The 57,443-nt window shown below is 72.0% G+C and carries 51 protein-coding genes (1 of these 51 cut by a window edge); 37 read left to right on the top strand and 14 right to left on the bottom strand.

Annotated elements, in window-relative coordinates; genetic code table 11:
- Both ACLQ25_RS16410 and ACLQ25_RS16405 read left to right on the top strand, forming a co-directional pair.
- On the top strand, positions 1-827 hold the end of the coding sequence (locus tag ACLQ25_RS16410; protein ID WP_425731732.1) for a putative bifunctional diguanylate cyclase/phosphodiesterase. 1,336 nt of this gene lie to the left of the window's left edge; the window shows 827 of its 2,163 coding nt (coding positions 1,337-2,163); its start codon lies off the left edge, out of view; the stop codon is at positions 825-827.
- An 85-nt stretch (positions 828-912) separates the two neighbouring features.
- Entirely contained in the window at positions 913-1,413 is a 501-nt protein-coding gene (locus ACLQ25_RS16405) for a DUF456 domain-containing protein (RefSeq protein WP_425731731.1), read from the top strand.
- A gap of 153 nt (positions 1,414-1,566) precedes the next feature.
- On the opposite strand, the gene ACLQ25_RS16400 is transcribed toward ACLQ25_RS16405, so the two are convergent.
- Positions 1,567-1,977: a hypothetical protein gene (locus tag ACLQ25_RS16400; RefSeq protein ID WP_425731730.1), complete on the bottom strand. Its 411-nt coding sequence runs from the start codon at positions 1,975-1,977 to the stop codon at positions 1,567-1,569.
- A gap of 435 nt (positions 1,978-2,412) precedes the next feature.
- Between ACLQ25_RS16400 and ACLQ25_RS16395 the strand changes: the two genes are divergently transcribed.
- The 7 genes from ACLQ25_RS16395 (at position 2,413) to ACLQ25_RS16365 (ending at position 12,885) form a co-directional block, all read left to right on the top strand.
- Positions 2,413-3,963 carry an amino acid permease gene (locus tag ACLQ25_RS16395; RefSeq protein WP_425731729.1) on the top strand — a complete coding sequence of 517 codons (1,551 nt, stop codon included), beginning with the start codon at positions 2,413-2,415 and terminating at the stop codon, positions 3,961-3,963.
- 115 nt (positions 3,964-4,078) lie between these two features.
- Positions 4,079-5,443 carry a glutamine synthetase family protein gene (locus ACLQ25_RS16390; protein ID WP_425731728.1) on the top strand — a complete coding sequence of 455 codons (1,365 nt, stop codon included), beginning with the start codon at positions 4,079-4,081 and terminating at the stop codon, positions 5,441-5,443.
- 115 nt (positions 5,444-5,558) lie between these two features.
- A complete protein-coding gene (locus ACLQ25_RS16385; RefSeq protein ID WP_425731727.1) occupies positions 5,559-6,914 on the top strand; it encodes an aldehyde dehydrogenase family protein in 1,356 nt (451 codons plus the stop codon).
- Between the two features lie 5 nt (positions 6,915-6,919).
- Positions 6,920-7,687, top strand: a complete 768-nt coding sequence (locus ACLQ25_RS16380) for a 3-oxoacyl-ACP reductase (RefSeq protein ID WP_425731726.1) — start codon at positions 6,920-6,922, stop codon at positions 7,685-7,687.
- Positions 7,684-8,433 (top strand): gamma-glutamyl-gamma-aminobutyrate hydrolase family protein, encoded by a 750-nt coding sequence (locus ACLQ25_RS16375; RefSeq protein WP_425731725.1) that lies wholly within the window; start codon positions 7,684-7,686, stop codon positions 8,431-8,433. The genes ACLQ25_RS16380 and ACLQ25_RS16375 overlap by 4 nt, the downstream gene beginning before the upstream one ends.
- A gap of 47 nt (positions 8,434-8,480) precedes the next feature.
- Positions 8,481-9,032 (top strand): pyridoxamine 5'-phosphate oxidase family protein, encoded by a 552-nt coding sequence (locus ACLQ25_RS16370; RefSeq protein WP_425731724.1) that lies wholly within the window; start codon positions 8,481-8,483, stop codon positions 9,030-9,032.
- A 193-nt stretch (positions 9,033-9,225) separates the two neighbouring features.
- Positions 9,226-12,885, top strand: a complete 3,660-nt coding sequence (locus tag ACLQ25_RS16365) for a SpoIIE family protein phosphatase (RefSeq protein WP_425731723.1) — start codon at positions 9,226-9,228, stop codon at positions 12,883-12,885.
- A 15-nt stretch (positions 12,886-12,900) separates the two neighbouring features.
- On the opposite strand, the gene ACLQ25_RS16360 is transcribed toward ACLQ25_RS16365, so the two are convergent.
- Entirely contained in the window at positions 12,901-13,215 is a 315-nt protein-coding gene (locus ACLQ25_RS16360) for an STAS domain-containing protein (RefSeq protein WP_425731722.1), read from the bottom strand.
- Between the two features lie 94 nt (positions 13,216-13,309).
- On the opposite strand from ACLQ25_RS16360, the gene map reads away from it, so the two are divergent.
- Both map and ACLQ25_RS16350 read left to right on the top strand, forming a co-directional pair.
- A complete protein-coding gene (gene map / locus ACLQ25_RS16355) occupies positions 13,310-14,167 on the top strand; it encodes a type I methionyl aminopeptidase (RefSeq protein WP_425731721.1) in 858 nt (285 codons plus the stop codon).
- A 114-nt stretch (positions 14,168-14,281) separates the two neighbouring features.
- On the top strand, positions 14,282-14,995 hold the full coding sequence (locus ACLQ25_RS16350; RefSeq protein WP_425731720.1) for a VIT1/CCC1 transporter family protein: 714 nt from the start codon (positions 14,282-14,284) through the stop codon (positions 14,993-14,995).
- A gap of 6 nt (positions 14,996-15,001) precedes the next feature.
- On the opposite strand, the gene ACLQ25_RS16345 is transcribed toward ACLQ25_RS16350, so the two are convergent.
- The 7 genes from ACLQ25_RS16345 to ACLQ25_RS16315 all read right to left on the bottom strand — a co-directional run bounded on the left by ACLQ25_RS16345 (position 15,002) and on the right by ACLQ25_RS16315 (position 21,458).
- Entirely contained in the window at positions 15,002-15,712 is a 711-nt protein-coding gene (locus ACLQ25_RS16345) for a nucleotidyltransferase domain-containing protein (RefSeq protein ID WP_425731719.1), read from the bottom strand.
- Between the two features lie 34 nt (positions 15,713-15,746).
- On the bottom strand, positions 15,747-16,247 hold the full coding sequence (locus tag ACLQ25_RS16340) for a nitroreductase/quinone reductase family protein (protein WP_357122395.1): 501 nt from the start codon (positions 16,245-16,247) through the stop codon (positions 15,747-15,749).
- 74 nt (positions 16,248-16,321) lie between these two features.
- Positions 16,322-19,093 carry an FtsX-like permease family protein gene (locus ACLQ25_RS16335; protein WP_425731718.1) on the bottom strand — a complete coding sequence of 924 codons (2,772 nt, stop codon included), beginning with the start codon at positions 19,091-19,093 and terminating at the stop codon, positions 16,322-16,324.
- Between the two features lie 17 nt (positions 19,094-19,110).
- Positions 19,111-19,845, bottom strand: coding sequence for an ABC transporter ATP-binding protein (locus ACLQ25_RS16330; RefSeq protein WP_396803771.1), 735 nt, complete (start codon positions 19,843-19,845; stop codon positions 19,111-19,113).
- Entirely contained in the window at positions 19,842-20,444 is a 603-nt protein-coding gene (locus ACLQ25_RS16325; RefSeq protein WP_357122401.1) for a PadR family transcriptional regulator, read from the bottom strand. Before ACLQ25_RS16325 ends, ACLQ25_RS16330 begins: the two co-directional genes overlap by 4 nt.
- Positions 20,445-20,496: 52 nt before the next feature.
- Positions 20,497-20,934: a ferritin-like domain-containing protein gene (locus ACLQ25_RS16320; protein WP_425731717.1), complete on the bottom strand. Its 438-nt coding sequence runs from the start codon at positions 20,932-20,934 to the stop codon at positions 20,497-20,499.
- Positions 20,931-21,458: a hypothetical protein gene (locus ACLQ25_RS16315; RefSeq protein ID WP_425731760.1), complete on the bottom strand. Its 528-nt coding sequence runs from the start codon at positions 21,456-21,458 to the stop codon at positions 20,931-20,933. The genes ACLQ25_RS16320 and ACLQ25_RS16315 overlap by 4 nt, the downstream gene beginning before the upstream one ends.
- 153 nt (positions 21,459-21,611) lie before the next feature.
- On the opposite strand from ACLQ25_RS16315, the gene rimP reads away from it, so the two are divergent.
- The 10 genes from rimP (at position 21,612) to ACLQ25_RS16265 (ending at position 31,717) form a co-directional block, all read left to right on the top strand.
- Positions 21,612-22,313 (top strand): ribosome maturation factor RimP, encoded by a 702-nt coding sequence (gene rimP, locus ACLQ25_RS16310; protein ID WP_425731716.1) that lies wholly within the window; start codon positions 21,612-21,614, stop codon positions 22,311-22,313.
- On the top strand, positions 22,310-23,353 hold the full coding sequence (gene nusA, locus ACLQ25_RS16305) for a transcription termination factor NusA (RefSeq protein WP_425731715.1): 1,044 nt from the start codon (positions 22,310-22,312) through the stop codon (positions 23,351-23,353). The genes rimP and nusA overlap by 4 nt, the downstream gene beginning before the upstream one ends.
- A 16-nt stretch (positions 23,354-23,369) precedes the next feature.
- Positions 23,370-23,702, top strand: coding sequence for a YlxR family protein (locus tag ACLQ25_RS16300; protein ID WP_425731714.1), 333 nt, complete (start codon positions 23,370-23,372; stop codon positions 23,700-23,702).
- A gap of 93 nt (positions 23,703-23,795) precedes the next feature.
- Entirely contained in the window at positions 23,796-26,813 is a 3,018-nt protein-coding gene (gene infB / locus ACLQ25_RS16295) for a translation initiation factor IF-2 (protein ID WP_425731713.1), read from the top strand.
- A gap of 90 nt (positions 26,814-26,903) precedes the next feature.
- Positions 26,904-27,200 carry a DUF503 domain-containing protein gene (locus tag ACLQ25_RS16290; protein WP_425731712.1) on the top strand — a complete coding sequence of 99 codons (297 nt, stop codon included), beginning with the start codon at positions 26,904-26,906 and terminating at the stop codon, positions 27,198-27,200.
- Positions 27,201-27,328: 128 nt separating this feature from the next.
- Positions 27,329-27,823, top strand: a complete 495-nt coding sequence (rbfA, locus tag ACLQ25_RS16285) for a 30S ribosome-binding factor RbfA (protein ID WP_425731711.1) — start codon at positions 27,329-27,331, stop codon at positions 27,821-27,823.
- On the top strand, positions 27,820-28,878 hold the full coding sequence (locus ACLQ25_RS16280) for a DHH family phosphoesterase (RefSeq protein WP_425731710.1): 1,059 nt from the start codon (positions 27,820-27,822) through the stop codon (positions 28,876-28,878). Before rbfA ends, ACLQ25_RS16280 begins: the two co-directional genes overlap by 4 nt.
- A gap of 115 nt (positions 28,879-28,993) precedes the next feature.
- Positions 28,994-29,401 carry a hypothetical protein gene (locus tag ACLQ25_RS16275; protein WP_355051646.1) on the top strand — a complete coding sequence of 136 codons (408 nt, stop codon included), beginning with the start codon at positions 28,994-28,996 and terminating at the stop codon, positions 29,399-29,401.
- On the top strand, positions 29,401-29,610 hold the full coding sequence (locus ACLQ25_RS16270; RefSeq protein ID WP_425731759.1) for a DUF6186 family protein: 210 nt from the start codon (positions 29,401-29,403) through the stop codon (positions 29,608-29,610). The genes ACLQ25_RS16275 and ACLQ25_RS16270 overlap by 1 nt, the downstream gene beginning before the upstream one ends.
- A gap of 784 nt (positions 29,611-30,394) precedes the next feature.
- Entirely contained in the window at positions 30,395-31,717 is a 1,323-nt protein-coding gene (locus ACLQ25_RS16265) for an MATE family efflux transporter (RefSeq protein ID WP_425731709.1), read from the top strand.
- A 12-nt stretch (positions 31,718-31,729) separates the two neighbouring features.
- Here ACLQ25_RS16265 and ACLQ25_RS16260 read toward each other — a convergent pair whose 3' ends face one another.
- Together ACLQ25_RS16260 and ACLQ25_RS16255 are read right to left on the bottom strand one after the other, a co-directional pair.
- Positions 31,730-32,728, bottom strand: a complete 999-nt coding sequence (locus ACLQ25_RS16260; RefSeq protein ID WP_425731708.1) for a hypothetical protein — start codon at positions 32,726-32,728, stop codon at positions 31,730-31,732.
- Positions 32,729-32,739: 11 nt separating this feature from the next.
- Positions 32,740-33,042: a hypothetical protein gene (locus ACLQ25_RS16255; RefSeq protein ID WP_425731707.1), complete on the bottom strand. Its 303-nt coding sequence runs from the start codon at positions 33,040-33,042 to the stop codon at positions 32,740-32,742.
- A gap of 175 nt (positions 33,043-33,217) precedes the next feature.
- On the opposite strand from ACLQ25_RS16255, the gene truB reads away from it, so the two are divergent.
- The 8 genes from truB to dapB all read left to right on the top strand — a co-directional run bounded on the left by truB (position 33,218) and on the right by dapB (position 45,450).
- Complete coding sequence (truB, locus tag ACLQ25_RS16250) at positions 33,218-34,102, top strand: tRNA pseudouridine(55) synthase TruB (RefSeq protein WP_425731706.1); 885 nt, start codon at positions 33,218-33,220, stop codon at positions 34,100-34,102.
- Positions 34,103-34,179: 77 nt separating this feature from the next.
- The gene (locus ACLQ25_RS16245) at positions 34,180-35,109 is read left to right on the top strand and encodes a bifunctional riboflavin kinase/FAD synthetase (RefSeq protein ID WP_425731705.1); all 930 of its coding nucleotides are present in this window, start codon (positions 34,180-34,182) and stop codon (positions 35,107-35,109) included.
- A 191-nt stretch (positions 35,110-35,300) separates the two neighbouring features.
- Positions 35,301-35,570 carry a 30S ribosomal protein S15 gene (rpsO, locus tag ACLQ25_RS16240; protein ID WP_007456699.1) on the top strand — a complete coding sequence of 90 codons (270 nt, stop codon included), beginning with the start codon at positions 35,301-35,303 and terminating at the stop codon, positions 35,568-35,570.
- A 226-nt stretch (positions 35,571-35,796) separates the two neighbouring features.
- On the top strand, positions 35,797-38,187 hold the full coding sequence (locus ACLQ25_RS16235) for a polyribonucleotide nucleotidyltransferase (RefSeq protein ID WP_425731704.1): 2,391 nt from the start codon (positions 35,797-35,799) through the stop codon (positions 38,185-38,187).
- A gap of 47 nt (positions 38,188-38,234) precedes the next feature.
- Positions 38,235-39,632, top strand: a complete 1,398-nt coding sequence (locus tag ACLQ25_RS16230; protein WP_425731703.1) for a M16 family metallopeptidase — start codon at positions 38,235-38,237, stop codon at positions 39,630-39,632.
- 112 nt (positions 39,633-39,744) lie between these two features.
- A complete protein-coding gene (locus ACLQ25_RS16225) occupies positions 39,745-40,149 on the top strand; it encodes an effector-associated constant component EACC1 (RefSeq protein WP_425731702.1) in 405 nt (134 codons plus the stop codon).
- Positions 40,142-44,659, top strand: coding sequence for a caspase, EACC1-associated type (locus ACLQ25_RS16220; RefSeq protein ID WP_425731701.1), 4,518 nt, complete (start codon positions 40,142-40,144; stop codon positions 44,657-44,659). The genes ACLQ25_RS16225 and ACLQ25_RS16220 overlap by 8 nt, the downstream gene beginning before the upstream one ends.
- A gap of 38 nt (positions 44,660-44,697) precedes the next feature.
- Positions 44,698-45,450: a 4-hydroxy-tetrahydrodipicolinate reductase gene (gene dapB / locus ACLQ25_RS16215; RefSeq protein WP_425731700.1), complete on the top strand. Its 753-nt coding sequence runs from the start codon at positions 44,698-44,700 to the stop codon at positions 45,448-45,450.
- Positions 45,451-45,687: 237 nt separating this feature from the next.
- Here the strand turns inward: dapB and ACLQ25_RS16210 are convergent, their stop codons facing one another.
- A complete protein-coding gene (locus tag ACLQ25_RS16210; RefSeq protein ID WP_425731699.1) occupies positions 45,688-47,793 on the bottom strand; it encodes a glycogen debranching N-terminal domain-containing protein in 2,106 nt (701 codons plus the stop codon).
- Positions 47,794-47,938: 145 nt separating this feature from the next.
- Between ACLQ25_RS16210 and ACLQ25_RS16205 the strand changes: the two genes are divergently transcribed.
- The 4 genes from ACLQ25_RS16205 to ACLQ25_RS16190 all read left to right on the top strand — a co-directional run bounded on the left by ACLQ25_RS16205 (position 47,939) and on the right by ACLQ25_RS16190 (position 52,278).
- Positions 47,939-48,925, top strand: a complete 987-nt coding sequence (locus ACLQ25_RS16205; RefSeq protein ID WP_425731698.1) for a LacI family DNA-binding transcriptional regulator — start codon at positions 47,939-47,941, stop codon at positions 48,923-48,925.
- Between the two features lie 26 nt (positions 48,926-48,951).
- Complete coding sequence (locus tag ACLQ25_RS16200) at positions 48,952-50,199, top strand: sugar ABC transporter substrate-binding protein (protein WP_425731697.1); 1,248 nt, start codon at positions 48,952-48,954, stop codon at positions 50,197-50,199.
- A gap of 71 nt (positions 50,200-50,270) precedes the next feature.
- Complete coding sequence (locus ACLQ25_RS16195; RefSeq protein WP_425731696.1) at positions 50,271-51,392, top strand: carbohydrate ABC transporter permease; 1,122 nt, start codon at positions 50,271-50,273, stop codon at positions 51,390-51,392.
- A gap of 1 nt (position 51,393) precedes the next feature.
- Positions 51,394-52,278, top strand: coding sequence for a carbohydrate ABC transporter permease (locus ACLQ25_RS16190; protein WP_425731695.1), 885 nt, complete (start codon positions 51,394-51,396; stop codon positions 52,276-52,278).
- Positions 52,279-52,315: 37 nt separating this feature from the next.
- On the opposite strand, the gene ACLQ25_RS16185 is transcribed toward ACLQ25_RS16190, so the two are convergent.
- Entirely contained in the window at positions 52,316-52,891 is a 576-nt protein-coding gene (locus ACLQ25_RS16185) for a GNAT family N-acetyltransferase (RefSeq protein WP_425731694.1), read from the bottom strand.
- A 35-nt stretch (positions 52,892-52,926) separates the two neighbouring features.
- Here ACLQ25_RS16185 and ACLQ25_RS16180 point away from each other — a divergent pair, with 35 nt between their 5' ends.
- Positions 52,927-54,201, top strand: coding sequence for a glycosyltransferase 87 family protein (locus ACLQ25_RS16180; protein WP_425731693.1), 1,275 nt, complete (start codon positions 52,927-52,929; stop codon positions 54,199-54,201).
- Here ACLQ25_RS16180 and ACLQ25_RS16175 read toward each other — a convergent pair.
- Positions 54,100-54,651 (bottom strand): GNAT family N-acetyltransferase, encoded by a 552-nt coding sequence (locus ACLQ25_RS16175; RefSeq protein ID WP_425731692.1) that lies wholly within the window; start codon positions 54,649-54,651, stop codon positions 54,100-54,102. The genes ACLQ25_RS16180 and ACLQ25_RS16175 overlap by 102 nt on opposite strands.
- Before the next feature lie 80 nt (positions 54,652-54,731).
- Here ACLQ25_RS16175 and ACLQ25_RS16170 point away from each other — a divergent pair, with 80 nt between their 5' ends.
- The 3 genes from ACLQ25_RS16170 to ACLQ25_RS16160 form a co-directional block, all read left to right on the top strand.
- Positions 54,732-55,961 (top strand): winged helix-turn-helix domain-containing protein, encoded by a 1,230-nt coding sequence (locus ACLQ25_RS16170; protein WP_425731691.1) that lies wholly within the window; start codon positions 54,732-54,734, stop codon positions 55,959-55,961.
- Positions 55,962-55,965: 4 nt separating this feature from the next.
- Complete coding sequence (locus ACLQ25_RS16165; RefSeq protein ID WP_425731690.1) at positions 55,966-56,547, top strand: DUF2752 domain-containing protein; 582 nt, start codon at positions 55,966-55,968, stop codon at positions 56,545-56,547.
- Between the two features lie 392 nt (positions 56,548-56,939).
- Positions 56,940-57,443, top strand: a 504-nt coding sequence (locus ACLQ25_RS16160; protein ID WP_425731689.1) for a hypothetical protein, incomplete at its 3' end; no start/stop codon positions are given.

Here is a 57,443-nt window from a genome sequence, read left to right as displayed (position 1 = left end):
ACGACCCGGAGCGCAGCGCCCGGGACCACGCCCGCTCGGCGCTGGTCGCCGGCCTGCCCGCCGCGCTGGACCGGGGTGAGTTCGTCCTGCACTACCAGCCGATCGTGTCGCTGCTGGAGGGCACGATGCTCGCCGTGGAGGCGCTGGTCCGCTGGGAGCACCCGGAGCTGGGTCTCATCGGTCCGGATCACTTCATCGGCCTCGCCGAGGAGACCGGTCTGATCGTCCGGCTCGGCGAGTGGGTGCTGCGGCAGGCCTGCCGCGACGCCGAACGATGGTGGCGGGAGTTCCCGGCGGCGCGGGTGGTGGTCAGCGTCAACCTGGCCGCCCGGCAGGCCGACGACCCGGCGATCGTCGCGACGGTGGCCGACGCGCTCGCCACCAGCGGTCTGCCGGCGGAGCTGCTGCAACTGGAACTGACCGAGAGTGCCGTCATGGGCAGCGCGGGCGAGCCGCTGCGCAGCCTGCACCGGCTCGCGGCGCTGGGCGTCCGACTCGCGGTCGACGACTTCGGCACCGGCTACTCCAACCTCGCGTACCTGCGGCGGCTGCCGATCCACTGTCTGAAGCTGGCCGGCCCGTTCGTCGAGGGCATCCGCGCCGACGGTACGGACGAGGCGGCGGACCACCGCGACGAGCGGATCGTCGACGCGTTGGTCAGATTGGCCCACGCGTTGGAGCTGTGGGTCACGGCCGAGGCGGTGGAGACCGGCGTGCAGGCGGAGCGGCTACGGGCCCTGCGCTGCGACACCGGGCAGGGGCGGTACTTTGGCGCGCCGGTGCCCGCGCAGGACATCACGGCTCGGCTCCGGCAGGCTACGGCGTGAGGCGCGCGGGCTGGCCGGCGACGGACGGCGACGGCGTGAGCGGCGGGCCGGTCCGGTCCGCGTGGTGCCGACGGAAGGCGACGGCGTGAGCCTGAACGACTCGCAGACGGTGGTGACCGTGGTGGCCGCGCTGGCCATCGTGGCCGGGCTGGCGGGTGTGGTGGTGCCCGGCCTGCCGGCGCTCCCGCTGTGCTGGGGCGGGGTACTGGTGTGGGCGATCTTCGGCGGGGTCGGCCTCGCGGGTTGGGCGGTGTTCGCCGCCGCCACGCTCGTCGCGGTCGGCGGCATGATCGTGAAGTATCTCTGGCCGGGGCGGAACCTCAAGCGGACCGGAGTGCCGACGTCGTCCCTGCTGGCCGGGGGTGCGCTCGGGCTGGTGGGGTTCTTCGTGATCCCCGTGGTCGGCCTGCTGCTGGGTTTCGTCCTGGGGGTGTGGGCGGCCGAGCGGCTGCGGCTGGGCAGCAACCGGCTCGCCTGGCCGTCCACCGTGCAGGCCCTCAAGGCGGTCGGCCTGTCCATGCTGGTGGAGTTCCTGGCCGGCCTGACCATCGGCGCCCTCTGGGTCGGCGGCCTCCTGCTGACCTGATCCACCGGGCTCGACGCGGCAGGCGTACGCGGGACCGGTCGCCGCGGCCCGACCGGGCGTGGTGGTCGATCTACCCGTCTGACGTCCGGGCTCGTCGTGAACCGGCGGGCACGGGGCGCCCGGCCAGTAGCCGGGCACCCCGTGCGGCCGGTCCTAGTAGTAGTCCTGGGAGGCGGTGTACCGGCGGCCGCCTGTCGTGCCGTCCTGCACCCACACCGTCACCCGGACGTGGTCGCTCAGCTTTGGAGTGGGATAGGCGTGGTTGCTCTCGTCGCAGGCATTGAAGGAGCCGTTGGCGTCCTCGGCGGTCGCGATGACCTTGCCCGTGGTGAGGTTCCGCATCTCCGCCCGCGCACGGTAGCCGTCCTTCGCGTCGTCGCAGACCGACAGTTCCCAGGCGTTGTAGACCTCCAGGTACGCCGTCGCGGAGCCGTTCGTGGTCTCGACGACGATGTCGTAGAGGGCGGCGGTCCGCGCGGCAGCGGTGCCCGCCTGGGCCGCCGTCGCGCCGACGGGCAACAGCATGAGCGTGGCCAGAGCGATGGTTGAGATCCTTCGCAGCACTGGGCGTCCTCCCGGTCGTGTGCCGGCCGCAATCAGGTCGGCCGGATCACTCCACGATGGGGGCGCCGGATCAACCGGGGCAACGGTGGACGGCGTTCGGGACGGTTCCGAACAGCCCTGCCAGGGCCGGGCGCGGCGGCGCGGGGCGCCTTTGTCGGATACGGCGGGAGGCCGTACGCGAGAGAGAGGCGGCGCCCCGCGCCACCGTGTGCCGGACGTTGCCGAGCGCCCGGCGGAGCCCGTCGCCATCGGGCCTGGTCACGGGTAACAGCATGCGGTCGTCCAGCGTGCGGTGGCAACGGGATTAGCGGGACGGTACCCGTGATGTATTGACCGCCCCTGATCATCGGGACGACACTTTGCGCACTCGTTGACGGAACCACCTCAGGGAGGTGCGCAGTGGCCACGACGCCCGTTCCGACCGCAGAGCAACCAATGGACGACGACGCCCGGCGACTCGCCGAACTCGGCTACAAGCAGGAACTGCGCCGCAAGTGGAGCGGCTTCTCCAACTTCGCCATCTCGTTCTCGATCATCTCGATCCTGGCCGGCTGCTTCACCACGTTCGGCCAGGCGTGGAACAACGGCGGACCGGTCGCCATCTCCTGGGGCTGGCCGCTGATCTCACTGTTCATCCTGATCATCGGCTTCTGCATGGCCGAGCTGGTGTCGGCGTACCCGACGGCGGGCGGCATCTACTGGTGGGCGGCGACCATGGGTCGCCCGGCGCACGGCTGGTTCACCGGCTGGTTGAACCTGATCGGCCTGGTCGCGGTCACCGCGTCGGTCGACTACGGCTGTGCGACCTTTCTCAACCTCACCCTGTCGGCGCTCTTCGACGGCTGGGCCGGGACGCTGCGGCAGGCGTTCGTCCTGTTCGTGATCATCCTGGCCCTGCACGGCCTCATCAACATCTACGGGCACCGGATCATCGACGTACTCCAGAACGTCTCGGTCTGGTGGCACGTGGCCGGCGCCGCCGTCGTGGTGGCCATCCTGGTGTTCGTCCCGGACAACCACCAGAGCTTCCAGTTCGTGTTCACCGAGCGGTTCAACAACTCGGGCTTCGGTGACGGTGACACCGGCGGCCTGACGTTCTGGTTCTACGTCCTGCCGCTGGGCTTCCTGCTCACCCAGTACACGATCACGGGCTTCGACGCCTGCGCGCACGTGTCCGAGGAGACCCGGGGCGCGTCCCAGGCCGCCGCCAAGGGACTCTGGCAGTCGATCTTCTACTCGGCGGTCGGTGGCTGGATCCTGCTGCTGGCCTTCCTGTTCGCGGCCACCGACGTCGAGGCGGTCAACGCCGCCGGCGGCTTCTCCGGCGCCATCTTCGAGTCCGCGCTGACCCCGGTCTTCTTCAAGATCGTCATCATCATCTCCACCATCGGGCAGTTCTTCTGCGGGATGAGCTGCGTGACGTCGATGAGTCGCATGGCGTACGCGTTCAGCCGCGACCGGGCCGTGCCGGGCTGGCGGCTCTGGTCGAAGGTCGACCGCAACGGCACCCCGGTCAACGCGATCATCGGCGCCACGATCGCCGGCCTGGTGCTCACCCTGCCGGCGCTCTACGAGAGCTCGGCCGGCATCCCGATCGCCTTCTACGCGGTGGTCTCGGTCGCGGTGCTCGGCCTCTACCTGTCCTTCCTCATCCCGATCGCGCTGCGGCTGCGCATGGGCGACCGATTCGTGCCCGGTCCGTGGACGCTGGGACGCAAGTACAAACTGTTCGGCTGGATCGCGGTCATCGAGATCGCGGTCATCGCCGTGTACTTCGTGCTGCCGATCGTGCCCGCCGGGGTGCCCGGCAACGACGAGTTCACCTGGTCGGCGGTGAACTATGCGCCCCTCGCCGTCGGCGGGGTGCTGCTCGTGGTCGCCGTGTGGTGGTACGCCTCGGCCCGGAAGTGGTTCACCGGCCCCGTCCGTACCGTCGAGGAACGTGCCCCGGCAGCCGACCCGACGCCTGTCGACGGCCCGGCCTGACCCGCGACCGGCGGGGTGGCCGTCGCGGCCGCCCCGCCGGGTTTGCCGCCCGCGCCGGTGGGGGCATTGACGGTGATCCGGTTTGCCAGTAGACCTTGGTGATGGAGGCCCGCTCATGAGGAATGCGCCGCTCACGCTGGAACAACTGCGGGTCGCCGTCGACGATGGCGAGATCGACACGGTGGTGCTGGCCCTGGTCGACATGCAGGGCCGGTTGCAGGGCAAGCGGTTCCACGCGCCCTTCTTCCTCGACCAGGTCGTCGAGGGCGGCAGCGAGGGCTGCAACTACCTGTTGGCGGTGGACGTCGACATGAACACCGTCGACGGGTACGCGATGTCGAGCTGGGAGCGCGGCTACGGCGACTTCGCCATGGTGCCGGACTTCGCCACCCTGCGCCGGGTGCCCTGGCAGCCCGGCTCGGCGATGCTGCTGGCCGACCTCGCCTGGCTGGACGGCTCCGGTGACGTGGTCGCCTCACCCCGGCAGATCCTGCGCCGGCAACTGGACCGGCTGGCCGAGCACGGGCTGACCGCGTACGCCGGCACCGAGCTGGAGTTCGTGTTGTTCCGCGACTCGTACGAGGACGCCTGGCGGCGCGGCTACCGCGACCTCACCCCGGCGAACCAGTACAACGTGGACTACTCCCTGCTCGGGACCGCCCGGGTGGAGCCGCTGCTGCGTCGGATCCGTACCGAGATGGCCGGTGCCGGGCTCACCCCGGAGAGCGCCAAGGGCGAGTGCAACCTCGGCCAACACGAGATCGCCTTCCGGTACGACGAGGCGGTGGCCTGCGCCGACCACCACGTCATCTACAAGAACGGCGCGAAGGAGATCGCCGCCCAGGAGGGCATGTCGATCACCTTCATGGCCAAGCCGAACGAGCGGGAGGGCAACTCCTGCCACATCCACTTCTCGCTCCGGGACGCGTCCGGCTCGTCGGCCATGCTCGGTGACGGGCCGGCGCACCTGAGCGAGACCGGGCAGCGGGTGCTCGCCGGGCTGCTCGCCACCATGCGGGAGTTCAGCCTGCTCTTCGCGCCGAACATCAACTCCTACAAGCGCTACCAGCCGGGCTCGTTCGCCCCGACGGCGCTCCGCTGGGGTGTCGACAACCGCACCTGCGCGCTGCGGGTGGTCGGGCACGGGCAGGGCATGCGCGTGGAGAACCGGGTGCCCGGCGCCGACGTCAACCCGTACCTGGCGATCGCCGGGCTGGTCGCGGGCGCGCTGCACGGCATCGAGCAGGGGCTGGAGCTGGGCGCGGAGTGCACCGGCAACGCGTACGACGACCCGGACGCCGAGCGCGTCCCCACCACGTTGCGGGATGCCCTGACCCTGTGGGAGAAGTCCGACGTGGCCCGGAGCGCCTTCGGCGACGAGGTGCTAGCCCACTACGCCAACCAGGCAAGGGTAGAGCTGAGCGCATTTGACGCGGCGGTAACAGACTGGGAGCTAACCCGTGGCTTCGAGCGCCTGTGAGGCCCGGCCCCCCTGTCCCCGTCGATCATGGAGTTGTGGTGGGCGGAATGGGAAGTGACGCGGCTTTCGCGAGGCACCACAACTCCATGATCGACAACGAGGGGTGGGGCGTGCGGTGAGTGTGCTTGTTGATCCGGCTTCCGGGGTGGGGTTTCGGGAGGTTGCCGGGGCTTCGGTGGCAGACGTGGATGCCGCCATCTCGCGGGCCGCGAAGGCCTTTGCGACGTGGCGGGAGGTTGCGCCGGGGGATCGGGGGCGGCTGTTGCGGCGGTTCGCCTCGGTTGTCGACGCGCACCTGGACGAGCTGGCCCTGTTGGAGGTGCGCAACTCCGGGCACACCATCGGCAACGCCCGCTGGGAGGCCGGCAACGTCCGCGACGTGCTGGACTACTACGCCGGTGCGCCGGAGCGGTTGACCGGCCGGCAGATCCCCGTACCCGGCGGCCTCGACGTCACCTTCCACGAACCGCTCGGCGTGGTCGGCGTGATCGTGCCGTGGAACTTCCCGATGCCGATCGCCGCCTGGGGGTTCGCCCCGGCCCTCGCCGCCGGCAACACGGTGGTGCTCAAACCCGCCGAGCTGACCCCGCTCACCGCGCTGCGCCTGGCCGAGCTGGCCCGCGAGGCCGGCCTGCCCGAGGACGTGTTCACCGTGCTGCCGGGCGAGGGCGCGGTGGTGGGGGAGCGGTTCGTCAGCCACCCGGCCGTCCGCAAGATCTGCTTCACCGGCTCCACCGAGGTCGGCACCCGCATCATGGCCGGCTGCGCCACCCAGGTGAAGCGGCTCACCCTGGAGTTGGGCGGCAAGAGCGCCAACATCGTGTTCGCCGACGCCGACCTGGAGACCGCCGCCGCGACCGCGCCCGGCGCGGTCTTCGACAACGCCGGCCAGGACTGCTGCGCACGGTCGCGGATCCTGGTCCAACGACCGGTGTACGACAGGTTCCTGGAACTGCTCGAACCTGCGGTACGCGCCGTCCGGGTCGAGGACCCGTCCCGCGACACCGCCGAGATGGGCCCGTTGATCTCGGCGGCCCAGCGGGACCGGGTCGCCGGTTACGTGACCGGCGCGAAGGTCGCCTTCGTCGGCTCGTGCCCGGACGGTCCCGGCTTCTGGCACGCGCCCACCGTGCTGCTGGCCGACTCACCGGCCGACCGGCACTGGCGGGAGGAGATCTTCGGGCCGGTGGTCTCGGTGCTGCCGTTCGACGACGAGGCCGACGCGGTGCGGCTCGCCAACGACACCGAGTACGGCCTCTCCGGCTCCATCTGGACCCGGGACGTCGGGCGCGCGCTGCGGATGGCGCGGGCCGTCGACTCGGGCAACCTCAGCGTCAACTCGCACTCCTCGGTGCGCTACTGGACCCCGTTCGGCGGGATGAAGCGCTCCGGGCTCGGCCGTGAGCTGGGCCCGGACGCGCTGCACTCCTTCACCGACGTCAAGAACGTGTTCATCGCGACGAAGGAGTGAGGCCAGTGCAGGGTCGGTTGCAGGACCGGGTGGCCGTGGTCACCGGAGCGGGCAGCGGCATCGGGTTGGCCACCGTACGGCGGTTCGCCGCCGAGGGGGCGCGGGTGGTCTGCGTCGACATCGACACGGAGGCCGGCGAGAAGGCCGCCCAGGAGTGCGGCGGCGAGTTCGTCCGCGCCGACGTCGCCGACGAGGCGGCGGTACGTGACCTGTTCGACGGGGTGGCCGAGCGCCACGGCCGGGTGGACATCGCGTTCAACAACGCCGGCATCTCCCCGCCGGACGACGACTCCATCCTGGACACCGGCCTGGACGCCTGGGAGCGGGTGCTGCGGGTCAACACCACGAGCGTCTACCTGTGCTGCAAGTACGCGATCCCGCACATGCGGCGGCAGGGCAAGGGGTCGATCATCAACACGGCCTCCTTCGTGGCGTTGATGGGAGCGGCGACATCGCAGATCGCGTACACCGCGAGCAAGGGCGGGGTGCTGGCGATGACCCGCGAGCTGGGTGTGCAGTTCGCCCGCGAGGGCATCCGGGTCAACGCGCTCTGCCCCGGCCCGGTGGCCACCCCGCTGCTGCTGGAGCTGTTCGCCGCCGATCCGGAGCGGGCCGCCCGCCGGCTGGTGCACGTGCCGATGGGTCGCTTCGGACAACCCGAGGAGATCGCCGCTGCCGTGGCCTTCCTGGCCAGCGACGATGCCTCGTTCATGACCGCCGCGCAGTTCGTGGTCGACGGCGGTATCACCGGCGCGTACGTCACTCCCCTATGAGGCGGCCCCTGATCGGGATCAGCGCGTACGTCGAGCCCGTCGACTGGGCCGTCTGGCGTGGTGTGCGGGCGGTCCTGGTGCCCGAGGCGTACGTGCGGGCGGTGACCGCCGCCGGTGGCCGGGCGGTGGTGCTGCCCCCGGACGACGCCGACGCCGACGTGTTGGCGGTCCTCGACGGGCTGCTGCTGGCCGGGGGCGCCGACGTGGGCCCGGGGCGGTACGGCCAACAGCCGCACCCGCGGACCGAGGACCGGCCGGACCGGGACGCCGGTGAGCTGACGCTGCTGGCGGCAGCCCTCGCCGCCGACCTGCCCGTGCTCGGGGTCTGCCGGGGGATGCAACTGCTCGCCGTCGCCTACGGCGGCACCCTGCACCAGCACCTGCCGGACGTGCTCGGCTCCGAGGCGCACCGGCCGGCGCCGGGCGTCTATGGGGCCCACCCGGTGCGCTTCGCACCGGGCAGCCTCGCGGCGCGGACCCTGGCCGGGGTCCAGCAGGTCAACTCGTACCACCATCAGGCGGTCGCCACCGCGGGCCGGCTCACGGTGACCGGCTGGGCGGCCGACGGCGTGATCGAGGCGGTGGAGGATCCGGACCGTGCGTTCGTGCTGGGCGTGCAGTGGCATCCGGAGAACGAGCCGGACCCACTCCCGGTCACCGCGCTGGTCCGGGCCGCCCGGGGGTCCGGCCCGCCGGTGAGTGATCAGGACGAGGGGGTACGCGTGGCGGAGTCACCGGTGCTGTGACGCAGGTCGCCCCCGTCGCGTGGACTGGGCGGTGGGAGGATCAGCGTATGGGCAAGGTCTATCCGGAGATCGACGATCGTCTGCGGGAGTTCATCGCAACCCAGCAGGTCTTCTTCGTGGCCACCGCGCCGTCCGGTCCCGAGGGGCATGTCAATGTCTCACCGAAGGGCATGACGGGCACCTTCGTGGTCCTCGGCCCGCACCGGGTGGCCTACCTCGACTATCACGGCAGCGGGGCGGAGACCATCGCCCACCTGCGGGACAACGGCCGGATCACGCTGATGTTCTGCGCCTTCGACGGGCCGCCGAAGATCGTGCGCCTGCACGGCAGGGGTCACACCGTGGCGGTGACCGAGGCGGGTTTCGCCGACCGTCTCGCCGAGTTTCCGGCTCCACCGGACGTGCACGCCGTACGGGCCGTCATCACCGTCGACGTGCAGCGGGTCAGCGACTCCTGCGGCTACGCGGTGCCGCTGATGGATTACCGCGCGGAACGCGACCTGTTACTCACCTCACACTCCCGTCGCTCGGCCGATGATCTGGTGACCTATCGCGCCACCAAGAACGCCGCGAGCATCGACGGCCTGCCGGTCTTCTGAGTGCTCAGAGCCCTCTGAGCCCTCGTCGGCGGGCCGTGTCCGTCGCCCGTTCTCAGGTCGCCGACGACCGGACCGCCACTAAACAGCGTCCATGGGTCGTCATGCGTTACGTTGCTGGTCCGCCGGGGTACAAGTCGGAGCACGGCGCTTGAAGATCAACGGCTGCGGGGTACGGCCGAGGCGGGGAGGCTGCATGAGCTCGGCCCAGGGGGGCGCGGACACGGGGAGTCCGTTCGCGAACGGCCACGAGGTCCCCCCGCTGTTGGCCGCCGCCTTCGCGAACGGCGGTGAGCTGGGCGAGCGTCTCCGTGCCTTCGACTGGTCCACGGCACCACTCGGCGGGCCGTCGCACTGGCCGACCGCGTTGGCCGGCGCCGTCGGCATGATGCTCTCCTCCAGCGCGCAGATCGTCATGTTCTGGGGCGACGACCATCTCGCCTTCTACAACGACGCGTACCGGCCGACCATCGGCAGCAAGCACCCGCACGTGCTCGGTCAGCCGGCCCGACACCACTGGGCCGAGACGTGGGACGTCCTCGGTCCGCTGCTCGAAGGCGTCCGCAGCACCGGGCTCTCCTACCGTGGCGCCGACCACCCCTTCCTGCTGGACCGTTCCGGTTTCGTCGAGCAGACCTACTTCGACGTCTCGTACGACCCGATCCGCGGTACCGACGGCTCGGTCAGCGGCGTCTACTGCATCGTCAACGAGACCACCGGTCGGGTGGTCGGTGAGCGCCGACTGCGGGCGTTGTCCGAACTGGGCGCCGAGCTGGCCGACGTGAACAGCGCCGGCGAGCTGGGCCGGACCGCCGCCGACGTGCTCGGCCGACACGCCGCCGACGTGCCCTTCGCGCTCATCTACCTCGCCGACGACACCGGTGAGTTCCGGCTGACCGGGGCCAGCGGCGTCGATCCGGCGGCGGTCGACGCGCCACCGGCGAGGTTCGCCGAACTGGTCGCCGAGGGCGCCTCCGCCACTGTGCAGGTGCGCGACCTGGTCGCGCAGCGACCGGCCGACGCCTCCGACGTGGCGGTCGTGCTGCCCGTGAAGGCGGCCAACGAGACCGTCGGCGCGCTGGTCGTCGGCGTGGCCCGCCTGCTGCCGCTCGGCGACGAGTACCGCGACTTCCTCGACCTGGTGGCCGCGCAGGTCTCCCGGGCGGTCGGCACCCAGCGGGCGTACGAGCAGGAGCGCGCCCGGGCCGCCGAGCTGGCCGCGCTGGACCGGGCGAAGACCAACTTCTTCGCCAACGTCAGTCACGAGTTCCGTACCCCGTTGACGCTGGTGCTCGGCCCGCTGGAGGACATGCTGGCCGACCCGGAACTGCCCGCCGCCTACACCGACCGACTCGTCGTGATGCACCGCAACGCGATGCGGCTGCTCAAGCTGGTCAACGCCGTGCTCGACTTCTCCCGGCTGGAGTCCGGCCGGCTCGCGGCCCGCTACCAACCCACCGACCTCGCCGACTACACCGTCCGACTGGCCAGCACCTTCCGCTCGGCCACCGAACGCGCCGGCCTGCGGCTGGTCGTCGACTGCCCGCCGCTGCCCGCGCCGGTCTTCGTCGACCGGGACATGTGGGAAAAGATCGTCCTCAACCTCGTGTCGAACGCCGTGAAGTTCACTCTCGACGGCGAGATCCGCGTGCGGGTCCGGGCCGACGGCGATCTCGCCCGGCTGGATGTCGTCGACACCGGCGTCGGGATTGTCCCGGACGAACTGCCGCACGTCTTCGAGCGGTTCCACCGGGTGCCCGGGGCGCGCGCCCGTACCCACGAGGGCACCGGTATCGGGCTGGCGCTGGTCCGCGAGCTGGTCGAGATGCACGGCGGTACGGTCGGGGTGACCAGCCAGGTCGACGAGGGCAGCACGTTCACGGTGACCGTCCCGTTCGGGTCCGATCACCTGCCCGCCGACCGGGTGGTCGCGTTCGCCCCCCTGCCGACGGGCGAGCCCGAGCAGGCCCGGCTTTTCGTGGCGGAGACCGCCCTGTGGGCCGCCGAGGACGCCACCGGTCAGACCGGCCAGCAGCCGGCCGAACTCGCCCCGAGCGGCCGGATCCTGGTCGTCGACGACAACGCCGACCTGCGTGAGCACGTCACCCGGTTGCTCTCGCCGACCTGGGAGGTGGTCACCGCCAGTGACGGTCGGGCAGCCCTGACGCTGGCCCGCGAAGGCGGGTTCGACCTGGTGCTCAGTGACGTGATGATGCCGCGGTTGGACGGGTTCGGTCTGGTCAGCGCGCTGCGTGCGGACCCCCGTACCCGTGATGTGCCGATCGTGCTGCTCTCCGCCCGCGCCGGCTCCGCGGAGGCGGTCGCCGGCCTCGCCGTCGGCGCCGACGACTACCTGACCAAGCCGTTCTCCGGGCAGGAGCTGATCGCCCGGGTCCGGGCCAACGTCGAGCTGGGTCAGCTACGCCGCCAGATCATCCGTCGTCTGCGGGCGCTGGCCGACGCGGCGGTGGCGGTCAACACGGCCCGGTCCACCGGCGACGTGCTCCAGGTCGCCGCCCGGCACGCGCTCAGCCTCGCCGAGGCGGCCCGGGTCGTGGTCAGCGCGGCCGGCTCCCGGTTCGAGGCCGACGCTGGCGGTGACACGGCCGCTGATCCGACCTTCGTGGCCCCGCTGACCGGGACCAACCGCGAACAGCTCGGCGAGCTGCGGGTCTGGCGGGCCGCCGACGACGACGCGCAGGCCGACGAGGCCGCGCTCACCCAACTGGCCCGGCTGGTCGGCGTCCGACTGGAGAACGCCCAGCTCTACGAGGCCGAACACCACATCGCCACCACGTTGCAGCACAGTCTGCTGCCGAGATCGCTGCCCCAACTGCCGGGCGCGGTCGTCGCGAGCCGCTACCTGCCGGGCAGCGCCGATGTTGAGGTCGGAGGGGACTGGTACGACGCGCTCGCGCTCGACGGCGACAACCTGGTGCTGGTCATCGGCGACGTGGTCGGCAAGGGCGTCCAGGCCGCCGCGGCCATGGGCCAGCTGCGCAACGCGCTGCGGGCGTACCTGCTGGAGGGCTTCGACCCCGGCGAGTCGCTGACTCGACTCAACCGGCTGGTCGTGTCCACCGAGGAGTCGTCGTTCGCGACGGTGGTCTGCCTGCTGTTCAGCCCCCGCACCGGCCGCCTGCGCTACGCCAGCGCCGGCCACCCGTCCCCCCTGCTGATCCGAGGAGACGACGTGGCGTTCCTGCACGACCGTGCGCTCGGCCCGCCGGTCGGCGCCATCCCCGGCGCCACCTACCGGACGGCCGAGGGTGAGCTGCCCGCAGGCAGCCGACTGCTGCTCTACACCGACGGGCTGATCGAGGACCGTCACCTCGGCATCGACGCCGCGCTGGCACAGCTGCGGGTTGACGCCGCCGCGCCGGGCCACCACGTGGCGGATCTGGTCGACACGGTCGTCGAGCGGGTGACCGGGCGACCGCGTCGCGACGACGTGGCGGTGCTCGCCGTGGAGGCGGCCGAGCTGAACCGGTTCGTGTTGCGGCTGCCGGCCGACCCGACCCGACTGAGCGTGCTCCGCAAGCGCCTGGAGGACTTCCTCGTCGCGCACAACGTCGGCGAGACGGACCTGTTCGACCTGACCGTGGCGGTCTCGGAGGCCGCCGCGAACGCCATCGAACACCCCGTCCAGCCTGCCGAGGCGGTGATCACCGTGGAGGTGGCGATCGAGGACCGGACGGTGATCGCCACCGTGCGGGACACCGGCCAGTGGCGGGAGTCCACCGACTCCGGCTTCCGGGGGCGCGGACTGTCGCTGATCAAGGCATTGGGTGACCTGATGGTGCGGCGTACCGACGGGGGGACCGAGGTGACGCTGCGCCGGCAGTTGCAGGGCTGACGGCGCGGTCCGGGCTCAGACCGGGTCGAGCCAGGTCTGGTCGCCCAGGCCGGAGATCTCCAGCACCCGGCGTACCTGCCGGGACGGCAGCACGGTGAGCGCGCCGGAGAACTGCTGGGAGAGCCGTACGAGCGCGTGAATGGCGGCCGAGTCGAAGAAGGTCACCGCGCGCAGGTCGAGGGTGATCCGGTTGGCGGGCTCACGCAGGGCGGTCTGCAGCATCGTGTCGGCCGTCGCCATGTCGACCTCGCCGGTCACCACCACGTGGAGGTGCTCACCGTCGATCTCCGCGCGAGCGGAGAAGACGGGTGGTGCTCCCCCTTGATCCACGCAGACACGATGGCACAGCCGACCAGGCAGGGCAACAACCGGTCCCGACCGGCCGTGGCACGGGTCACGGCGTGAGCGACGATAGGCTGGGGGCATGACCGTCCGTGCGCCGCTGACCCCCGGCACGCTGTCCCCGACGCGACCGGTGCCCGCCCACATTCCCCGCCCGGAGTACGTGGGTAAGAAGGTGCCGCAGCAGTGGCGCGGCTCGCATGTGCAGACGCCGGAGACCATCGAGAAGATGCGGATCGCCAGCCGCCTCGCCGCCCAGGCGACGCAGCTCGCCGGCGAGCACTGCAAGCCCGGCGTCACGACCGACGAGATCGACCGCGTCGTGCACGAGTTCCTCTGCGACCACGACGCGTACCCGTCGACGCTCGGCTACCGGGGCTACCCCAAGTCCTGCTGCACCAGCCTCAACGAGGTGATCTGCCACGGCATCCCGGACTCCACGGTCCTGACCGACGGCGACATCATCAACGTCGACGTGACCGCGTACATCGGCGGTGTGCACGGCGACACGGATGCCACCTTCTGCGTCGGCGAGGTCGACGAGGAGGCGCGGCTCCTCGTCGAGCGCACCCACGAGGCGATGATGCGCGGCATCCGCGCGGTCGCGCCGGGTCGCCAGATCAACGTGGTGGGCCGCGTCATCGAGTCGTACGCCAAGCGGTTCGGCTACGGCGTGGTCCGCGATTTCACCGGGCACGGGATCGGCGAGACCTTCCACAGCGGCCTCTACGTGCCGCACTACGACAGCCCTCGGCCGACGGACGTCATGGAGCCGGGAATGACCTTCACCATCGAGCCGATGATCACCCTCGGCACCTACCAGTACGACATGTGGGACGACGGGTGGACCGTGGTCACCAAGGACCGCAGGTGGACCGCGCAGTTCGAGCACACCATCGTCGTCACCGACGACGGCCACGAGATCCTGACGCTTCCGTGAGCGCGAGGAACGCAGCGAAGCGGAGTCCCGCAGTCGCGAACAAAGTGCAAGCGCCGTGAGCGCGAGGAACGCAGCGAAGCGGAGTCCCGCAGTCGCGAACAAAGTGCAAGCGCCGTGACCGAGACCCCCGCCGCCCTGCGTGAGGCGCACCACGCGGACGTCTCCGGTGGCTGGCTGCGCCCGGCGGTCTTCGGCGCGATGGACGGCCTGGTCACCAACATCGCCCTCATCGCCGGCGTCGGCGGCGGTGGCGTCTCGCCGCACAGCATCGTGCTGACCGGCACCGCCGGCCTGGTGGCTGGCGCGATCTCGATGGGGCTCGGCGAGTACACCAGCGTGCGCTCGGCCAACGAGCAGGTCGCCGCCGAGGTCGCCAAGGAGCGGCGCGAGCTGGAACGGCACCCCGAGGCGGAGGCGCGCGAGCTGGCCGACGCCTGGGTGGCCCGGGGTCTGCCCCGCGACCTCGCCATGCAGGTCGCCGAGGCGGTACGGCGCGACCCGGAGGAGGCGCTGCGGGTGCACGTCCGCGAGGAGTTGGGCGTCGACCCCGACGACCAGCCGAGCCCGTGGGCGGCGGCGATCTCCTCGTTCGTGTTCTTCTCGCTGGGGGCGCTGATCCCCCTGCTGCCGTACCTGCTCGGCGCAACCGACCTCTGGCTGGCGCTCGCCGTCGGCGGGCTCGGGCTGTTCGCCGCCGGCGCGGTGGTGGCCCGGTTCACCCACCGACCGTGGTGGACCAGCGGCCTGCGTCAACTCGTACTGGGCGCCGCAGCGGCCGGGGCCACCTACCTGGTCGGTTCGCTGATCGGGGTGCAGGGCGGGCTGTGACGCCCGTCAACCGCCGAGGAGATCGTCGATCGTGCCGTCGACCGGGCGGCCGCGCGCCGCCAGCTCCTCGGCCTGCCGGGTCAGCACCGCGCCGACCTCGGTCATGTCCGCGCCGGCCAGACCCGTACGCCGCACCGCGTCACCCGGATCGCGGTAGTAGGTGCGGCCCAGCAGGCCGGTCACGGTCGCCGCGGCCAACCGCGCCTCACCGAGCATCAGCAGCGCCTGGTCGGTCTCGTACCACTCGGCCAGTCGGGCCGCCCGCGAGTGCGCGGCGCTGCCCCGGTACCAGGCCTGCCGCGCCGCCGTGCTGAACTCCGCCGGCCGAGCTCGGGCGAGTCGGCCGAGGTGCTCGTCGCGTAACGTCCGCAGCCAGCCCGTCGGGTCGAACAGCGACCGGGTGGTGACGTACCGGTCGGCCGTCAGCGGCCACAACGGAGAGAGCATCCGGGCCTGTCCGAGATAGTCGTCGGCGGCGGCCACGGTCAGGTCGACCAGCACGCCGTCCACCCGCCGGGTCGCCGGCGGCGGTCCGCCACCCGGCCGGTAGGTGACCACCAGCATCCCCAGTTCGCCGTTCCCGCCACCGTCGTCGTCGCCGTGCGCCAGTGGCCCGTGGACCGCGATCGCCAGCACATCGGCCGGGAAACGTCGCTGGATCGCCTCGGCCACCCGCTCCGCCACCGACCACCGCCGGTCGTCACCTAGCGCGCCCACGGGTCACACCTCCCCTTCGGGGGTTGGCGTCAGCCTAGCCAGCCGACGGCGGGCTGGCCGGCCCGCCGCGCCCGGTCGGCACCAGCCGGAAGATGCGGATCTCCCGGCCCCCGGCCCGCTCGACGTACGTGCGGTACGCCGGCCACTGGGCGACGAGCAGGTCCCAGAGACGGTCCCGCTCGGCCCCGGACGCCGGCTCGGCCCGCACCGGGAGCCGGCGGCCCTTCACGTCCACCTCGGCGGCCGGGTCGGCGAGCAGGTTCATCGCCCAGCCGGGCTGGTGGGTCTGCCCCCAGTTGGAACCGATCACCACGTACGCGTCGCCGTCGGGCACGTAGAGCAGGGGGTTGCTGCGCGGTTTGCCGGACCGGCGGCCGGTCGTGGTGATCACCAGGGACGGCAGCAGGCCGAGCGCGACCACCCGTCCGCGGGTGAGCCGGCCGACGATCCGGTCGGCGGGTACGAGCAAGCGGGCGGCGGTCCCGAACCAGCGGTGGTGGCCGAGTCGGCGGGTGAGGGTGGTGAGCGCGGACACGCGGACCAGTCTGCCGGTTGCCCCGCCCCGGCGGCACCCCCGGACGGTCCGCTTCCGATCGCGCGGTCAAGGCCTCAGTCCAGGCGACGTTCGATCGGCAGCCGGGCCCGGGTGAACAGGCCCGCGCCGAACATCGCCACCACCGGCACCAGCACCAGGACGCCCAGGGCCGGCCACGGCACCAGGTACGGGTAGGGCTCCACCGCCGGCCAGGCCGTCGCGTACTCCCGGTTGGCCGAGAACAGCACGATCGCCGCCGTGCCGAGACCGGCCACGATGCCGAGCACCGAACCGAGTCCCGCGATCACCCCGGCCTGACAGATCGCCAGCAGTCGGCGTACGGCGGGGGCCGCGCCGACCGCCGCGAGCGTGGACAGCTCGGCGCGGCCCTCGGCGGCGGCGAGCGCCGTGGCTATCCCGGCCGCGCCCATCGTGATCACTCCGGCCGCGGCGGCGAGCAGGAGCAGCAGCGGCGAGTCGTCGCGAGGGGCGGCACCCTGCTCCACCTGGAGGGAGAACGTTCCGAAGCCCCGCAGGTCGGCGGTGAACCGGTCCTGGCGACGTTGGCTGGGCGGCGTCGACGTGTTGATCACCCAACCGTACGAAACCGGCTTCAGGGCGAGTTGCCGGGCTGCCGTCGTGGACAGCAGGAGGCGAGGCTGGCCGCTCGTCGGCGTCAGGGCGTACCCGGGCAGGTCCCGCGTGGTGGTCGCCTCGTCCCGGCCGGCCCGTACCTCGTTCACCTGCACGGTCACCAGCCCGTCGTGCAGGTAGCGCGGATCGGTCACCACCACGCCCCCGGCGCGCAGCACGGCGGTCGCGGCGGCGGTCGCCGCCGGGTCGGCGCCGGTGAGGAGCGGCAGCGCGGTGCCGTCGTCCACGAGCGTCTGGACGTAGCTCCCGAAGTAGTCCGCCGCGCGGTCCCGGCAGCGCGGGTCGGCCAGCGCCTGCCGACGTTGGGTCGCGGACAGGTTGTCCCCGGGCTGGAAGGGGCAGGCATGATCCAGCGGGAGTTCCGGTACGACGGAGCAGTAGCTGGCCGGGCCGCCCACCGACGGGCAGGCCGTGCCCTGCACCAGGGCGACGGCGCTGGCGCCGAAGTGTTGCCGGGCGGCGGCGCTGACCTGCTCCAACGACGGTTCCGGCCGCAGCGCCGGGTCACCGCGGTTGACCAGGACGTGACCGGTGGGCAGCAGCGGCTGATAGGTGCGGGCGTCGCGGACCGCGTCGCTGGCCAGGTAGCCGCCGAGCGCGACGCTGCCGGCCACCGCCGCCATCACGGCGCAGATGGCCGGCGCTGCGGCGGCCCGGTTACGGCTCGCGTCGCGCAGAGCGATCCGGGGCGCCGGTGGCAGCACCCGACCGAGCCGGGCGAGCCCGCCGATCAGGGTGGGTGTGCAACAGACCAGGCCCAGCTCCCCGAGGATCAGACCGGCCAGGATCACCGCGGGGGACGTCCGACTGGCTCCGAACGCCGCGAGCGCCGCCCCGCCGACGACCAGTGCCAATCCGCTGGCGAGCGCCCGGGCCCGGGGTGGAGGAGGGGTCCGTCGACCGGCGAGCCCGGCCATCACGTCCTGGCGGGCCGCCGTCCAGGCCGGCGCCAACGCCGCGAGCACTCCGGCCAGCACCGCGACCCCGCCGAGCACGACCAGGGCCAGCGGCCAGCAGCGGTACGCGCCGAAGCGGGCGCCGAACACGTACTGCTCCATGAGCGGACGTCCGGCGAACGCCGCGCCGACGCCGAGCAGCAGCCCGGCCGCGGCGCCCAGCACCCCCAGCACCACCCCGTCGGCGAGCACGACCCGGCGCAGGTGGGCCGCGTCACCGCCGGCCACCGCGACCAGGGCCAGGTCCCGGCGTCGACGGCGTACCCCGACGGCGAACGCCGGCCCGACGAGCAGCACCACCTCCAGCAACCCCAGCCCGGCGATCAGCACCATCGTGCTCAGGTCGCTGGTGTTGGCGGGCCCGACGTACCCCATGAAGCTCCGCGAAGACGTCATCGAAGCCGGCACGTGGCGACGCGCCACCACCACTCCGCGTTCGTTGAGGCGGGCGACCATCGCCGCGTCGACGGTGCCGGGCACGTCGATCAGCCACCGACTGTCCGGCTGCGCATCGGCCGGGCCAGCGGCCGCCGGGTGCAGCGCGATCACCGGGCCGAGGTCGTCGGGGAACTCGACCACACCGACCACCGTGTACGTCCGGGTCCGGTCGGCGGTGGGCACCGCCTCGCCGAGGCGTCCGTCCAGCCGGCGCAGCGCCGTCGGACTCAGCGCGACCTCTCCGGGTTGCTGCGGCGCCCGCCCCGAGCGGAACCGCACCAGGCCGCGGGCCAGCGGGTCGGCGAGGTCGAGGATCCAGGCCTGGAGGGTCTCGTCGCCGCGCGGGCCCCGCATCGTCATCGGGCTGCCGGCACGTATCTCGGTGACCCGGCTGCCGGGGCCGAGCAACGCGGTCACCTCGTCGGCCGTGGTCGGACGGCTCATCGCCGATGTGCCGTCGTCCCGGGGATACCAGGTGTCGCCCCACTCGTCCTGGACGACCGGGGCGTCGGCGAACCACCGCAGCTCCGCGTCGGCGACGCCGAGCCGGCGGTCGAGCTGCTCCTGCGGTGTCAGCTCGGCCATGTCGTAGCTCGCCGCCAGAAAGGCCAGCACCAGCACCGGAAGCGCGATCATCGCCAGCACCAGGGCGGTACGCCGTCGCGCCCGTCGTGACTCCCGGCGGGCGATCCGCAGCGCCGCCCGCCAGGAGCCGGTCAGTTCGGCGAACCGTCGCCGCCGCCCGGGTTCGAGCGGTGTCGGCGGCCCGACCGGAGTGTCGGCGCTGCCGCGTGTCACCGGCGTCCGGCGCAGGGTCAACGGTCGCTACCGGAGAGGAGTTGCTCGACGCTGCCCAGCGGCGCGGTCGTGTCGACCAGCACGCCGTCGCGCAGGAACACCACCCGGTCGGCCCAGCCGGCGTGCCGCGCCTCGTGGGTGACCAGGATGCCGGCGGCGCCCGCGTCGACCCGGCGGCGCAACAGGTGCAGCACCGCCTCACCGGTCTGCGAGTCGAGCGCCCCGGTGGGTTCGTCGGCGAGCACCAGCCGGCGCTCGCCGACCAGCGCGCGGGCGATGGCCACCCGCTGCTGCTGGCCGCCGGAGAGTTGATCGGGGAAGCGGTCACCCAGCGCGGGCAGGCCCACCTCGGTCAGCGCGGCCAGGGCGGCCGCCCTGGCCCGCCGGCCGCCGACGCCGTCAAGTTCCAGCGGGAGCGCGACGTTCTCCAGCGCGCTCAGGCTGCCCAGCAGGTTGAGGTGCTGGAAGATGTAGCCGATGCGGCGTCGGCGTAGCTGCGCCAGCCCGCGGCGGTCCAGCGCGCCGAGCGGCTGCCCCTCCACCCGGACGTCGCCCCGGGTCGGGCGGTCGAGGCCGCCGGCGAGGGCCAGCAGCGTCGACTTCCCGGAACCGGACGGACCCATCACGGCGACCAGCTCGCCCGGCCGAACGACGAGGCTGACACCGCGCAGCGCGTGCACCGCCGCCGGGCCGACCCCGTGGGTGCGGTGGACGGCGCGCAGGTCAAGCACCGCGTCGTCCGATCCGCTCACCGTCGCGCCTCCTCGTCGGCCCACCGTGCGGCGTCGGACGCGTCACCAGCGCCCGGTCGGGGCGGGTGCGGCGGCGGTCCGCCCGGCCGGTGCCGCACCAGACTGCTCTCGCAGTGGTCCAGCCAGCGCACCTCAGCCTCGGCCTGGAACACCATCGAGTCCAGGACCAGCCGCCACGGCAGGTCCTCCGGCCGGTCGCTGCCGTACTTCAACCGGGTCAACTCCTGCAACGCGCGCATCGTCGCGCTGCGCTGGGCCTGCACCACCGAACGGACGTCCACGCCGGGCGTGGTGAGCGCCAGGGCCAGTTTGATCGCCAGCTCGTCGCGTGGCCGGTCGGTACGACTGATCGGCGTGGCGAACCACAGGGTGAGGTCCGCCCGGCCGGCGTCGGTGATCTCGTACGGGCGCTGCCCGGCCTCGCTCTCCGGCAGCGGGCGCACCAGGCCGTCCCGTTCCAGCCGGGCCAGCGTGGTGTAGACCTGCCCGATGTTCAGCGGCCAGGTCGAGCCGGTCGACTCCTCGAAAGCGGCGCGCAGCTGGTAGCCGTACATCTGGCCGCGTTCGAGGAGGGCGAGCAGCCCGTGACGGATGGACATGGCAACGGAGTATGCATACCTGGTATGGGCTCCGCAACCGGGGCGGATCGGTTCAGCTCGGGCGGCCGGGAAATGCGACAGTCGGCGGGGCCACCCCGGCGGCCTTGCGCCACTTGGTGGCCCGTACGGCGTACTCGACGAGGGCGGCCAGCGCCTGGTCCCGGTCGGCGCCGGTGGTGGACGCCAACGCGGCACGCCAGTGCGCCGCGGTGCGCTCCTCCACCTCGATGGCCAGCCGGAGGGCGCTCGCCCAGTTGGTGACCGGGAACGGCAGCGCGTAGCCGGCCCGGCCCGGTGGAACGGTGCCCCCCGCGGCGCTCAACTGCACCACCACCGCGTCGCGTCGGCGTCGGTGCGCGGCCTCCGCCTGGTGGGCGGCGTCGCGAACCGCGCCGGTGAGTCGGACCCCGATCCGCCCGTACGCGTAGATGGCCGCGTACTCGGCGGTGAGCGCGGCGGCGAGGGCCTCCTCGGCGGTGGGCTGCTTCACTTCAGTGCCTCCTGGTGGGTGGCCCGCGCCGCGGCGATCGATCCGAGCAGGGCGGCCCGTGCGGCGGGCGCGGCGGCGCAGGCGGCGGTCGCGGACTGCTGGGCGGCCTTCTCCCGCGCGCGAAGGTCGGCGAGAGCGGCCGCCGGCTCGGTGGCCGCGGTGGCGCTCGGGTCGACGGCGGGTGCGGACGGCAGGGTGATGCCGACGACCCGGGCGAGTTCGGTGGCGTGCGCGGTGTGCGTCTCGGCGATGGGATTGAGGCGGTCGGCCAGGTCCGGGTGGGCGGCGGCGCTCGCCCGGTACGCGGTGGCGAGGCTCAATGACTCGTCCACCATCGACCGCAGCGGGTCCGGCGGTGGCGTCGGTTCGTCGTCACGGTCGAAAAGATCACAGCCTGTCAGCGGCGCCACCGCGCCGCCGAGCGCCAGGAGAGCGCCGGCCCGGAGGAGCTTTCGCCGAGATTGTCCGAATACCTGGTCGCGCTGAGTCGTTCTGCCGATCCCCACCGGGCAAGTCAACACCATCGGGTCGGGTCCGGGCGTCACCGGCGTCGGTGCGCCGCCCGGCCCACCGCCCGGCAGGCGCGTTACGCTCTGCGCAGCCACCGGCGCGTCCGCTCCGGTGGCGTGCCGGCATGGCGGGACGACGTCCCGATCGACCAGGGAAAGGGTGCGTACATGACGCAGCGTGGCCGTACCACCAGGTCGACGGGTCGACCCCGCGACGACGCGGGCCCCCGCGCTCCACGCGGCGGCGGCGGTGATCTCGCGGCCCGCCGCACCCGGTTGCGGACCGTGATCGAGCCGGTGGTCAACGGCGTGGGCTACGACCTGGAGGACCTGTCGGTCTCCCGAGCCGGACGCCGGCACGTGGTGCGGGTGATCGTGGACGCGGACGGCGGGATCGACCTGGACGCCGTCGCGGACGTCTCCCGCGCGGTCTCGAAGGCGCTGGACGCGGCCGACGAGGCCGACGGCGACATCGTCGCCGGGGAGTACCAGCTCGAGGTCAGCTCGCCCGGCGTGGACCGGCCGCTCACCCTGCCCCGGCACTGGCGACGCAACGTGGGCCGACTGGTCAAGGTCACCGTCCGGGGTGCCGCGGCGCTGCCCGGCCAACGCGGCGAGCAGCCCTCGGGGGATCGTCAGGTGACCGGCCGGGTGCTCGGGGCCGACGACGAGGGCGTACGACTGGAGACCGACGGCGGCGAGGTCCAGTGGGCATACGCCCAGCTTGGACCGGGCCGGGTGCAGGTCGAGTTCACCCGCCTCGCCGAGCTGGGCGAGCCGGACGAGTTCGACGACGCGGACGAGACCGACGAGTACGACGATGCAGACGACATCGACGACGATGATGATGTGGAGGACGAGGAGAGGTGAACATCGACCTCGCGGCGCTGCGCGCACTCGAGCGCGAGCGGGAGATCCCGTTCGACACGATCCTCGCGGCGATCGAGACCGCGTTGCTGACCGCCTACCGGCACACCGACGGCGCTGAGCCGCACGCCCGGGTGGAGATCGACCGTAAGTCCGGCGCGGCCCTGGTGTACGCGCAGGAGATGGACGAGGACGGCTCGCTGGTGCGGGAGTGGGACGACACCCCGCACGACTTCGGCCGGATCGCCGCCATGACCGCCAAGCAGGTGATCCTTCAGCGCCTGCGGGAGGCCACCGACGAGGTGCACTTCGGCGAGTACGTGGGCCGCGAGGGTGACCTGGTCACCGGCGTGGTGCAGGCGCACGAGACCCGTATCGAGAAGGGCATCGTCAGCGTCGACCTGGGCAAGCTGGAGGGTGTGCTGCCGCAGTCCGAGCAGGTGCCCGGCGAGCGGTACGTGCACGGCGAGCGGGTCCGCTGCGTCGTGGTGCACGTGGCCAAGGGCATGCGCGGGCCGCAGATCACCCTGTCCCGGTCGCACCCGGCGCTGGTCAAGAAGCTCTTCGCGCTGGAGGTCCCGGAGATCGCCGACGGCACCGTCGAGATCGGTGCGATCGCGCGTGAGGCAGGTCACCGTACGAAGATCGCCGTCCGCTCCACCACCCCCGGCGTGAACGCCAAGGGCGCCTGCATCGGTCCGATGGGTCAGCGGGTGCGCGCCGTGATGAGCGAGCTGCACGGCGAAAAGATCGACATCATCGACTGGTCGGACGACCCCGCCACCTTCGTCGGGAACGCGTTGTCGCCGGCCAAGGCGCTGCGGGTCGAGGTCGTGGACCTGGCCGGTCGGGCCGCCCGGGTGACCGTTCCGGACTTCCAGCTTTCGCTCGCCATCGGCCGCGAGGGGCAGAATGCCCGCCTTGCTGCCCGCTTGACCGGTTGGCGGATCGATATTCGATCCGATGCGGAGCAGACGGCTCCGGCCGCGCGCGGGGCCGTGGATCAGGTGCGGGAGCCGGGCGGCGCGATCTCGGGCAGCTAGGGGTAGACTTCTTCCAGTGGTACGACGCACTCAGCCGGAGCGCACCTGTGTGGGTTGCCGGCAACGTGCGCCGGCCAGCGAATTGCTGCGGGTCGTCGCGGTCAGAGACGAGGCTGGTCACAGCCTCAGGCCTGATCCGCGCCGCAGGCTGCCGGGTCGGGGAGCGAACATGCACCCGGATCCGGCCTGCTTCGCGCTGGCGGTGCGGCGCCGCGCCTTCGGGCGAGCGCTGCGGATCACCGAGGTCCTCGACCACGGTGTGCTGGCAGAGCACGTCGATGCGCCAACCACTACGTCCGGTCAGCCCGACCGGGCGAGGGTCGCTAGCAGGGTAGGACGACCGACATGAGCACACGATGAAGTCCCTGAAATGACCAGGCTTCAAGTGCACGAGTGAGGTCGCTGCGGGTGCTGCCCGCACGACCTCGGAGTGAGGAGTGCAGTGGCAGGCAAGGCCCGCGTACACGAGCTTGCAAAAGAGCTCGGGGTCGAGAGTAAGACCGTTCTCGCCAAGTTGAAGGAAATGGGCGAGTTCGTGAAGTCAGCGTCCAGCACCGTCGAGGCGCCCGTCGCCCGGCGACTGCGTAACGCGTTCGTCGCGTCCGCCGGGTCCCCGGCTCCGGCCGCCCCGTCGGCGCCCGTGTCGACGCCGGCTTCCAACCCGACCCCGACGCCGTCTCCGACCCCGGGCGCGCCCCGGGTCTCGGCCAGGCCGATGCCGCCTCGGCGGCCGGCCGCGCCGGTACCCGGTCCGAAGCCCAAGGGTCCGGTGCCCGGTACGCCGCAGACGGCGGCCCCGGTCGCCAAGCCGGCGAGTGCCCACGACATCGAGGTGGCGGCCGCGGAGGCGCGCGCCGCCGCGCTGAAGGCTGAGCAGGAGGCCGCGGTCAAGGCCGCGCAGGCAGCCCGCCAGCAGCAGCGTGACAACCCCGTCCGCCGGGAGCCTCCGGCCGACGGCAACCGGCCCGGTCCTCGGCCGGGTCCTGCGGCGATGCCGCCCCGTCCCGGTTCACCGGCAGCTCGTCCGAGCACGCCGGCTCCGGGTCCGGGTGCCCGCCCCGGCGGTCGTCCGCCGGCGCGCGGCGCCGGCAACAACCCGTTCGGCATCCAGGGTGGCCAGCAGCAGCGGCCCCCGGCCGCCGGCGCGGGTGGCCCTCGGCCGAACAGCCCGGCGGGTATGCCGCCGCGGCCGAGCCCGAACTCCATGCCGCCGCGGCCCAGCCCGGCGTCCATGCCGAGTCAGCGTCCGGCCGCCGGTCGTCCCGGCCCCGGTGGCGCGGGTCGCCCCGGTGGCGGCGCGGGTCGTCCCGGTGGCGGTGGCGGCGGATTCCGTGGCGGTCCCGGCGGTGGCGCCGGTGGCGGTGGCGGCGGTTACCGCGGCGGCCCTGGTGGCGGCGCGGGTGCCGGCGGTGGCGGTGGCTACCGTGGCGGTCCCGGCGGCGGTGGCGGTGCTCCCGGCGGCGGTTTCCGTCCGGGTGGTCCGGCCGGTGGCGGCGGTCGTCCGGGTGCGGGCGGTCGTGGCCGTGGCGGCGGCGCCGCGGGTGCCTTCGGGCGTCCGGGTGGTCGGCCGACGCGCGGTCGGAAGTCCAAGAAGCAGCGCAGACAGGAGTTCGACAACCTGTCGGCTCCGACCATGAGCTCGGGTGCTCCCCGGGGTCAGGGTCAGGTCGTCCGGCTCTCCCGTGGCGCCTCGCTGTCGGACTTCGCCGACAAGATCAACGCCAACCCGGGTTCGCTGGTCCAGGAGATGTTCAACCTGGGCGAGATGGTCACCGCGACCCAGTCCTGTTCTGACGACACCCTGCACCTGCTGGGTGAGCACCTGGGCTTCGACATCCAGATCGTCAGCCCGGAGGACGAGGACCGCGAGCTGCTCGCGCAGTTCAACATCGACCTCGACGCGGAGGTGGCCGAGGAGCGTCTGGTCAGCCGTGCGCCGGTGGTGACCGTCATGGGTCACGTCGACCACGGTAAGACCAAGCTGCTCGACGCCATCCGTAAGGCGAACGTCGTGGCCGGTGAGGCGGGTGGCATCACCCAGCACATCGGTGCGTACCAGGTCCACGTCCCGCACGAGGGCGAGGACCGGGCGGTCACGTTCATCGACACCCCGGGTCACGAGGCGTTCACCGCCATGCGTGCCCGTGGCGCCCAGGTCACGGACATCGTGATCCTGGTCGTCGCGGCCGACGACGGTGTGATGCCGCAGACCATCGAGGCGTTGAACCACGCCAAGGCGGCCGACGTGCCGATCGTGGTCGCGGTCAACAAGGTCGACAAGCCGGACGCCAACCCGGACAAGGTCCGCCAGCAGCTGACCGAGTACGGCCTGGTCGCCGAGGAGTACGGCGGCGACACCATGTTCGTCAACGTGGCCGCGAAGCCGGGCATCGGCATCGAGGAGCTCCTCGAGGCCGTCCTGCTCACCGCCGACGCGTCGCTGGAGCTGACCGCTCCGATCGACGGGCCGGCGCAGGGTGTGGCCATCGAGGCGCACCTGGACAAGGGTCGCGGTGCGGTGGCGACGGTGCTGGTGCAGAAGGGCACCCTGCGGGCGGGCGACTCCATCGTCGCCGGTGGGGCGCACGGCCGGGTCCGGGCCATGCTCGACGAGAACGGCAACCAGCTCTCCGAGGCTGGTCCGGCGCGTCCGGTCATGGTTCTGGGTCTGACCGCCCCGCCCGGTGCGGGTGACACGTTCCTCGCCGCGGCGGACGACCGTACGGTGCGGCAGATCGCCGAGCAGCGCCAGGCACGGCGGCGGGCGGCGTCCTTCGCCAACTCCCGTGGCCGGGCCACTCTTGAGACGCTCATGGAGCAGCTCAAGGAGGGCGAGAAGACCTCGCTCAACCTCATCCTCAAGGGCGATGTCTCCGGTTCGGTGGAGGCTCTCGAGGACGCGCTGTTCAACCTCGACATCCCCGAGGAGGTCCAGCTCAAGGTCCTCGACCGGGGCGTCGGTGCGATCACGGAGAGCAACGTCATGCTCGCCAGCGCGTCGTCCGAGCCGGTCACGATCATCGGCTTCAACGTGCGGGCCTCGAACAAGGTCCGCGAGATGGCCGACCGCGAGGGCGTGGAGATCCGGTACTACACGGTCATCTACCAGGCCATCGAGGAGATCGAGGCAGCGCTCAAGGGCCTGCTCAAGCCGGAGTACGAGGAGGCCGAGCTGGGCAGCGCGGAGATCCGCGACGTGTTCCGCTCGTCCAAGATCGGCAACATCTCCGGTTGCATCGTCCGGTCGGGCATCATCCGACGCAACGCGAAGGCTCGGCTGCTTCGGGACGGGACGGTCGTGGCGGACAACCTCACGATCACCTCGCTCAAGCGGTTCAAGGACGACGCAACCGAGGTCCGCGAGGGCTTCGAGTGTGGTCTGACCCTGGGTGGTTACAACAACGTCCAGGTCGGCGACGTCATCGAGACCTTCGAGATGCGGGAGAAGGTTCGCGCCTGATCCGGCAGTGACACGCTGATCAAGGGGTTTACGCCGACCGGCGTAAACCCCTTGATCATGCGGGGTGGGGTGGCGGTATCGTCCGGGGCGATGTTCACCGGAACCGCGGTCTTCGACCTGCTGCTGCCGGGCGACTCCCGGTCGCTCAAAGCCAAGAGATCATATGTACGGCCGATCGTGGCGGCCCTGCGCCGCTTCGAGGTGTCGGCCGCCGAGGTGGGAGCGCTCGACCTACACGGTCGAGCCCAGATTGCGGTGGCCGTGGTCGCCGCCGAGGCGGCGCACGTCCGCGAGGTGCTCGACTCCTGCGAGCACCTGATGGCCGCCCGTCCCGAGGTCGAACTGCTGTCGGTTCGACGCCGGCTGTACGGCGTGGACGACGACTGACCCACGGGGCCGGCGGTGCCCGGCGACCGGCGCCGCCGCGAAGGTAGTGTTCGAGATGTTGGCCGGTCGGCCGGCGGCCTCCAGGGCCGCCGGGCCGGCCGGGAGCGGGACGCCGTGGAGGTGGCGAGATGTCTGATCCGGCCAAGGTACGCCGGCACGCGGAACGAGTGCGTGAGCTGGTCGCTTCGGTGGTGCGGAGCCAGATCAAGGATCCGCGCCTGGGCATGATCACCATCACCGACGCCCGGATCACCGCCGACCTGCGCGACGCGACGGTCTTCTACACGGTGCTGGGTGACGCGGTGGCCCAGGCGGACACGGCGGCGGCTCTGGAGAGCGCCAAGGGGTTGCTGCGCAGCACGGTCGGTAAGGCGCTCGGGCTGCGGCACTCGCCCACGCTGACGTTCGTCCTGGACGACGTGCAGGACCAGGTCAAGCACATCGACGACCTGCTCGCCGCCGCCCGCAACGCCGACGCGGAGGTGCAGCGGCTGGCCGCGCGCGCCGAGTACGCGGGCGACGCGCAGCCGTACCGCGTCGAGGACGAGGACGACGAGACGGACGAGGAGGCCGACGCGGCCGCCGACGCCACGGAGACTCCCCGGGGTGGGGCGGCGCGGTGACGGGCGCCGCCGGTGCTCAGCTCGCCGCGACGGTCGACGTCGGCCCGTCCGAGGCGGACTGGGCGGCGGCCGAGGCGCTGATCCGTGCTCTCCCGTCGACCGGCCGGGTGCTGCTGATCTGCCACGTCAACCCGGACGGTGACGCGCTGGGCAGCATGCTCGGCTTCGGTCTGGGCCTGCGTCAGTTCGGCGTACACCGGGTGCAGGCGACCTTTCCCGGACCGCCGGAGGTACCCGAGCCGTTGCGGGGTCTGCCCGGGATGGAGCTTCTGGTCCCGGCGGGCGACGCCGACCCCGCGCCGGACCTGGTGATCTGCTTCGACGCGGCCAGCGAGTCGCGCCTCGGTGCGCTGGCCGACCGGCTGTCGACGGCCGGTGCGGCGCTGGTGCTCGACCACCACGCCTCGAACCCGGGCTTCGGTACGGTCAACCTGGTCGAACCGGGTGCTGCCGCCACGTCGGTGGTCGCCGATCGGCTCCTGGCGCGGCTGGGCGTGACGACGGACCGGGCCATCGCTGAGTGCCTGTACGTGGCGTTGACCACGGACACCGGCTCGTTCCGCTTCGAGGCGACCACTCCGGCCGTACACCAGGTGGCCGCCCGGTTGCTCGCCACCGGCATCTCGCCCGGTGACATCTCCCGGCGCGTCTTCGACACCCGACCCTTCGGAGCGGTTCGACTCTTCGGTGAGGTGCTCGGCCGTGCCCGTCTGGAGCCGGCCGCCGCCGACGGTCAGGGCCTGGTGTGGACCACCGCCACCCTCGACGACCTGGCCCGCCACGACCAGCCGCCGTACGTGCTGGAGGCGCTCATCGACTCGGTGCGGTGCACCGCCGAGGCCGACGTGAGCTGCGTGCTGAAGCAGACCGCGCCCGACGAGTGGGCCGTGTCGATGCGCAGCAAGGGCGCCGTGGACGTCAGCCGCGTGGCGGTCGCGATGGGCGGGGGCGGCCACCGGTTCGCGGCCGGGTTCACCGGCCGGGGGAGCGCGGAGCAGGTCGTCGAGGCGATCCGCGGCGAGTTGGGCGCGGCGCTGGTCTCCGGCGTCGGCTGACCCCCCGGCGGTCCTCCCGCCGCGGTGCCCCCTGGTGGCCGGCACGGCAAGTTCAGGGTCAGCTCCGGGGAGTGTTGGCCTTCCCGCGCTGGGTGAGACCGGGAAGAATTGCGGGATGGAGCAGCCGCACGATCTCACCGTGGAGGCCCCCCGAGCCTGGGACCGGCCCGCCGTCTCCGTTCCGGTTCTCCTCTGCCTGTCCCTCGTCGGGGGCCGGTTCGCGTCGTTCTCCACCGAGGCGAATCTCTACACGCTCGGCACCGGCGGGGTGTTGATCTGGCTCGGTCTGAGCAACCGGGTGCCCCGGCGTCCGGCGCCGCCCCGGCTGGGCGCGGGAGCGGCGTGGTGGGCCCTGCCGGTCGTGATCTTCGGTGTCTTCGAGGGCGCCACCTTCGTGCTCGCCGTGGGGGACGATTTTCCCACCTTCTCCCGGCTCGCCGACCCCCTACTGGAAGATCATCTGACTCGGTCGGTGGCGTGGTTCGCCTGGTTGGCCGCGTTCTGGGGATTGGTGCGGCGATGATGCGGGCCCTCGCGATCGGCGGCTTCCTGGCCGCGCTCGTCCTCTTCGCCGTCATCGAGGTGCTGGCCCGCCGGGAGGGCTCCCGGATCCCCACGATGAGCGACATGTGCGCGTACGTGATGCGCTACGAGGTCGGCCCGGTACCGGTGGGCAGGATCGGTCTGTTCGGCTTCTGGTGGTGGCTGGGCTGGCACTTCCTGGCCCGGTGAGCCGGGCTGCCGATGGTCCAAATGGCGGGAACCGTGGGCAGCATATGGACCTGAACGATAACTTGGGAAGTGGCCGGCACCACAGTGTGGTGCAGGTCGTGGGTGGTGGTGCCACACCTCGCGCCGCCTCCCTCCAGGGTCGGACCGACCCGGGCTCTCGCTGCCCAGTCGGCTGCTCCGGTAACCCCGGACCGCCGTGGGGCGCTCAGCACGACCGCCCGTGAGGGCCGCCGCGTGTCGGTGGCTCGCACCCTGGAAGGAGCGCCACCATGCCGAACAAGCCCAAGCCCGAGACCACGGACGACGCCCGCGAGCAGGCCCGCCGCGCGCTGCAGACGTCGATGGACACCCGTCAGTAAGTCGACCCGCCCGGTGGTGATCTCTCCGGTCGGCGCGGTCGGCGCGGTCGGCGCGGTCGGGACGGTCGGCGCGGTCGGGACGGTCGGGACGGTCGGCGCGGTCGGACGCGGTCTGGCGCGCCTTTGGAGCTGAATCGTCTGCGGCATCACGGCCTGACTCGTCTGCGGCATCAGCTCCAAAGTCTCTGACCAGCGGCCGCGCCCCGGACTGCGGGCACGGCAGCGCCCGAGCGCCCCGGGCACTGTGCGCCCGAGCGCCCCGGGCACTGTGCGCCCGAGCGCCCCGGGCACTGTGCGCCCGAGCGCCACCGCTGCGACCATGGGCCCGAGCGCACCGGCACTGTCCGCCTGAGTGCCACCGCTGGCGCACGTAAGTGGTCTGCGGGATTGCGATCCTTACCGCGATCGTGCCAGGATCGTCGGCGATGAGCCAGACCGCCACCGTCGACCGATCCGCCTCGCCACGTCGGATCGCGAGTCTCGCCCTGCCGGCGCTCGTGGTGCTCGCCGCCGAGCCGCTCTACGTGCTCGTCGACACGGCCGTCGTCGGGCACCTCGGTCGCGTACCGCTCGCCGCGCTCGCCGTCGGCGGCACGGTGATGACGCTCACCGCCTGGCTTGGAACGGTCGTCGCGTACGGCACCACGGGGCGTTCGGCCCGTCGCTTCGGCGCCGGCGACCGGGCGGCGGCGGTGGCCGAGGGAGTGCAGTCGTCCTGGCTGGCGCTCGGCGTCGGACTGCTGGTCGCGATCGGCATGCAGATCGGCGGGGGCGCGTTGGCGCGTACCCTCGCCGGAGGTGGTGGCGACGTGGCCGGCGCGGCCGCTGCGTGGCTGCGCGTCGCGGCGCTCGGCGCCCCTGGCCTGTTGCTCGCCGCAGCCGGCAACGGCTGGCTGCGCGGCGTGCAGGACACCCGCCGTCCGCTGTACTTCGTGCTCGGCCCCAACCTGGTCTCCGCCCTGCTCTGCCCGCTGCTGGTCTACCCCGCCGGCCTGGGCCTGACCGGCTCGGCGGTCGCCAACGCGGTCGCGCAGACCCTCTCCGGCGTGCTCTTCGCCGGGGCGCTGGTCGCCGAGCGGGTGTCGCTGCGGCCCCGGCCGCGACTGATCCGCGACCAGTTGGTGCTCAGCCGGGACCTGCTGATCCGGGGCGTGGCGTTCCAGGCCAGCTTCCTCTCCGCGACGGCGGTCGCCGCCCGCTTCGGCGCCGCCGCCGTCGGCGCCCACCAGATCGCCCTGCAACTGTGGTTCTTCACGGCGCTGGTGCTCGACGCGCTCGCCATCGCCGCGCAGTCCCTGGTCGGCGCCGCGCTCGGGTCGGGCGACGCGGCGGGCGCGCGGGCGCTGGCCCGCCGGATCGGCCTGCTCGGCGGCGTCTGCGGCGTCGCCTTCGCCGTGGTCATCGCCGCCGGCGCGGGCGTCGTGCCGTCCTGGTTCAGCTCCGACGCTCAGGTACGGGAGCAGGCGATGCTCGCCTGGCCCTGGTTCGTCGCCATGCTGCCGCTGGCTGGCGTCGTGTTCGCGCTCGACGGTGTGTTGATCGGCGCCGGTGACGTCCGTTACCTGCGCAATCTCACCATCGTGGCGGCGCTCGGCGGCTTCCTCCCGGCCATCTGGCTGGCGTACGTGCTCAACCTGGGACTCGGTGGCATCTGGGCGGGACTCACCCTGTTCGTGGTGATCCGACTCGTCGCCCTGTTGCTGCGGGTGCGCTCCGGCGGCTGGGCGGTGGTCGGGGCGGTTCGCTGACCCGCTCGCCGGTCAGCAGCGGACGGTGGTCGGCGGGGGCGCGTCGAGATCGAAGATCGTGCCCGGGTCGCCCGCGGGTATCCGATCCCCGTGCGTGTCGGCCATCCAGAACTGCTCCTGCACCCAGCCGTCCCGGAGCTTGCCGCAGTCCGCGTTCCAGGTCACCGCCTCCGCTGAGACGATCCACAGGCCACGAGCGGAAGCCGGCACGTCCTCCGGGTGCGGCACCTTCCACACCACACGGTCACGCAGCGCCACCACACTGGCGTCGGCCGGCGCCCGAAGGTCCACGTCGAAGGGGTACGCCCACACGAACTCCGTGGAGACCTCCAGCATCCGGGTGCCGTTCTCCGTGGTGGCCCGGTAGCTGACCCGTCCGTCGGCTCGGATACCGAGCTCCCAGTCCGAGGGCGACGCCATCCGGGTCGCGTACCGCAGGAAGGCGTTGCCGGTGAAGTCCGACCTGAGCTGCTCACGAAGGTCCGGGGCGAGCAGCCGGAGGAACGGCTCCGGGTCGCCCGAGAGCATGGACACGTCCAGTCGGCTCTCGATCAACGCCTTACGCACCGTCTCCAACGCCGCACCTACCTGGGCCTCGGTGAAGGGCCCGGTGGCCTTCGCCGCCGGCATCCGCACGGCCTGTTCACCGGGGGCGAAGGAGGCCGCCGGTGAGCCGGCGAACAGGTCCCGCGGTTCGCCCACTCTGCTCACCGGCGGGGTGGGAGTCGCCGAGGTGGACGTGCGGACGCCATCGGCCAGCCGGTCGACGATCACCAGGCCGCCGCCGACCATCGCCAGGGCCAGCAGGAGTCCAAGTCCCAGCATCAGCGCGCCGTTGTGCCGGGCGGAGAAGAAGCGGACCCGTTCCCAGCCGGCGGGCTGGTGCTCGGTCTGCGCCGAGTTCATCCACTCCGGGAGCGCCACCGGGTTGACCTCCGCGACCGCGGCCGGCGGCGAGGGCGGATCGGTCGGGCCCGGGGGTGTGGGCCCGTTCGGCGCAGCCTGCGTCATGGTTCTTCCCGTCAGTAATCGCCGCTGGTGGCCAGCGCGAGGAGATAGTAGGCGCCCGTCACCAGGGCGGTGCCGAGGACGCCAGCCGTGATGAAGGACAGCACGGCGACGAGGTGAGGATGCGTCTCGCTCCACCGAGCCCGGTCGCGTCGGCGCCACATCGCGCGGCGGGCCGTCCGGAGCGCCGCCGAACGTTCGATCAGATCGTCGATGTAGCGGGCCGGGGTCCGCCGCTTCGGTGTCGGATGCCGCATCCACTGCGGCAGATCGACCCGAGCGCGGTGCTCGTGGGCCGGACGGTGGTCGGGGGTCATCGGAGTCCTGGTCCTCGTCTACGGGAGCGGGCGGATGATCTTCGCATCTTCGGGAGGTCGTTGGCGGACCCGTGGGACAAACCGGCCGAACCAGCGATGCGCAAGCGGGGGCTCTGGTCACGGCGGGCGTGCCCACGCAGCGCGCGGTCCGGGTCGTCTGGCAGGCTTGGCCGACGTGAGCACCGATGGTCTGATCGTCGTCGACAAGCCCGGCGGCATGACGTCGCACGACGTGGTGGCGCGGATCCGCCGACTGGCGAAGACCCGGCGGGTGGGGCACGGGGGCACCCTCGACCCGATGGCCACCGGCGTACTGGTGATCGGCGTCGGCCGTGCCACCCGACTGCTGACCTACGTGATCGGTGCGGGCAAGAGCTACACCGGCACCATCCGGTTGGGCCAGGCCACCGTCACCGACGACGCCGAGGGCGACGTGATCGCCACGACCCCGGCCGGTCACGTCACCGACGAGGCCGTCCACGCCGCGCTGACCGCGCTGAGCGGCGAGGTCGACCAGGTGCCGAGCGCCGTCAGCGCCATCAAGATCGACGGGCAGCGGGCGTACCAGCGGGTACGCGACGGTGAGAGCGTCGACCTGCCCGCGCGTCGGGTGACCATCTCCCGGCTGGAGGTGCTGGCGATCCGCCGCGGCGAGCCGGACGTGGTGGACGTGGACATCGACGTGACCTGCTCCTCGGGCACGTACATCCGGGCCATCGCCCGGGACGCGGGCCTGGCCCTCGGTGTCGGCGGGCACCTCACCGCGCTGCGCCGGACCGCGGTGGGTGGCTTCGCCCTCGCCGAGGCGGCCACCCTCGAACAGCTCGAGGAGCGCGCCCCGGAGGTGGTGAACCTGCCGCTCGACGCGGCGGCCGACCGGTTCTTCCCCCGCCGTGACGCGACCCCCGACGAGGCGAAGGTGCTCGGCCACGGCGGGCCGCTGGACCCGGCCGGCATCGCCGGGCCGTACGCCGTCTTCGGCCCCACCGGAGGTCTGATCGCTATCGTCAGCGAGCGGGACGGCCGAGCCCGCGCGGAGATCGTGCTCGCCCCGGCCTGACGGCGGGACGCAGGTCCGCCGGCTCCCGGCCGGCGCAGTCGACCCGCCGACGGGCGGGACAGCAGGGGAGGATTGGCATGCAGCGGTGGCGGGGGTACGACGCGGCGCCCGGAGGATGGGGGCGCTCGGTCGTCACCATCGGCGTCTTCGACGGCGTGCACAAGGGGCACCAGGCGACCATCGGACACGCCGTGGCCCGCGCCCGGGAGTTGGGCGTGCAGTCCGTGGTGGTCACGTTCGATCCGCACCCCGCCGAGGTGGTCCGCCCCGGCTCACACCCCGCGATCCTCACCGAGCCGAGCCGCAAGGCCGAGTTGATCGAGGCCCTCGGCGTGGACGTGCTCTGTGTGGTGCCGTTCACTCCCGAGTTCTCGCGGCTGACGCCCGAGCAGTTCGTGCACGACATCCTGGTCGAGCACCTGCACGCGGCGCTGGTGGTGGTCGGCGACAACTTCCGCTTCGGGCACCGCGCGGCCGGCGACGTGGCGCTGCTGGAGCGGCTGGGCCAGACCTTCGGCTTCGGGGTGGAGGGCAGCCCGCTGATCGCCGCGGCTGGCACGGTCTTCTCCTCCACGTACATCCGCTCCTGCGTCGACGCGGGCGACGTGGGCGCCGCGGCGGACGCGCTGGGTCGCGCGCACCGGGTGGAGGGCGTGGTGGTCCGTGGTGACCAGCGCGGCCGGGTGCTGGGCTTCCCCACCGCGAACCTGCTCTGCCACCGGTACGCGTCGGTGCCCGCCGACGGGGTGTACGCGGCCCGCATGATCCGCCGGGGCCAGCCCGAGCCGCTGATGGCCGCAGTCTCGGTGGGCACCAACCCGACCTTCTCCGGCCGGGAGCGGCGGGTCGAGGCGTACGCGCTGGACTTCTCCGGCGATCTGTACGGCGAGCGACTGGCGCTGGACTTCGTGACGCACCTGCGCGGTCAGGTCCGGTACGACTCGATCGAGCCGCTGATCGCCCAGATCGAAGAGGACGTCGAGCGCACCCGGCGCGCGCTGGGCTGATCATCCGGGGGGCCACGCGGGCCCTTGGCCGGGTGTTACCGGCGGGTGCTGGTAGTCTTGCGGAGACGTCGGGTGACCGGCGTGGGGCCTCGCGTGCCTGCTCGACGCCGCGGGTGCGAGGAACCGGTCCGTTCCCGGTCTCGTCGGGACGACGGACACCTACTTGATCAACCCACTGAAACAGGGAGAACATGGCGCTCGACCAGGAAGCCAAGGCCAGCATCCGCGCGGAGTACGCGACCGCCGAGGGCGACACCGGTTCGCCGGAGGTGCAGGTAGCGGTCCTCACCAAGCGGATCGCTGAGCTGACCGAGCACCTGAAGGTGCACAAGCACGACCACCACAGCCGCCGAGGGCTGCTGCTGCTGGTCGGCCGTCGCCGTCGGCTGCTCAACTACGTCCAGAAGAAGGACATCGCCCGCTACCGGACGCTCATCGAGCGGCTCGGTCTGCGCCGGTGACGTGACGGGGGAGCGGCCGTACGGCGGCTCCCCCGACCCGCGTCCCACCTGAAAGAAAACGGGCCGCGCGACCACCCGCGAGGGAGCCGGTCAGCGTACCGGTCTCCGGTAGTGGCCCCCGGGAACCCGGCAGCACGCCGGCCACCCGGGCGCTTCGATCGAAGACCGGCCGGCTGAGCAGCTCCCCGACGTCGTGGGCCCACGACGCGAAGGAGCACGACAGCACATGACCGAGACCAAACTCGGCACCGAATCCCGCACCGCTGTGATCGACAACGGGTCCTTCGGCACCCGCGAGATCACCTTCTCCACCGGTCGACTGGCTCGCCAGGCCGCCGGTTCCGTCATCGCCCAGCTGGGCGAGACGGTCGTCCTCTCCGCCACCACCGCCGGCAAGCAGCCGAAGGAGCAGTTCGACTTCTTCCCGCTGACCGTCGACGTCGAGGAGCGGATGTACGCCGCGGGCCGCATCCCCGGCTCGTTCTTCCGCCGCGAGGGCCGGCCCAGCGAGGACGCCATCCTCACCTGCCGCCTGATCGACCGGCCGCTGCGCCCGTCGTTCGTCAAGGGCCTGCGCAACGAGGTCCAGGTCGTCGAGACCATCCTCGCGCTCGACCCGCAGCACCCGTACGACGTCGTGGCGATCAACGCCGCCTCGATGTCGACCAAGCTCTCCGGTCTGCCGTTCTCGGGCCCGATCGGCGCGACCCGCGTCGCCCACATCGACGGCCAGTGGGTCGCCTTCCCGACCCTGGAGGAGCTGGCTCGCGCCACCTTTGACATGGTTGTGGCCGGCCGCACCCTCGAAGACGGCGACGTCGCGATCATGATGGTCGAGGCCGAGGCCACCCCGAACGCCGTGACCCTGATCGCCGGCGGCGCCACCGCGCCGACCGAGGAGGTCGTCGCCAGCGGCCTGGAGGCCGCCAAGCCGGCCATCCGCGAGCTGTGCCGGGCGCAGGCCGAGCTGGCCGAGGTCGCCGCCAAGCCGGTCGCCGAGTTCCCGGTTTTCCTGGACTACCAGGACGACGTGTTCGACGCGGTGGCCGACGTGGCCCGCGCCGAGGTCGCCGAGGCGATCACCATCGCCGGCAAGGCCGACCGCGAGGAGGCCCTGGACCGGGTTAAGGCCCGGGTCGCCGAGGAGCTGGGCGCTCGGTTCGAGGGTCGGGAGAAGGAGCTGTCCGCTGCCTTCCGGTCGCTCACCAAGTCCGAGGTGCGCAACCGCGTGCTGCGCGAGCAGGTCCGCATGGACGGGCGTGGCCCGCGCGACATCCGGGCGCTGACCGCCGAGGTCGGCGTGCTGCCCCGGGTGCACGGTTCGGCGCTGTTCGAGCGCGGCGAGACCCAGATCCTGGGCGTCACCACGCTGAACATGCTCCGCATGGAGCAGATGGTGGACACGCTGTCCCCGGAGAACCGCAAGCGCTACATGCACAACTACAACTTCCCGCCGTACTCGACCGGTGAGACCGGCCGGGTCGGCTCGCCGAAGCGGCGCGAGATCGGCCACGGGGCGCTCGCCGAGCGCGCGCTGATCCCGGTGCTGCCGTCGCGCGAGGAGTTCCCGTACGCCATCCGGCAGGTCTCCGAGGCGCTCGGCTCCAACGGCTCCACCTCGATGGGCTCGGTCTGCGCGTCGACGCTGGGCCTGCTCTCCGCGGGTGTCCCGCTGAAGGCGCCGGTCGCCGGCATCGCGATGGGGCTCATCTCCGACGAGGTGGACGGCAAGACCCAGTACGTGACGCTGACCGACATCCTCGGTGCCGAGGACGCGTTCGGTGACATGGACTTCAAGGTCGCCGGCACCCCGGAGTTCGTCACCGCGCTGCAGCTCGACACCAAGCTCAACGGCATCCCGTCGGACGTGCTGGCCGCCGCGCTTCAGCAGGCCAACGAGGCCCGGCAGATCATCCTGGGTGTCATGAAGGCGGCGATCGAGGCTCCGGCCGAGATGTCCGACTACGCGCCGCGGGTCACCACGGTCAAGATCCCGGTGGACAAGATCGGCATGGTGATCGGCCCGAAGGGTCAGACCATCAACGCGATCCAGGACGAGACCGGCGCCGAGATCTCCATCGAGGACGACGGCACGATCTACGTCGGCGCCACCAACGGCCCGTCGGCCCAGGCGGCCGTCGACCGGATCAACGGGATCGCCAACCCGACGCTGCCGAAGCAGGGCGAGCGGTTCCTCGGCACGGTGGTCAAGACCGCCGCGTTCGGTGCGTTCATCTCGCTGCTGCCGGGCCGTGACGGCCTGCTGCACATCTCCAAGGTGGGTGACGGCAAGCGGGTCGAGCGCGTCGAGGACTTCCTCAACGTGGGCGACCGGGTCGAGGTCGAGATCGCGGACATCGACGCGCGCGGCAAGATCTACCTGGACAAGGTCCGCCCGGAGGGCGCCGAGGCGCCGGCAGCCGGTGAGGCCGCCGGTGGCGACCGTCCGGCCGGCCGCGACCGGGGCGACCGGGGTCCGCGTGACCGGGGTGACCGCGAGCGTGGCGGCGACCGGGGCGGGCGTGGCCCGGAGCGCGGCGGCGAGGGCGGCAACGGCGGCGGCGAGGGTGGTGGCGACGGCGGCGAGCGTCCGCGTCGCCGGACCCGGCACAGCTGACCACCAGCACCTGTAACACCCACCCCTCGTCGAACCGGGAGCACCACGTGAGTCGGGCCTTCAGTGCGCCGTTTCCACCGGATCGACGGGGGGTGGCCCCGTCTCGGGACACCACGACGGGCCGCTCCGGCGGCTCCGCCCGCGCGGTCACCCGGACGCTGAGCGACGATCCGCTGGGCGGCACGGTACGACGTACCGTGCTGCCCAGCGGCCTGCGCGTGCTTACCGAGGCGATCCCGACGATGCGCAGCGTCTCCTTCGGCATCTGGGTCGCGGTGGGGTCGCGGGACGAGACCCGTCCGCAGGCCGGCGCCGCGCACTTCCTGGAGCACCTGCTCTTCAAGGGCACCCACAAGCGGACCGCGCTGGAGATCTCCTCGCAGATCGAGGCCGTCGGTGGTGAGACGAACGCCTTCACCACGAAGGAATACACCTGCTACTACGCCCGCGTGCTGGACGAGGACCTGCCGCTGGCGATCGACGTGATGTGCGACCTGGTCGCCGACTCCCTGCTGGAGCCGGCCGACGTGGAGACCGAACGTGGCGTGATCCTCGAGGAGATCGCCATGCACGACGACGAGCCCGGTGACGAGGTGCACGACCTCTTCGCCCGAGCTGTCTACGGTGACCACCCGCTGGGCCGACTGATCTCCGGCACCGAGGAGACCGTCACGCCGATGACCCGCAAGCAGATCCAGAGCTTCTACCGGGGCCGCTACACGGCCCCGCAGATTGTCATCGCGGCCGCCGGCAACCTCGACCACGCCGCCGTGATCAAGCTGGTCCGCCAGGCCGTGCGCGGCACGCCGCTGGACAGCGACCCGGCCGCGCCGGCCGCACACCGCGCGGCCACCCCGGCGGTACGCACCAAGCCGGCCGCCACCCTGGTCGAGCCGAAGGAGACCGAGCAGGCACACGTCCTGCTCGGCTGCCCGGGCATCGACCGCACCGACGACCGGCGCTTCGCCCTCGGGGTGCTCAACAACGTCCTGGGCGGCGGCATGTCCAGCCGCCTCTTCCAGGAGATCCGCGAGCAGCGCGGCCTGGCGTACTCGGTCTACTCCTATGCCAGTCAGTACGCCGACAGCGGCCTGTTCGCCGTCTACGCCGGCTGCGCGCCGGGCAAGGTGGATGAGGTGCTGGCCCTGACCCGTGCCGAGCTGGCCCGGGTGGCCGCCGACGGGTTGACCGAGGCCGAGGTGGCCCGGGGCAAGGGGATGAGCAAGGGCTCGTTCGTGCTCGGCCTGGAGGACACCGGCTCGCGGATGAGTCGACTGGCCAAGGGCGAGCTGCTCTACGGCGACCTGATGCCGGTGGACGAGCTGCTCCGCCGGGTCGACGAGGTCACCGTCGAGGACGTGAACACCCTCGCCGCCGAACTGCTGAGCCGACCGATGTCGCTGGCCGTCGTCGGTCCGTTCGGCGAGGGCGACTTCTCCGGCTGACCGGGCTCGACGGGCGCCCCCGAGGTCGACTCATCGACGTTCCTGCTCGCCTTCGATAGGCTGCGTGGCGTCGAGGCGAGCTGCGGGGGCCAGTGTGGACGTACGAATCCTGGTGTCTGGTGAGGACCACCTGGCCGCCCTGGAGTCACTTCAGGAATGGCTCGTCGACGATGGCGAACTTCGCGGCCGGGTCACCGGGCTCGAGTCACCGCCGCCGCCCGGTGCGCTGGGTCCGGTGCTCGATTCGCTCCTGTTGGCGCTGGCCCCGGGAAGTGTGGCGACGGCCCTGGCCACCGCGCTGATCTCCTGGATTCGGCATCGCGGCGGTGCCGTGCGTGTCGAGGTCGAGCTGCCCGACGGTCGGCGGGTGAAGCTCGAAGCGGATCGGGTCCGCGAACTGACCGACGCCCAGGTGCGCGCCCACCTGGTCGACCTGGTCGCCGCATTGACGACCGATACGGTCGCACTCGAATCCAACCGGGCTGGCACCGAGGAGCCGCCCGTCACAAATGGGTAACCTCAGCGGCCGGGGCGTACAGGTCCTGGTGATCGGCACCGAAACCCACCACGGCGAGGGGCTGCCCTCGGTGCCGGTGGTGGGCCGTACCTTCACCGCGCTGGTCGAGCGCTTCAGCAGCCGGTGCGGGGTGCCGGCGGGGCAACTACGCGCGGTTCACGACCCACCGGACGCGGTCACCATCGCCCGGGAGGTCACTGCGGCCGCGCAGCAGGCCACCACCGTGCTGCTGATCTACTTCATCGGCCACGGTCTGCGCGGGCCCGGCGGCGAGTTGTATCTGGCGGCCAGCGGCACCGAACGGCTCACCCCCGGCCTGGCCGCGCATCAGGCGTACCCGGTCTCGGACCTGCGCGAGGCACTGACGGCGTGCCGGGCGCCGTCGGTGGTCGTCGTGCTGGACTGCTGCTTCTCCGGGCGGGCCCACCTGGCCCCGCCGGTCGCGGACCCGCTCGTCGGGCTCCCCCCGGTGCACGGTGCCTACCTGCTGAGTTCCGCCGAGCAACTCGCCTCGGCCGACCCGGAACGCGAGCACACCGCCTTCACCGGTGCCCTGATCGGGTTCCTCGACCAGGGCGACCCGTCGGCCGGGCCGCAGTTGACCCTCGACGACGCGTACCACCATCTCTTCGACGTGCTACGGGCGCGGGACGCACCGCTGCCCCGGCGTCAGGAGGCCGGGCATTCCGGTCGGCTCGTCCTCGCCGACAATCCGGCGTACCGCCCGGTCACCGACCCCGAGGGCGTTCCCGTCGCCCAGTCCAGCGGGCCGAGTCCCTACCGGAGCCTGGACCCGTTCCGGGAGAAGGACGCGGACGTGTTCTTCGGGCGGGAGTCGGCGATTGCCGCGCTTGTCGATGCGGCGGCCCGGCGGCTGGCCGACCCGGGCACGCTGCTGGTGCTCGGGCCGTCGGGCAGTGGCAAGACGTCACTCCTGCACGCCGGTCTGCTGGCCCGCGTACGACGGGACGGATTGACCACCGACGACGCTGAGCCGCCGGTCTGGCTGGTGATCCTGCCGGGTCTGACGCCGGGCGGCGAGCCGCTCGCGGCGCTTGCCCGGGTCCTCGGCGACGACCACCCGGACGCGGCGGGCCGGTTGGCGGAGCGGCCGGCTGCCGCCGCCGAGCTGGTCGAGGCCACCGCGCCGGGCCGGACGGTGCTGCTCCTCGTCGACCAGTTGGAGGAGTTGTTCACCCTCGACGTCGGCGACGAGGCCCGGGTAGCCTTCGCCGGCTGCCTCGCGGCATTGACCGCGCCACGCGCCGGCGGCGCCCCGTACGCCGTCGTGGTGGCCGCCCTGCGGGCCGACTTCTACGGTGTCGCCAGCGAGGATCCGGCTTTCGCCGGATTGCTGGCCGGTCCGCGGGTGGTGGTCGGGCCGTTGACCGGCACCGAGCTGCGCCGGGCGATCGACGGCCCGGCCGTCCAGGCCGGTCTGGAGATCGGCGACGGCCTGGCCGAGTTGGTGCTGCACGAGCTGGGCGCCGGTCGGCCCCGTGGGCCGGAGCCGGGCGCGCTGCCGTTGCTGTCCCACGTGCTCTGGGAAACGTGGCGGCGACGCACCGGCAACCGGTTGAGCGTCGCCGGCTACCGGGACAGCGGCGGGCTCAACGGGGCGATCGCCAAGACCGCCGAGGACACGTACGACGGACTTGACGCGCCGGAGCAGGCCGCCGCCCGCAAGCTGCTGGTGCGGCTGACCCGGGTGGGGGAGAGCGGTACGGACACGGCCCGGCCGGTGCCGCGTACCGAACTGCTGCACGGGCTGGGTGCCGCCGGCCCGGTGGTGCTGGAGCGGCTCGCCGCTCGCCGGTTGGTCGGCATCGACCCGGACGGCGTGGTTCGGGTCAGCCACGAGACGCTCCTGCACGCCTGGCCCCGACTGCGCTCCTGGGTCAACGATGATCGGGCCCGGTTGGTGGCCCGGCAGCAGCTCTCCGACGCCGCGCAGGCGTGGCAGACCGGTGGACGGGACCGCGGTGACCTGATGTCCGGGGCGCGACTGACGGTTGCCCGCAAGTCCCTTCCCGAGGACGAGGTCGACCGGTTGAGCCCGGTGGAGCGGTCCTTCCTGGCCCGAAGCCTGCGCCTGCGGCGGATGCGGCGCGCGGGAGTAGCGGTGATCGCGGTCCTGGCACTGCTGTTGGGTTCGGGTGCGGTCGTGGCGGCGCAGCAGCGAGCCCGGGCAGAGCGGTTGGACGCGCAGATCGCCTCCCGCCGCCTGGCCGCGCAGGCCAACGCGCTGCGGTCGAGCCGGCCGGAGGTGGCGCTCGCCCTCAGCCTCAGCGCCTACCGCACCGCTGCTACGCCGGAGGCCCGGCAGGCGTTGTACGCCTCCTACGCCGAACCGCGTGCGATGCTGCTGACCGGCCACGAGGAGCCCGTCCTCGACTTGGCCTACACACCCGACGGTCGCACCCTGGTGAGCTCGGCCGCCGACCGGAGCACCCGGCTCTGGGACGTCTCGGATCCCGAGCACCCCGCGCCGCGTGCCGTCATTCCGCGCCTGACGAACACCGCAACCGGTCTGACCCCTGACGGCAAGATCGTGGTGGGCGGTTCAGCGGAGACCTTGAACCTGTGGGACATCGCCGACCCGGGACATCCGGCGGAGATGGCCACAGTGCGACACCCCGGTCTTGATACGGAAGGACTGGCCGTAGCCCCGGACGGCCGCACGGTGGCAACCGGTGGTGACAACGGAACCCTCCGGCTCTGGGACATTCGGGATCCCACCAGGCCGACGGTGATCAGCAGCCGCACGTTCGCTGGGAACCAACTGCCCTCGGTGGCGTTCAGCCCGGACAGTCGGACCCTGGCAGTCGCCCATCGGCTCCACGATTTCAAGCTCGGCTACGGGAAGGTGACGCTCTGGGACGTCGGGGAGCCCCGGCGGTTGACCCAGCTCGTCGAGCTGCGTGTTGTCTCGGCCTTCGCGGTCGCCTTCAGCCCACAGGGCACCGAGCTGGTCGCCGGGGGTGCCCTAGATAGCCTGCAGGTCTGGGATGTGGCCGATCGTCGGCGTCCCCACCCGTTGGAGGACCAGACTTCTGCGAACCCGTCGAGCGAAGGCGGGATCAGCTCAATCTCATTCCGCCCCGACGGCGCCGTGTTCGCCACGTCCAACATCACTGGTGCGGTGGACCTGTGGCAGGTCGATAGTGGGGCTAGCTCTGTCAGCCACTGGGCGGCTTTGCCAGGTGTCATCTCCGGCACGTCGGTGGCCTTCCGCCCGGACGGGCGTGGCCTCGCCAACGGCACCGCGAGTGGTGCGATCCGGGTCTGGGCACCCACCGCGCCGGTGCTGGCGGCGGACCTCAGCCCACCTCTTGTGCAGGTGCCGGGCGAGGCGTTCGGATTCGGCGGTCGGTACCTGGTCACCAACGCCGACGGCGTCCCGCGTCTACCGGACTCGTCGGGCGCCCGAATCTGGGACGTCGGCGTTCGACCGCCCGTGCTGATCGCGCGACTGCCGAAGGGTTGGGGAGCCGCCCGATTCCTGCCCGACGATCGCACGATCATCAGCTTGAACTGGGATCTCGGCAGCCTCCGGCTGTGGGACCTTGCCAATCCTCATCAACCGGTGCCTGCGGCGGATCTGCCGCTGGATCCCCGCGTCGGAGTTGAGCTGAGGCTGGCGGCCAGCCCGGACGGCCATCACCTCGCGATGGGTTCCACCGACGCGCGGACCATTCGGTTGCTGGACGTGCGTGACCCGCGAGCACCAACCGAGGTCGCCAGGTTCGACAACGCCGAAGCGGCCGGGCATCTGCAGTTCCTCGACGACGGTGTGCTGGCGGTTTGGGACGCCACCCAGATTCAGCTGTGGGACGTCAGTGAGAGGACACATCCGATGCGGGCCGGGGCGCTGACCAGCACCCCCCGCTCGGACAATTTGTCCTACGAGCGCACCAGGAAGATTTTGTTGATCAACGACATTCATGACGGATTCCTGAGCCGGCTGTGGGATCTCGGCGACCCGTACCATCCCCGTCGCCGGGAGGGCACCATCAAGATGGTTCGCTTCGGCGTCCCCGTTGTCATCGATCCCCGCACCCTGGTCGTTGATGACGAAAGCGCATCGCTCAAGGTCTGGGACATCACCGATCTTGACCGTCCGATCGTCGGTGCGGCCCTCACCAGCGACGTCGGTCTGCGTGAGCTGACCGTCAGCCCGGACGGTGCGACGCTGGTCAGCGCCTCAACCTCCGGATCCCGGGGCAGCGCTTTTGAGCTCTGGCGGCGGGACGGCGAGGGTTTCTTCACCCGGTTCGCCGCCATGCCCGGTGAGTTCGGTGAGTTCGCCCCAGATGGTCGCACGGTGCTAAGCCACGTGCCGACGACCGCACCACCGGGTCTCTTCAGCCCAGAGGGCGGGGTGACCCTGTGGGATCTGGACCCGGACCGGGTCTACCGGGAGCTGTGCGAGTGGCCGCCCGCCGCGTTGTCCGATGATGAGTGGCGGCAGTACGCGTCCGGCCTGCCCCGGAAGGAGTCGTGTCCCTGAGGCCGAGAGTGCCGTCCCGATTGGGATAGGTTGTGCCCGTGACTGACGAGCAGGGGAAGACCCGGGTCGGCGTGTTCGGTGCCCGTGGTCGGATGGGTGTCGAGGTCTGCAAGGCCGTCGACGCCGCTGACGATCTCGAACTGGCCGCCGCGATCGACCAGGGCGATGGTCTCGAAGCCGCGTCCGCCGCCCAGGTGGTCGTCGACTTCACCACGCCAGACGTCGTCATGGACAACCTCCAGTGGTGCATCGCGCAGGGCATCCATGCGGTCGTGGGCACCACCGGCTTCACGGAACAGCGGTTGGAGCAGGTGCGCGGCTGGCTGGCCGACAAGCCGGAGGTGGGCGTGGTCATCGCCCCGAACTTCGGTATCGGCGCGGTGCTGATGATGCAGTTCGCCGCGCGGGCCGCCCGGCACTTCGAGTCCGTCGAGATCATCGAGCTGCACCACCCCGGCAAGTTGGACGCACCGAGCGGCACCGCCACGCACACCGCCCGGCAGATCGCCCAGGCCCGGGCCGAGGCCGGCCTCGGCCCGGTTCCGGACGCGACGAAGGACGAGGTGCCGGGCGCGCGGGGCGCCGACATCGACGGGGTACGCGTGCACGCGGTACGCGCCACCGGTCTGGTCGCCCACCAGGAGGTGCTGTTCGGCGGCACCGGCGAGACGCTGACGATCCGACACGACTCGTACGACCGGGTGTCCTTCATGCCCGGCGTGATCCTGGCCGTCCGCGCCGTCCGTACCCGCCCCGGCCTGACCATCGGCCTGGACCCCCTCCTCGCCTAACCCGAGCCCGTCCCCGCCAGCGCGGCCCCCCTCCCGCGATCTTGCAGTCCCGGTGGCGACAAAGGCGGTATTCCCGCCCATCTCGGCAACACAAACTGCAAGATCGCGGCGGGCTGGGCGGCGGGCCTCGTCTCGCCTCTCCGTCGGCGTCGATCATGGAGTTGTGGTGCCCTACATACGGGGCAGGTACGGAGCTTTCGCCCACCACAACTCCATGATCGACGGGCTGGGAGGGGGTCAGCGGGAGCGGGTTGGGGTTTTCGGGTTGCGTTGGGTGGGGACGGTTGGGGTCAGGGCGGTGGGTAGGCCGGTTACGGTGGCTTCGCCGGTGTGGTTGACCGTGACACTCACCGGGGTGGCGGCTACCCGGAGGTTGGTGGCGTGCAGCGCGCCGAAGTTGGGGCCGGCCAGCGGGGTCAGCCGGACCGTGCCGCCGGGCACGTCCGGGTAGAGGCCGGTCGCAGCCTGGAGCAGCAGAACCGCGCCCGCCGCGGCCCACGCCTGTGGACGGCAGGCCGCCGGGTACGGCACCGGGCGGCGCAGCAGCGTCCGGTCGTCGCCGCCGTACAGTTCGGGCATCCGGTAGTCGAACGCCTCGGCCGCCGAGAGCAGCCCTTCGGCCAGGCCGAGCGCGGCCTCGGAGTGCCCGCCGCGAGCCAGCCCGGCGAGCACGATCGCGGTGTCGTGGGTCCAGATCGAACCGCAGTGGTACGACAGCGGGCTGAAGCCCGCGTCGTCGGTGGACATCGTCCGTAGCCCGAAACCGCCGGCCAGCGTGTCCGTGGTGAGCAGGCGGGCGATCTGCGCCTCCTCGTCGGCGTCGAGCAGACCGGTGCCGAGCAGGTGACCGATGTTGCTGGTCAGCGAGTCGACGGGCCGCTTGTTCCGGTCGAGGGCCAGGGCGGGCTGCGGGCCGTACCGGCCGTCGACCCAGAAGCTCTCCCGGAACCGGCGGGCCAGGGCGGCGGCGTGTTCGCGCCACCGGTCTGCGCCGGGGCGGCCGAAGGCGTCCAGCAGTGCCGCGCCGTTCACCGCCGCCTCGTGCGCGTACGCCTGCACCTCGGCGAGCACGATCGGCGCGGTGGCCAGGCTGCCGTCGTGGAAGCGTACGGCGTCACCCGAGTCCTTCCAGCCCTGGTTGGACAGTCCGTGCCCGGTGGTGTCGACGTACTCGACCAGGCCGTCGCCGTCCGGGTCGGCGTGCTCGCCGAGCCAGCCGAGGGCCGCCTCCAGGTGCGGCAGCAGCGGTGCGACCTGCTCGGCGGGCAGGCCCCAGCGCCACGCGTCGTGCAGCAGGTTGATCCAGAGCATGGTGGCGTCGACGGTGCCGTAGTAGGCCGGGGGAAGCCGCAGGCCGTTGCCGGGCACCGTGAACTCGTGCCGGCGCAGCTCGTGCAGGATCTTGCCGGGCGCCTCCCCGGTGGCCGGGTCGACGCGGGTGCCCTGGCGCCTCGCCAGGACGCGCAGGGTGCCGGCGGCCAGGTCGGTGCCGAGCGGCAGCATCATCCGGGCGGCCCAGAGGCTGTCCCGGCCGAACAGGGTGAGGAACCAGGGGACGCCAGCGCCGAGGAAGACGTCCCCGGGAGCGCCGGTCTCGGCCAGTCGTAGCCCGCGCAGGTCGTCGAGGCTGCGGTCGAGGAGACGGACGAGCCGTCGGTCGTCGGCGGTCACCTCCGGTCGGGCCCACTCCGGCTCCCCGGTCGGGCCGACCACCACGGCGCGGGGGTCCGCGACGGCCACCTGCCAGCGCAGCACCGTCTCGCCGCGCGGAGGCAGGTCGATCGGCCAGGTCAGCCGGGGTGCGGTGGCCCGCTCGCCGGTGGCGAGCACGTCGGCGTCCGGCGCGGTGACGGTGACGGTGATCCCGTCGGCGGCCCAGGTGAGCAGGCCCGGCTGGCCGGTCTTGGCCTCCAGGGGCGCGGCGGCGCCACCGGATTTGACGGCCTCGATAGGTGCCAGGTCGCAGGCGAGGTCGACGCTGACGGTGGCCCGTACGCCGACCGTGGCGGTCGAGACGATCCGCAGCTCCTCGGTGAGGCCGTTGGGGGTGGCCCGGCGGGAGCGGTCGACGCGGACGGTGGGGTCGGGCGTGGGATCGCCGAGCCAGCGGGCCAGACCCACGAAGCGGGCGCCGTGTGGGCCGTCCTCGCCGTGGGTGAGCCCCTCCAACTCCTGGTCGTCCACGCGCAGCTCGGCCCGGGAGAGCACGCGGGCGTCGGCGTGGAAGACCCCCTGGACGCCGGTCGGGCGGATCTGCCCGGTCACGTCCCCCAGCGCGCTGGTGGGGGCGAGCACCACCCCCACCAACTCGTGCAGAAGGGGTTGCAGCTGGCGGTCGGTCACGGTGCGGCTCCAGATCATCGGGGTGCGGGGCGGATGTCTTGACAACGCGCCCCGGGCGGTGCAAAGTGCGAAACATTCCAGAAACTTGAACGATCTAATCCTGCACTATCCGAATTGGATCGTTCAAGACGGCGAGAGGGATTAAGTGCCTGAAAAGGTAACCATCGCGACGGTGGCCCGGCACGCCCGAGTGAGCCGCCAGACGGTCTCCAACGTGCTCAACGCCCCGCACATCGTGCGCCAGGAGACCCGGCAGCGGGTCGAGGACGCGATCGCCGCGCTCGGCTACCGGGCCAACCAGGCCGCCCGGCAGATGCGCACCGGCCGGTCCCGACTCATCGCCGCCCGCATCGAACCCACCCTCGACGGCATCAACGGCTCCGTGCTCGACCGCTTCCTGCACGGCCTCACCGAGACCGCCGACGCCGCCGGCTACCGGGTGCTGCTCTACACCGCCACCGACGACGAGCGGGAGATCGCCACCTACGACGACCTGCTCGGCACGTACGAGCTGGACGCGTTCGTGCTGGTCGGCACCAAGTACGGCGACCCGCGTACCGCCTGGCTCGCCGAGCGGGAGGTGCCCTTCGTGACGTTCGGCCGGCCGTGGGACGCGCTCGACGCGCACCCCTGGGTCGACGTCGACGGCGCGGCCGGCACCGCAGCGGCCACCCGGCACCTGTTGGACGCCGGGCACCGGCGGATCGCCTTCATCGGCTGGCCGACCGGTTCCGGCGTCGGCGACGACCGACGTGCCGGCTGGCGCGACACGCTGCACGCCGCCGGCGTCGACCCCGCCGGCCTGCACCGGGAGACCGAGGACGGCGTCGCCGAGGGGGAACGTCTCATGCGCGACCTGCTCGCCGCCGAGGGGCCGACCGCCGTGGTCTGTGCCAGCGACTCGCTCGCGCTCGGCGCGCTCCAGGCGATCCGCGACCTCGACCCGCCGGTGTCGGTGATCGGCTTCGACGACACGCCGGTGGCCGCCGCCATCGGCCTGGCCAGCGTCAGCCAACCACTCGGCGAAGCCGCCGCCCGCTGCGTGGACCTGCTCACCGGCGTCCTCGACGGCAACCAGACACCCACCCCTGTGCTGCTCGCGCCCTCGCTGGCCCCGCGGCACACCGCATAACCCCACCCCCTCACCAGGAGAAACCCATGGCACCCAGAACCCTCACCCGGGCAGCGGTCGCCGGCCTCGCCGCCGTCGCGCTGCTCGGCTCCGCGGCCTGTGGCAGCGGCTTCGACGACTCCGGCGACGCCGCCCAGTCCAGCGGCCCGGCCAACCTGCAGATCCTCATCGGCTCCTCCGGCGACGCCGAGACCAAGGCCGTGCAGGACGCCGCCGCGAAGTGGGCCAGCAGCTCCGGCAACAGCGCGACGGTCACCCCGGCGCAGGACCTCACCCAGCAGCTCGGCCAGTCCCTCGCCGGCGGCACCCCGCCGGACGTCTTCTACGTCGACGCGGCCCGCTTCGCCGACTACGCGAGCGTCGGCGCGCTGGAGCCGTACGGCGACAAGATCTCGAACAGCAGCGACTTCTACGAGAGCCTGCGCACCACGTTCACGTACGACGGCAAGCTCTACTGCGCTCCCAAGGACTTCTCCACCCTGGCCCTGCAGATCAACACCGACCTGTGGGCCAAGGCCGGGCTGACCGACGCCGACGTGCCGACCACCTGGGACCAGCTCACCGTGACCGCCCAGAAGATCAAGGCGAAGGGGCAGGTCGCCCTGGCGCTCGGCGACACCCGGGACCGGATCGGCGCCTTCCTCGTGCAGAACGGTGGCTGGCTGCTGAGCAAGGACGGCAAGCAGCCGACCGCCGACACCCCGGAGAACCTGGCCGCCCTGGAGTACGTCAAGTCCCTGCTCACCTCCGGCCTGGCCAAGTACCCGAAGCAGCTCGACTCGGGCTGGTCCGGTGAGGCGTTCGGCAAGGGCAAGGCCGTGATGACGATCGAGGGCAACTGGATCAAGGGCGCCATGCAGAACGACTTCCCGCACGTGAAGTACAAGGTGGTGGCGCTGCCGGCCGGCCCGAAGGGTCAGGGCACCCTCTCCTTCACGCAGTGCTGGGGCATCGCGGCGAAGAGCAAGTACAAGGACCAGGCGATCAAGTTCGTCGAGGCGATGACCAGCGGCGAGCAGCAGTTGACGTTCGCCAAGGCGGTCGGTGTCATGCCGTCCCGGCAGTCGGTGCGCGACCAGTACACGGCCGCCTCACCCGGCGACAAGGTCTTCATCGACGGCGCCGCATACGCCCAGGGCCCGGTGAACGCGCCGAAGATGGACAGCGTCCTCAAGGACCTCGACACCGGCCTGCAGGGCCTCGCCAACGGTGACCCGAAGACCGTGCTGCAGAACTTCGACAAGAACGCCAAGGCCGCGCTCGGCGGCAGCTGAGGTGACGGCGGGGGCCCGCACACCAGCGGGCCCCCGCCGGCACGTCGACCCGAGAGAGGAAGGGAGGGGAGATGGCAACCGAGACACTGACCGCCGCGGCCACCGCGCCCGGCGCGAGCCGCCGCCGACGCCGTCGTGGCGTTCGCGGCAACGAGAACCTCGCCGGCTGGCTGTTCGTCACGCCGGTGATCGTCATCCTGGGGCTGTTCCTGCTGCTGCCGATCCTGATGGCGCTCTGGGTCAGCCTGACCGACTGGAACGGCCAGGGCAGCCCGTTCACCGGCGATGTCCCGTTCGTCGGGGCGCACAACTACACCCAGTTGTTCACCGAGGACGGGCTGGCCCGCCGCGACTTCATGACCAGCATCCGCAACACCATCTACTACGTGGCCATCGTGGTGCCGGCACAGACCGTGCTCGCGCTCGGGCTGGCGCTGATCGTCAACAACCGGATGCTCAAGGGCAAGAGCTTCTTCCGCAGCGCCTTCTACTTCCCCTCGGTCACCAGCTCGGTCGCGATCAGCGTGGTGTTCCTGTTCCTGTTCGCCAACTCGGGCGCGGTGAACGCGCTGCTCGGCTTCGTCGGGATCGACGGACCGGAGTGGTTCGCCGACTCCCGGGGCGTCCTGCACCTGCTGTTCGGCGCGGTCGGCGTCGACACGCCCCCGACGGCGCTGACCGACGGCGGCCCGTTCGGGCTGAGCTGGTGGGACTGGCTGGCCGGCCCGAGCGTCGCGATGACCTCGATCATCACGCTGGTCGTCTGGTCCACCTCCGGCACGTTCATGTTGATGTTCCTGGCCGGGCTGCAGAACGTGCCGGTGACCCTCGACGAGGCCAGCACCCTCGACGGCGCGTCCCGCTGGCAGCGCTTCCGTCACGTCACGCTGCCGATGATCAGGCCGACCACCTTCCTGGTGCTCACCCTCGGCCTGATCGGCTCCTGGCAGGTCTTCGACCAGGTGTACGTCATGAGCCAGGGCGACCCGGCCAAGACCACCCTCACCCCGGCCTACCTGTCGTACCGGACCGCCTTCCGGGACTTCGACTACGGCTCCGGCGCGGCGATCTCGTTCGTGCTGTTCCTGATCATCATCGTGCTCACGCTGATCCAGCGCCGCGTGCTGGCCGAGCGGGACACCGACCGACCTCGTCGCGGCTGGTGGCGTCGGCGCGTACCGGAAAGGTCCTGAGATGGCCGTGTCCACCGACCGCCCGGCGGGGCCCGCGCGCGGTGACCAGCGCGGGGCCCGCACGCTGGCCACCCGCTTCCTGGGGTACGCGACGCTGGTCTTCTTCGGGTTGGTGTTCCTCTACCCGTTCGTCATCCAGATCGCCAGCTCGCTCAAGACCGAGCCGGACGCGGCGGCCAACCCGCTCTCGCCGTTCCCGGACCCGCTCACCCTGGCCGGCTTCGAGCGGATCTTCGCGGGCACCAACTTCCCGCTCTGGCTGGGCAACTCGCTGCTGGTGACCGTGCTGGTCACCCTCGGACGGGTGTTCTTCGACTCGCTCGCCGGGTACGCCCTGGCCCGCCTGCGGTTCGTCGGGCGCAGCGGGCTGTTCGCGGCCGTCATCGCGGTGATGGCGGTCCCCGGTGTGGTCCTGCTGATCCCGAAGTTCCTGGTGCTCAACCAGCTCGGCATCTACAACAGCTACGCCGGCCTCGTGGTGCCGCTGCTGGCCGACGCGGCGGGCGTGTTCATCATGAAACAGTTCTTCGAGTCGATCCCCGTGAGTGTGGAGGAGGCCGCCCGCATCGACGGGGCGAGCATCTTCCGCACCTTCTGGTCGGTGGTGCTGCCGATGGCGAAACCGGCGCTGATCACCCTGACCATCCTGTCGTTCCAGGGCTCCTGGAACGAGTTCCCGCACAGCCTCGTGTCGGTGCAGGACCCGGACCTGTTCACCCTGCCGCGTGGCCTCGCCGACCTGGTCAGCGGCTCACTGGGCAGCGGCAACCAGTACCCGCTGAAGCTGGGCGCGGCGCTGCTCGCCACCATTCCCGTGGCGATCATCTTCGTGGTGTTCCAGCGCTACTTCGTCCGCGACGCCAACGACGGTTCGGACAAGGGCTGACCGTGCCGGTGCGGCGGCCCAGGGCCGCCGCACCGGTTCACTCGCTCTTCTCCGGCGGTACGGCCACGTGCAGGCGCACCTGAGGCACCAGCATGTCGTCGACGTCCAGCGCCCGGGCCGCGCCGTCGGGCTCCCAGCCGGTGCTGGTGAGGAACTTCCGGGTCGCCTCGTCGCCGTCGAACGCCCAGGCCACCGCCCGACCCAACCCGTCTTCGCGCCACAGGTCGACGGTGGCGGCGAGCAGCCGGCTGCCGTGCCCACGTCGACCCCAGCGCGGCTCGACCAGCAGGTCGGTCACGGCGGCCACGTCCGGGCCCAGGGCATCGGCTGGCTCACCCGGCGCCAACGCCTCTCCGTCGGCCGGGCCGGAGGCGGCGAACCCCACCAGATACGATTGCTCGGCCTGTTCGACGGCGACCAGCACCCGGTGCGCGCCGGAGGGCGGCTCCAGCACCGCGGCGCTCCACCGCCGGGCGAGGAACGCCTCGTCCAGGTTGTCGAGCACATGCCGAGGCAGGATCCGGCGGTACGCGACCCGCCAGGTCGCGAGCTGGATGCGTGCGATCTCGCCGGCGTCCTCGGGACGCGCCGGGCGGACGTACCCGAGAGCCATGGGACGGAAGCCTACGCAGGGCGGGGGAGGCGGCGGTGGCGCAGGGTGCCAACAGGACGGCCGTGCAGGTTGTCGGGGTGGTGGTGCTCGCCGCGGCGGTCACCGCGTTCCTCTCCGTGGCGGCCGTACGGCACGGCTTCTTCGACCTGAAGGTCTACTACGGCGCGTTGACGTGGTGGGTGCACGACGGCGGCGAGATCTACGACTACCTCAAGCCCAGCACCCAGTACGGCTTTACCTACCCGCCGTTCGCCGCGCTGGTCATGCTGCCGATGGCGTACCTGCCGTGGACGGCCGCGATCGTGGTGAGCGTGCTCGCCAGCGTGGCCACCACCACCGTGCTGATCTGGTGGTTCGTCGACCCGATCGCCCGGCGGGCCGGGTGGACCCGCTGGTTCGCCCTCGCCGTCGCGCTCTGCCTGGCCGCCGCCTTCGAGCCGATGCGCGAGACGATCAACTTCGGGCAGGTCAACACGCTGCTGCTCTTCCTGGTCGCGGTGGACCTGCTCCGGCTGCTGCCCGCCGGCAACCGGTGGGCGGGCGTGGGCATCGGGCTGGCCACCGCGATCAAGCTGACCCCGGGCATCTTCATCGTCTACCTGCTGGTCACCGGGCGGTGGCGCGTGGCGCTCACCGCCAGCGGCGCCGCCGCCGCGGTGACCGTGCTGGCCGGCGCGCTCTTCCCGGACGCGTCCCGGGAGTTCTGGACCGAGGCGCTGTGGAACACCGCTCGGGTCGGCGAGCTGGCCTTCGTCTCCAACCAGTCGCTGCGCGGCGTGGTCGCCCGCCTCGACCCGCGGCACCCGAGCACCCTGCTCTGGCTGCTGCTGGTGCTCGGCACCCTGGCGCTCTGGGCCTGGCGTTCCCGCGCGGCCGTCGCGGCCGGCGACGAGGCGACCGGCCTGGCCCTGACCGGCGCGGTGATGTGCCTGGTCAGCCCGGTCACCTGGGTGCACCACCTGGTCTGGCTGCTGCCCGCGCTGATCCTGCTGGTCGACAACGCGATGGCCGCGCCGGCCGGCCGCCGCCGGCGCGTCCTGCTGATCGCCGCGACCATCGGGTACGCGCTGCTGATCAGCCGGACCGTCTGGTTCTGGGAGAAGGACTTCACCGGCGTGGACGGCTTCCTCGGCAGCAACGCGTACGTCTGGATCAGCCTGGCCCTGCTGGCCTTCCTGCCGATCCGCCGGTGGCTGACGCCGGGCGGGTCAGTCGTCGAGGCGTCCGGCGTACCGCAGCTCGACGAGCCCGACCGGCCCGCGCCCGCCGGCGAGCGGCACCTGGTAGGTCGACCGCTCACCGTCCGGTGACAGCCCGGCCCGTTCGTAGAACCGGCGGGCCCGCCGGTTGTCGGCCAGCACCCACAGCCGGTAGCCGGTCCAGCCGCGCTCGACGAGCCCGGCGCGGGCGGCCGTGAGCAGCGCGGTGGCTGTCCCGTCGCCCCAGAACGCCGGCTCGACGTAGAGCGCCAGCACCTCGCCGACGCTCGGGTCCAGGTCGTCCCGGTCCTGGTTGCGGCGGTACGGCCCGAAGGTGGTGAAGCCGACGGCCAGCCCGTCCACCTCGCCGATGAGCGTGGTGAACGGGTGCTCCGGGTCGGCGGTGCCCACCTCACGACGGCGCTGCGCCCAGGCCGCCACGTTGAGCCGGCCGAGTACCTCGTCCGGCATGACACCGGCGTAACCCGACTGCCAGCCGTGTACGTGCACCCGGGCGATCGCCTCGGCGTCATCGGGCTCCTCCCGGCGGATGGTCAGCATTGCACCGTTCTATGCCCCCGTGACGGTCGGAGTCCAGCTTCCCGCACCGGCGTCGTACCGATGATTTATCGTCGCCGACGATGGCCGCACCGGAATCACTCTCGCTCGCCCAGGCCCGGCGGGTGGCGCTCGCCGCCCAGGGCTTCGCCGACCCGCCGCCGACCGGCGTGCCCACCCGTCGACACCTGCGCCGGGTCCTCGACCGGGTCTCCCTGATCCAGATGGACTCGGTCAACGTGCTGCAACGGGCGCACTACCTGCCGCTCTACAGCCGACTCGGTCCGTACCCCACCGCGCTGCTCGACCAGGCCGCCTACCGCCGCCCCCGCGAGCTGTTCGAATACTGGGGCCACGAGGCGTCCCTGGTTCCGGTCGGGCTGCACCCGCTGCTGCGCTGGCGAATGGCCCGCGCACACAGCGAATCCTGGGGTGGCATGCGGCGCATCGCCCAGGAACAGCCGGAGCTGGTCGCCTGGGTGCGCGACGAGGTGGCCGCGCGGGGTCCGTTGACCGCCGCCGAGATCGAGCACGACGCGCCCCGGCAGACCGGCAACTGGGGGTGGAACTGGTCGGCCGTCAAGCAGGCGCTGGAGTTCCTGTTCTGGGCCGGTGAGGTGACCGCCGCCGAGCGCAGCACGTCCTTCGCCCGCCGCTACGACCTGCCCGAGCGGGTGCTCCCGCCGGCCGTGCTCGCCGCGCCGACACCGACCGACGCCGAGGCGTACCGCGGTCTGGTGGCCCTGGCCGCGCGGTCGCTCGGGGTGGCCGCCGAGCCGGAGCTGCGCGACTACTTCCGGCTGCCGGTCGCCGGCGCCCGCCAGGCGGTCGCCGAGCTGGCCGAGGCCGGTGAGCTGGTGCCGGTCACCGTGGCGGGCTGGCGGCAGCCGGCCTGGCTGCACGCGTCGGCACGGCTGCCGCGCTGGGTCCGGGGCAACACGCTGGTCAGCCCGTTCGACCCGCTGATCTGGGAACGTGCCCGCACCGAGCGGCTGTTCGACTTCAGCTACCGGATCGAGATCTACGTTCCGGCGCCGCAGCGGGTCTACGGCTACTACGTGCTGCCGTTCCTGCAGGGTGACCGTTTCACCGCGCGGGTCGACCTGAAGGCCGACCGCAGGGCCGGGGTGCTGCTGGTGCCGGCCGCCTGGCTCGAGCCCGGCGCCGACGCGGGGGAGACCGCCGTGGCGCTCGCCGCCGAGCTGTACCGGCTGGCCGGCTGGCTCGGGCTGGACGCGGTCGCCCCACCCGCCGCCGGCGACCTGGCCGGTCCGCTCACGGCCGCCCTGGCGAGCGTGTCGGGTGTACCGTGAACGCGTGACGAGCGTTCCCGGACCGGTCGACCAGTCACCGCCCACCGCCGGTGCCGTCCACACGGTGTCCGCCCCCAATGCTGCGCAGAACGGATGGTCGGCGGAGCCGCCCGTCGGTTACCACTACCCGGCGCCCGAACCCGACCGGCTCACCCGGCTCGTCCTGCGGATCCACGAACGTTCGCCGCGCTGGGCCGTGCCACTGGCCGCCGTCGGCTGCATCGGGCTCGGCATGGCCTACGCGCTGGTGAGCAACCCGACCCACGCCGACCCGGACGCCGCGCCCACCTGCATTCTCAAGCTGACCACCGGGTTCGACTGCCCGGGCTGCGGCGGCACCCGCGCGCTCTGGTACGTGCTGCACGCCGACCTGCCGGCCGCCGCCCGACACCACTTCCTGTTCGTCTTCTCGCTGCCCTTCCTGGCGTACCTCTTCGTGGCCTGGGCGGGCAACCAGGCGTTCGGCTGGCGGCTGCCCGAGCTGCGGATCAGCCCCAAGGTCATTAGCGGCTTCATGGCCGCGTGGCTGGCGTTCACGGTGGTGCGTAACCTGCCCTGGGCGCCGTTCACCTCGCTCTACGTCTGACCCAGCTTCATCCGACACGCGCCGCCCCCGGACGTGCCATTGCTTGACGTGCCGTTGTTCGGCGGATTCCCGCCCACCGTCCTCCGCGTAGGCGGCGCTCGGCGGGCATGGTGCCGGGACTTCAAATTCGCCGCCTGTCGGTTGAACCAAAGCCCATCGTTGCCCGTCAGGACTAAGTCGGACTGACGAGGGGAGCACGGAACATGCCGGGTACGATCGGAGGCAACACGTGGGAGGGCGAGGCGGAGAGGCGCCGGGCCCGGGAACGCGACTGGGACACGGCCGGCGACTTTCTTGCGAGTTGGCGGGGGCACCCCGCAACCCAGAGCTACCGTATTCCTGTTGGAGCTACAACGCGCGCCGAGGACGGGCATGACGTCCATGTCGGCCGGATGGTCGACGAAGCAGGACGCAACGGCTACATCGCGAATCTGCCAGACGGCGTGGAAGCGCTGCTACTTGACTATCTCAACAGGAGGGATTCTCTGAACGTGCCTCCGCCCATGCTCGGACCAGAGTCGAGCGCATGGGGAGATCCGAATTCTATTAGCGAGCAAGGGCGGCGCCACCCGCTCTTTCACCCGTCTCAGCCGCGAACGTATCTGGACGACCCGGAGCGGGAACGCAGGTGGGACACGGTCGGCGACTTTCTTGCGAGTTGGCGGGAGCACCCCGCAACCCAGAGCTACCGTATTCCTTTCAGGGCTGAAACGCACGACGCGGCGGCCGGGGTTCCCGTCAGCGTCGGCATCATGATCCGCCAAGCAGGGCGTTACCCCGTCGAGGGGCTGCCAAACAGCGTGCGAGCGCTTCTAGATGACTATCTCAACAGGAGGGATTCTCTGAACGTGCCTCCGCCCATGCTCGGACCAGAGTCGAGCGCATGGGGAGATCCG

This window comes from Micromonospora sp. DT44 (genome assembly GCF_049841635.1).
GTDB lineage: Bacteria > Actinomycetota > Actinomycetes > Mycobacteriales > Micromonosporaceae > Micromonospora.
Note: the sequence above shows the minus strand (reverse complement) of the source record. Positions and strands in the feature narration are given on the sequence as shown.

Bases quoted from the DNA above. Each gene is read 5' to 3' on its own strand.
- ACLQ25_RS16395 (WP_425731729.1), top strand. From the start codon at position 2,413: ATGGACGACGACGCCCGGCGACTCGCCGAACTCGGCTACAAGCAGGAA.
- ACLQ25_RS16390 (WP_425731728.1), top strand. From the start codon at position 4,079: ATGAGGAATGCGCCGCTCACGCTGGAACAACTGCGGGTCGCCGTCGAC.
- ACLQ25_RS16375 (WP_425731725.1), top strand. From the start codon at position 7,684: ATGAGGCGGCCCCTGATCGGGATCAGCGCGTACGTCGAGCCCGTCGAC.
- ACLQ25_RS16370 (WP_425731724.1), top strand. From the start codon at position 8,481: ATGGGCAAGGTCTATCCGGAGATCGACGATCGTCTGCGGGAGTTCATC.
- ACLQ25_RS16365 (WP_425731723.1), top strand. From the start codon at position 9,226: ATGAGCTCGGCCCAGGGGGGCGCGGACACGGGGAGTCCGTTCGCGAAC.
- map (WP_425731721.1), top strand. From the start codon at position 13,310: ATGACCGTCCGTGCGCCGCTGACCCCCGGCACGCTGTCCCCGACGCGA.
- ACLQ25_RS16325 (WP_357122401.1), bottom strand. From the start codon at position 20,444: ATGTCCATCCGTCACGGGCTGCTCGCCCTCCTCGAACGCGGCCAGATG.
- ACLQ25_RS16315 (WP_425731760.1), bottom strand. From the start codon at position 21,458: ATGGTGTTGACTTGCCCGGTGGGGATCGGCAGAACGACTCAGCGCGAC.
- rimP (WP_425731716.1), top strand. From the start codon at position 21,612: ATGACGCAGCGTGGCCGTACCACCAGGTCGACGGGTCGACCCCGCGAC.
- ACLQ25_RS16290 (WP_425731712.1), top strand. From the start codon at position 26,904: ATGTTCACCGGAACCGCGGTCTTCGACCTGCTGCTGCCGGGCGACTCC.
- rbfA (WP_425731711.1), top strand. From the start codon at position 27,329: ATGTCTGATCCGGCCAAGGTACGCCGGCACGCGGAACGAGTGCGTGAG.
- ACLQ25_RS16275 (WP_355051646.1), top strand. From the start codon at position 28,994: ATGGAGCAGCCGCACGATCTCACCGTGGAGGCCCCCCGAGCCTGGGAC.
- ACLQ25_RS16270 (WP_425731759.1), top strand. From the start codon at position 29,401: ATGCGGGCCCTCGCGATCGGCGGCTTCCTGGCCGCGCTCGTCCTCTTC.
- ACLQ25_RS16265 (WP_425731709.1), top strand. From the start codon at position 30,395: ATGAGCCAGACCGCCACCGTCGACCGATCCGCCTCGCCACGTCGGATC.
- ACLQ25_RS16260 (WP_425731708.1), bottom strand. From the start codon at position 32,728: ATGACGCAGGCTGCGCCGAACGGGCCCACACCCCCGGGCCCGACCGAT.
- ACLQ25_RS16255 (WP_425731707.1), bottom strand. From the start codon at position 33,042: ATGACCCCCGACCACCGTCCGGCCCACGAGCACCGCGCTCGGGTCGAT.
- ACLQ25_RS16245 (WP_425731705.1), top strand. From the start codon at position 34,180: ATGCAGCGGTGGCGGGGGTACGACGCGGCGCCCGGAGGATGGGGGCGC.
- rpsO (WP_007456699.1), top strand. From the start codon at position 35,301: ATGGCGCTCGACCAGGAAGCCAAGGCCAGCATCCGCGCGGAGTACGCG.
- ACLQ25_RS16235 (WP_425731704.1), top strand. From the start codon at position 35,797: ATGACCGAGACCAAACTCGGCACCGAATCCCGCACCGCTGTGATCGAC.
- ACLQ25_RS16220 (WP_425731701.1), top strand. From the start codon at position 40,142: ATGGGTAACCTCAGCGGCCGGGGCGTACAGGTCCTGGTGATCGGCACC.
- ACLQ25_RS16200 (WP_425731697.1), top strand. From the start codon at position 48,952: ATGGCACCCAGAACCCTCACCCGGGCAGCGGTCGCCGGCCTCGCCGCC.
- ACLQ25_RS16195 (WP_425731696.1), top strand. From the start codon at position 50,271: ATGGCAACCGAGACACTGACCGCCGCGGCCACCGCGCCCGGCGCGAGC.
- ACLQ25_RS16190 (WP_425731695.1), top strand. From the start codon at position 51,394: ATGGCCGTGTCCACCGACCGCCCGGCGGGGCCCGCGCGCGGTGACCAG.
- ACLQ25_RS16185 (WP_425731694.1), bottom strand. From the start codon at position 52,891: ATGGCTCTCGGGTACGTCCGCCCGGCGCGTCCCGAGGACGCCGGCGAG.
- ACLQ25_RS16175 (WP_425731692.1), bottom strand. From the start codon at position 54,651: ATGCTGACCATCCGCCGGGAGGAGCCCGATGACGCCGAGGCGATCGCC.
- ACLQ25_RS16170 (WP_425731691.1), top strand. From the start codon at position 54,732: ATGGCCGCACCGGAATCACTCTCGCTCGCCCAGGCCCGGCGGGTGGCG.